We start from the raw sequence: 55,991 nt of genomic DNA, 5'->3' as shown, positions 1-55,991 counted from the left end.
ATGCTGGGCCTGAAACTCGACGGCGGTGGCGGCCATGCCGGCACCAGCATCCTGCCCGAACACATCAAGGACGACGGCGAACTGGGCGCTGCCCCGCATTCGTTCTCCACTGCCGGTGCTGCGGTCAAGCTGAAAGCCTTCGACACCGAACTGAAAGCCGGTGACCTGTTCCTCACCAACCCGGTGATCGCCGGCGGTGAAACGCGCATGCTGCCGCAAACTTTCCGCGGTGTAAGCCTGACCAACACCAGCATTGAGGGCCTGTTGCTCGAAGGCGGCCAGGTCAGCTTCACCCACCCGTACAACCAGAGCGGCCACCGCCGCATCGACACCTACTACGGGTCACTGGACGAGCACGACAAGAGCAAGCACCTGAACTGGGCCGGCGCGTCGTGGAGCGGTACCGAGCACATCACCGCCAACCTGTACGCCGCCGAGCTGAAGGACATCTGGAACCAGTATTACGCGGACTTCGACTACACCTATGTGGTCAATGACCTGGTCAGCCTGAACCCGGGCGTGCACTTCTATCACACCCAGGACACCGGCCAGGCCCTGCTAGGCAAGATCGACAACAACACCTACAGCGTGCACTTCACCGTCAATGCAGGCTTCCACAGCGTCACCGCCGCCTACCAGCGAGTGAACGGCAACACGCCGTTCGACTACATCAACCTGGGCGACAGCGTGTACCTGGACAACTCGCGCATGTACTCGGACTTCAACGCGCCGAACGAGCGTTCGTGGAAACTGCAGTACGGCTATGACTTCGCCGGTGTCGGCGTGCCTGGTTTGACCACCTCGCTGTCGTACTCGCGCGGCGAGGCTGACCTGACCAAGGCCACTCAGGACACCACTCACTACGACTACTACCGTGAAGATGGCAAGAACGCCATGCACTGGGAGCGCGACCTGGACGTGAAATACGTGTTCCAGGAAGGTGACCTCAAGGACTTGTCGGTGCTGGTACGCTATGCCACCCACCGCGGCAGCCAGGGTTATGCGTCGATCGACAGCAACAGCGACAACGATGAACTGCGGGTAATCGTCGATTACCCACTGAACGTGTTCTGATCTTGCGCTGCAAGCATCGCAAATAACCCTGTGGGAGCGGGTTCAACCGCGAAGAAGGCACCGCGGTGTTGGGCACCGGCTGCGCCGATGTTCGCGGGTAAACCCGCTCCTACAACGGCCGTGTCCAATCCCCGGTGTGTGTCCACCGCAGATCAGTGTGTAGGAGCGGGTTTACCCGCGAATACCGTGGTGGCGGCAACGGTGAACGCCTGCTGGAGATTGGCCAGCAGGCCCGGCCCATTCGCGGGTAAACCCGCTCCTACAGGCGACGGCAAATCGAAAAGTACGGTACACCGTGCTTCCGTCGGACAAATCTTGTCCGACAATGCCCGCTTCCCTAGAATATCGCCGCCGCGAATGGCCCTGCCCACGCAGTAGCGAGCATGCCCACCCAATCCCCGCGTTTCGCAGTCTACAGGTCGCACCCCGAGCTGATCCTCAACCTGGGCAGTTGCCTTGCCGTGCTCGCCATCGTGGCCATCGTCAGCTACCTGCTTGCCCGCGAGCGCGAAAGTGTCGAGCAGTCGGCGGTGCGCTCGTCGAACAACATTGTGCAGCTGATCGAAAGCGACATTCTGCGCAACGTCGAACTCTACGACCAATCCCTGCAAGGCTTGATCTGGGCCGTCGGCCGCAAGGAACTGCCGGAAGTCCCCGGCCCGATACGCCAGCGCCTGCTGTTCAATGAAGCCTTCGTCGACCGCAAGCGCGGGGACGTGCTGTGGCTGGACAAGCAAGGCAATATCGTTGGCGACTCCACCAGCAGCGTGCCGCGCAAGGCCAACTTCGGCGACACCGGGGTGTTCAAGGCCCACCAGCACAATGCCAACCTCGGCTTGCTGGTGGGCCCCCCTTTCAAGGCCAAGCTTGGCGACCTGGACTGGTGTATCAGTTTCAGCCGGCGTATCTCCGGCCCCAATGGCGAGTTCGCCGGGTTGGCAGCGGGTGCGCTGCGCCTGTCGTACTTCAATGAGTTGTTCCAGCGCCTGGACATTGGCCACGACAGCAGCATCAACCTGTTCAATACCGATGGGCAGTTGCTCGTCCGCCAGCCCTACCGCGGGCAGGACCCGCTGATTGGCACCTACTACACCGAACGGCCCAATTTCAAACGCATCCTCAGTGAACAGAGCGGTAGCTTCACCGCCCGCTCCCACAGCAGCGGCAAGCTGCGCATGTTCACCTTCGCCCGGGTCGCGCAGTTGCCACTGATCGTGCTGGTGGCGCACTCGGCCGACGAGGTGTTCGAGTCCTGGCGCCGCACCGCCATTCTGGTCAGCGTCGCCACCGGCGGTCTGTGCGTGGGCATTCTCTGGCTGACTTTGCTGCTGGGCCGCGAACTGCGCCGCCGCCACGACGCCGAAGAAAACCTGGCCATGCTCGCTTCCACCGATAGCCTGACTGGCCTGGCTAACCGCCGCAGGCTGGACCATGTGCTGCGCCAGGAATGGGCCCGCGCCCAACGTAGCCGTAAGCCGCTGGCGATACTGATGGTGGACGTGGACCACTTCAAGGCATTCAACCAGCGCCATGGCCATGCCGGTGGCGACCATGCCTTGCGCGAGGTGGCCAAGGCCATCGAGGCATGCATTCGTCGCCCTGCGGACCTGGCTGCGCGCTATGGTGGGGAGGAGTTTCAGGTAGTGTTGCCGGAAACCGATCTGGCTGGGGCCCAGCTACTGGCTGAACGCATCCGCGCCAGCGTCGAGGCGCTGGCGCCGTTTGCGGATGATGCCCACGCCGTGACCGTGAGCATCGGTATAGGTCTGTCCGGCACCCAGCAGGACCTTGGCAGGCTGCTGGGTGCTGCGGACGAAGCGCTCTACCGCGCCAAGGCCAATGGCCGCAATCGGGTAGAGGGCCCGCTCGATTAGGAGCGGGCGCGAGCGGCGTTGCGCAGGGCCTTGACCTGGTCATGGTTGCGCTGCACGCCTTGCAGCTGCTTTTCCACCAGGCTGTAGGTCATGTCGCTGGCAGTGCGGCCCAGTTTCACCAGCTTCTCGCGGGCTTCCTTGTAGGCCTTGAGGGCGTGGTCCTCGCCACGCTCCACCTCATTCAGCACAGCTTCTTCGTCCTTGCCGGTGACCAACGACTTGAGGTTGACCCAGCCGCGGTGCAGGTCGCCACTGATGCTGGTAGAAGTTTCCGGATCGCCGCCCAGGCGGCGCACTTCGCTCTGCAGCTCACTGGCAGCGTTGGCGCACTCGCCCGCACGCTGGACGAAGAACGCTTTCAGTTCAGGGTTCTTCACATCATCGGCCGAGGCCTTGAAACCTTTCTCGCCATCCTTGCTGTACTCGATCAGGTCGTTGAGTACATCGATCACGTCTTTGTTGGGGTTGCTCATGGTCGAACTCCTTGGCAGGTGATAGTCCACTAGGGAATTGCAGTGTTCGTGCCACGCTTTCAAAAAATATAAATTCCTTAATATTCAATAAGTTACAAAAATGATGGCATCGGCTGTCAACGGCGTTCTGCATGATTGCCGCTTGGGGCTTCGTGCAGATTGCAGTATGGTCGGCACCTTTCCACAGCCAGGTGCGCGAAGATGAAGCCGGAAACCCTCGAACTACTGGTGACCCGCAGCATGCCGTTCGGCAAGTACCAGGGAAGGATCATTGCCGACCTGCCCGGTGACTACCTGGCGTGGTTTGCGCGCAAGGGCTTCCCGGCAGGGGAACTGGGCGGGTTGCTGGCGTTGATGCATGAGATCGATCACAACGGGCTGGGTGATCTACTGGTGCCGTTGCGGCAGAAGCATCGCCGTTGAAAGGCCAACGTGGGCTCTGTAGGGGGCCTTGTGTCGCGAAAGGGCTGCGGAGCAGCCCCAGATTTCCAGCTTCGCAACTTAGATTGCCGGGGCCGCTTTGCGGCCCTTTCGCGACACAAGGCCGCACACACAGAACGAGGTCTGCTCATACACTTTTAGCAGGCGCCACGGCCAACTCCACACGCTCGCTCTTCTTGATAACCGCATACACCACCGCTGTCACCAGGCTACCCGCCACAATCGCCAGCAGATAAAGCAACGCATGGTTGATCGCGTTGGGGATCAACAACACGAACAAGCCGCCATGCGGCGCCATCAGCTTGCAGCCAAAATACATCGACAATGCCCCGGTCAACGCACCACCGGCGATACTGGCCGGGATCACCCGTAACGGGTCCTTGGCGGCAAACGGAATCGCCCCCTCGGAGATGAAGCACAGCCCCAGCGCCAGCGCCGCCTTGCCCGCCTCGCGCTCGCTCTGGGCGAACTTGCGCCGGGCCAGGAAAGTGGCAATACCCAAACCAATCGGCGGCACCATGCCGGCGGCCATGGTCGCCGCCATTGGCGCGTAGCTCGACGAGGCCAGCAGCCCCACCGAGAACGCATAGGCGGCCTTGTTGATCGGCCCGCCAAGGTCGACGCACATCATGCCGCCCAGCAACAGCCCCAGCAGGATGGCATTGGTGGTGCCCATGCTGTCGAGGAAGTGCGTCAGGCCTTCGAGCATCGCCGCTACCGGCTGGCCAACCACGTAGATCATCACCAGCCCGGTGAACAGACTGGCCAGCAATGGAATGATAAGGATCGGCTTGAGCGCCTCCAGGCTGCTGGGCAAGCGCGCCCATCGGGCAATGGCCTTGGCGCTGTAACCGGCGAGGAAACCGGCGACGATGCCACCGATGAAGCCGGCCCCCAAGGTGCTGGCCAACAGGCCGCCGATCATGCCCGGGGCCAGCCCGGGGCGGTCGGCGATGGACCAGGCGATATAGCCTGCCAGTAGCGGAACCATCAGCTTGAAGGCAGCCTCACCGCCAATCTGCATCAACGCCGCCGGCAAGGTGCCCGCCTCTTTGTAGGCCTCGATACCGAACACGAACGACAACGCAATCAGCAAGCCGCCGGCCACCACCATCGGCAGCATGAACGACACGCCGGTCAGCAAGTGCTTGTACACACCGGTTTTCTCGCCCTTGGTCGGCGTGGTCGCCGCTGGGGCGTCGGCAGCGTTTTCCACCGTGGCTTGCGCCAGGGCTTTGTCCAGGGTAGCGCTGGCCTGCTTGAGGGCAATGCCGGTACCACAACGGTAAATACGTTTGCCGGCGAAACGTGCAGTGGGTACTTCAATGTCGGCGGCCAGCAGCACCACGTCCGCCGCAGCGATGGCCTCAGCGGACAAGGGATTGCGCGCACCGACCGAGCCCTGGGTCTCGACGGTCAACTGGTAGCCCAGTTGCTGTGCGGCTTGCTGCAAGGCTTCTGCGGCCATGAAGGTATGGGCTACGCCGGTCGGACAAGCAGTCACGGCAACGATGCGGGTACCAGCACTGCCAGCGGCGGCCGGGCCATCTGTCACTGCGGTCAGCAGCTCGGCGTTGGCCGCCGCTTCGTCGAGAAAGCCTTCGCGATCAACCAGCGCCTGGGACGGCGTGCTTTGGTACAGGCGCTTGCCGACGAAGCGGGCCAGGTCCACCGGCCCGGTGCTGACCACAAGCACCCAGTCAGCCTCGGCGATCTGTGCGGCGCTCAGTTGCCGCTCGGGGTGTTCAGTATTCTGCACTTCGACGCTGGTGCTCCAGCCGCGACGCTGGGCGGCGGCGGACAGCAAGCGTGCACTCAGTACACTCGATACCTGGCCATTGGGGCAGGCGGTGACTATGGCAATGTTCATCGGCAACCCTCTTGTTGTTCTGTCAGTTGCACGGCCGCTTCCAACTGCGCAAGGTGCTCGCGGTCATGGATGCCGAAGCCAACCTGGGTAACGGCCTGGGCGGCGATGGCAGTGGCCCGGGTCAACGTCTGCGCAGGCGCCTCGGCCAGCAGCAGGCCGTGGACCATGCCGGCCACCAGCGAATCCCCCGCCCCCACCGTGCTGGCAACCCGCACCTTGGGTGGGCGGGCCTGCAGGGCCAGATCGCGGCTGAACCAACTGACGCCCTGCTCGCCCGCAGACACCACCACGTGTTCAACGCCACTGTCCAGCAGGCGCTTGGCGGCGGCGCGCTGTTGCGTCAGGTTATCCACAGCCAGGCCCAGCACTTCGCCCAGTTCTTCGGTATTGGGCTTGACCAACCAGGGCGCGCTTTGCAAGCCAACACGCAGGGCTTCACCACTGCTGTCCAGGACTACCTTGAGGCCTTGGGCCTTCAACCGTTCGAGCAACTGGCGGAACCAGTCGGCACTGATTCCGCGCGGCAGGCTACCGGCCACCACCACGGCATCGTGACCGGGGGCAATCTGTTCCAGCCTGTGCAGCAAGGCACTGCGTGCCGCCTCGTCGACCTCCGGGCCCTGCCCGTTGATGTCGGTCACGCGGCCATCGGCCTCGACCAGCTTGATATTGCTGCGGGTTTCGCCCGGCACACGGACAAAGCAGTCGATAAAACCGCGGCCGTCGATCAGCGCCTCGAAGGGCTGCAGATTGTCGCCCCCCAGGAAACCGCCCACGGTTACGCTGTGCCCCAGGTCGGCCAGTACCTGGGCAACGTTCAGCCCCTTGCCTGCGGCGTGACTGTGCTGCGCCTGGCTACGGTTGACCTGCCCTGGGCGCAGAGTGTCCAGGCCGATGGTGATATCCAGCGCAGGGTTGAGGGTAAGAGTGAGGATCTTGGCCATTCAGTAACGCTCCACCAGCGCGCGAACTGCTGCGGCGCTGTCCTGTTGCAGGGCCTCGCGCGCCAGGGCGCGGGCTGTCTGATGATCGGCCTGGCGAACCAGTGCCTTGACTTCGGCGATGCTGCGCGCGGAGACGCTGAGTTCGTCCACGTCCAGCCCCAGCAGCACGGCCACCGCCTGCGGGTCGGCTGCCAGCTCGCCACACACGCCCACCCACTTGCCGTGGGCATGGGCGGCGCGCACGGTCATGTCGATCAGGCTCAATACCGCCGGGTGCAGGCCGTCGGCCTGTGCCGAGAGGCTGGGGTGGCCACGGTCAATGGCCAAGGTGTATTGAGTCAGGTCGTTGGTGCCGATGCTGAAGAAGTCCACTTCGCGCGCCAATTGCGCTGCCAGCAGGGCCGCTGAAGGCACCTCGACCATAATGCCCAATTGCAGGTCGGCTACCGGGATTTCTGCACGCAGGCGCTCCACCATGGCCCGAGCCTCACGCCATTCGTGCACCTGACCAACCATGGGGAACATGATACGCAACGGGCGCTGGTCGGCGGCCCGCAGCAACGCGCGCAACTGGTCTTCCATCACTTGCGGGCGCTGCAGGGTCAAACGCACGCCGCGCACGCCGAGGAAGGGATTTTCCTCGGCAGCGATCGGCCAGTAAGGCAACGGTTTGTCGCCGCCAACATCCAGGGTACGCACCACCAGCGGGCGCCCATCGAGGCCATCGAGCACGCGGCGGTACTCGGCTTCCTGGGTAGCCACATCCGGCGCTTGAGGGTGGGCCATGAAAATCAGTTCGGTACGCAGCAGGCCGACACCTTCGGCGCCCTGCTCCACCACCTTGGCGATGCCGTTGCTATCGCCGATGTTGGCAAACACCTCGACGGCATGCCCATCACGGGTGATGGCCGGCTCGAAGCGGTTGGCCCAGGCGGCCTGCAGGCGTTGCTCGCGCAGGTCACGCTCGGCCAGCGCCCGCTGCAGCTCATCCGCTGGCGGTGCGACGCTGACCACACCACGCTGGCCATCGAGCAGCAGCGGCGTACCACTCTCCAACAGCAGTATCGATGCACCCGCGCCGACCACTGCTGGTATGCCCAACGCCCGGGCGACGATGGCACTGTGGGCCGTGGCGCCGCCCTGGGCGGTGACAATGCCGGCAACCCGGTTGGGGTCCAGGCGGGCGACATCGGATGGACCGACTTCGGTCATCACCAGCACATAGGGTTGCTCGGGTTCAACCTGCGCCTGCACACCACACAACTGCGCCAGCACGCGGCGGCCAATATCGCGCAGGTCGGCGGCGCGCTCGGCGAGCAGCGCATCGTGCAACGCCTCTTGCTGACGGGCCGCAGCTTCGATCACGGCCATCCAGGCGGCCGCAGCGCTTTCGCCCTGGGCCAGGCGCTGTTCGGCATCGTCGGTCAGGGCCGGGTCGGCAAGCATTTCCTGGTGGGTGACGAAAATTTCGCCAATGGCCTTGTCGCTGCGCAGGACCAAAGCCTGCAGTTCGCCATTGACGGTAGCCAAGGCTTCGCGCAGTTTCTGCCGCTCCAGGGCGCAAGATTCACCCCGCAAGGGATAGTCGAACTCACGCTCGACACAGACATGCGCCGGGCCGCTGGCGATGCCGGGGGCGGCGCCCACACCCTGGATACGGCTGCCGGCCGCTGGCGCTTGCAGTACTTCGGGGACGTCATCGGCAATGGGCGCGACGCTCTGCGGTAGCGGTTCCACCTCTTCACCCAAGCCTTGTTCGATAGCAGCCAGCAGCACCGGCAAGGCATCGGCAGCGATGCTCGGTTCGGCGACCAGTTCCAGTGCCTGACCACGGCGGGCGCCGAGGCTGAGCAGCTTGCTCAGGCTCTTCACCGATACGGCTGGCTGCGCGCTATCGACCAGGCGCACACGGATTTCCCCTTCAAAGCCCTTGGCCAGTTGTGCAAGCACCTTGGCCGGTCGCGCATGCAAGCCATGTGGATTGGCCAGCACGATACGTGCGCTAGGCCAGTCCGCCGGCACTTCGCCGCCCAGCACTTCCAGCACCGCACGGCTGCTGGTGGCTTGGTAGAGCATCTGCCCACGGCCTTCGATCAGCACTTCGCACAGCCGCTCGAGCAGGGCCTCGTGAGCGGCGCCAAGGCTGGCCAGGCAGAACAGACCGTTGAGCGGCTGGTCGCGGTAACGCAGCGGCTGCTGCGGGGTGATGAAGGCGAGGCCTGGCTGACGAACCTGGCGCTCGCTGTGCAGCCACCACAGGCCCTCACCCAGCGGCAGCGGCTCGGCCTGCTGCAGCACGGCGGCAAAGCCACTGTCGACACAGTCGGCACGTTGCAGCAGGCGGGCACCGCGCCAGGCCAGTTCGTCGAAGTCTTCTGCCGGCACGTTCAGGCCGACCAGCTGCGCATCCAGCGCCAGCGCTTGGGGCGCGCCCTGCAGCAGCTTGAGCAGCGCTTCGGCAGAGCTGGCACGGCGCAAGGCTTCGGCCAGGTCGGTCTCGCCCAGCGCCCGGGTCAACAGCTGCAGCAGGCGCAGGTGTTCGTCGGAGCGGGCGGCAATACCAATGGCCAGGTAGACCATTTGCCCGTCACCCCAGTCTACCCCCTCGGGGAACTGCAGCAGGCGTACGCCGGTGGCATACACCAGGTCACGTGTTTGCGGCGTACCATGGGGAATGGCGATGCCCTGGCCAAGGAACGTGGAGCCTTGTGCCTCCCGGGCCTGCAGCCCTTGCAGGTAACCCTCGGCGACCAGACCGTCCGCAACCAGCCGATCGGCCAGAAGGCGCAACGCCTCGTCCTTGTCGGCGGCCTTCTGGCCCATGGCTATCTGCTCATTGGCGAGCTCGAGCATGACCTTCTCCTTTTGCAGTTCCCGTGCGGGTACTGGAGTATTGTTGTGAAATTCACATAAAGGGCCAGTTCAGCAGCCTTGCGCGGGTGGCAGCCGAGGCAGAAAATTCGGCAGCTGAAACGTTTAATCTGACCAGACGGCCACGTTACTCGATAATCTGCCCAGTAAAAAGCCCCATCCTGTCGGACAATTGCGACAATGGTCGTCTGCGCGTGATGCCTGTACCGGGTCAAACTACCCGGTCTGGCCTTACAGGCAGCCCCGGAAATAACAAGGAAAATTCGGTGAAACTCAGCGATATCGCCCGTCTGGCCGGTGTGTCCGTGACCACTGCCAGCTACGTCATCAATGGCAAGGCTGAACAGCAGCGCATCAGTAACAGTACTGTCGAGCGGGTACGCGCGGTGGTCGAAGCCCACGGCTTCACCCCCAACCCGCAGGCTGCTGGGCTGCGCAGCCGGCATACCCGCACCCTGGGCTTCATTCTCCCGGATCTGGAGAACCCCAGCTACGCCCGCATTGCCAAGCAACTGGAGCAAGGCGCACGCGCCCGCGGCTACCAGCTGCTGATTGCCAGCAGCGATGACCAGCCAGACAGCGAGCGCCAACTGCAGCAACTGTTCCGTGCGCGCCGATGCGACGCGCTGTTCGTTGCCAGCTGCCTGCCGCCAGAAGATGACAGCTACCGCGAGCTGCAGGACAAAGGCCTGCCGGTGATTGCCATCGACCGCCGCCTGGACCCCGCACACTTCTGCTCGGTGATCAGCGACGACCGCGATGCCAGCCGCCAGCTGGCCGCCAGCCTGCTCAGCTCGGCCCCACGCAGTATCGCCCTGATAGGCGCACGCCCCGAGCTGTCGGTTAGCCAGGCGCGTGCCGGCGGATTCGACGAAGCCCTGCAAGGCTACACCGGCGAAGTGCGCCGCTATCAGGGCGAAGCCTTCAGCCGTGAGTGCGGCCAACGCCTGATGCAGCAACTGATCGACGACCTGGGTGGCCTGCCGGATGCTCTGGTGACCACTTCGTACGTGCTGTTGCAGGGCGTGTTCGACACCCTCCAGGCGCGCCCGGTCGACTCGCGCCAACTGCAGCTGGGTACCTTTGGCGACAACCAGTTGCTCGACTTCCTGCCGCTGCCGGTCAATGCCATGGCCCAGCAGCATGGCCAGATTGCCGCCACCGCGCTTGAACTGGCACTGGCCGCCATCGAGGAAAAACGCTATGAACCCGGCGTGCACGCCGTTGGCCGCACCTTCAAGCAACGCATCTCAGCGGCCTGAACATGCGCCTGATCGACACCCACACCCACCTGGACTTCCCCGACTTCGACGCCGACCGCCCGCGCCTGCTGGCCAACGCGGCGGCGCGTGGGCTGGAGCGAATGGTGGTGCTGGGGGTGTACCAGGCGAATTTCCAGCGGGTGTGGGAACTGGCCTGCGCCGAGCCGCGCCTGTTCGCCGCGCTTGGCCTGCACCCGGTCTACCTCGACCAGCATCGCCCTGAGCACCTGGTGCAACTGCGCGAGTGGCTGGAGCGCCTGCGCGACAACCCGCGGCTATGTGCCGTAGGTGAGTTCGGCCTGGACTATTACCTCGCAGACCTTGACAGGACCCGCCAGCAGGCGCTGTTCGAAGCGCAACTGCAGATGGCTTGCGACTTCGAACTACCAGCCCTGCTGCACGTGCGCCGCAGCCATGCCCAGGTGATTGCCACACTCAAGCGCTACAAGCCAGCGCGGGCGGGGGTGATTCATGCGTTTGCCGGCAGCTACGAAGAGGCCCGCGAGTACATCAAGCTGGGCTTCCTGCTGGGGTTGGGCGGTGCGGGTACCTGGCCGCAGGCGCTGCGGCTGCGCAAGACCTTGGCGCGGCTGCCACTGGACAGTGTGGTGCTGGAGACTGACTCACCGGACATGGCACCGGCGATGTACCCAGGGGTACGCAACAGCCCGGAGCACCTGCCGGAAATTGCAGCGGCGCTGGCGCACGTAATGGGGCTGGATGTCGAGGTGCTGGCACAGGCCAGCACCCGCAATGCTTGCACGTTGTTTGGCTGGTGAAACTCGGGTGAACGGGATTACCGCGGGATGCGAGTGGCGCGGAATCAGACCAGCACGGTCCACAGCGCAAACCCGGCATACCACAGCACTGCACAGCGCAACAGCAATTCCCACAGGCTGTCCAGCCGCCCCAACCCACGCTGGCTGTCCTCTTCCTCGGGAATGTCATCGGCAATCCGCCCCACCCGAGCCACCAGGTGCCCGGCGCTGATGTGCCAGTTGAGCACCTCGTGCAGCATCACCCGTGTCACCGCGAGGAAGTTGCCCACCAGGGCAAAGCTCAACGCCAGCGCCCGCACCGGCAACCAGTCCATGATGTGCCGCAACTGCTCGGCACGCGCCTTCAAAGCCGGCTGCTTGCTGTGCTCACTACACAGCGCCAACAATCGATAAGCCAGCGCAGCGCCAGGGCCCAGTACGAAATACCAGAAGATCACCGCAAAAAAGCCCTGGTACACCTGCCACAGCAAGTTACCCTGCACCCGCACCAGCAAGCTGTGCGGTTCATCGGCCACCAGGCCCAGGTCGCGCTCGGCCGCGTGCAGCGCCGCCTGATCGTCCCCCCGCCGCCAGGCATCACGAAACGCCCCAAGCGATGCCTTGGCATCGCCGCGGCCCAGGCTGTAGATCAGCACCAGCAGGTGCACCGGCAACGCCAGCAGACCATAGGCCACCGGCTCCAGCACATGCAGCAGCAACACCAGCAGCGCTACCGGCGCCAACACCAGGATGGCCAACGTCCACCATGGGTGCACCTTGCCGTTGCGTTCCAGACGCACCAGTTCGCCAATAAAGAACCCGTCACGCTGCACCTGATGGCGCAGGGCCGAAAACTTCTCGACCCACAGCGCCAGCAACAACACCAGAAAACTCATGCCTTGTCCTCGTTGTGCTGCAGCGCCTGGCGGTAGCGCGACCAGTCGAAGGCCGGGCCAGGGTCGGTCTTGCGCTGCGGGGCAATGTCGCTGTGGCCCTGAATGCGGTTCAGGTCGATGGCTGGCCAGGCACTGCGGATGTGCCGGGTGAGTTGTTCCAGCACCGCATACTGGGCATCGGTATAGGGCAGGTCGTCGGTGCCTTCCAGTTCTATGCCGATGGAAAAGTCGTTACAGCCTTCGCGCCCGTCAAAGCTCGACACACCCGCATGCCAGGCACGGTCATGCAACGACACGAACTGAGTCACCGCGCCGTCACGCTCGACGAACAGGTGCGCCGACACGGTCAGGTGGGTGATGCTGGCAAAATACGGGTGTTCATCAGGGGCCAGGCGGTTCTGGAAGAATTGCTGCACCTTGCCCGTGCCGAAACAGGCCGGGGGCAGGCTGATGTTGTGGATCACCAGCAGGGAAATCGATTCGCCTTCGGGGCGCGCATTGAAGTTCGGCGAGGGGCAGTGGGTGATTCCGATTCCGTGGAACCAGCCAGTGGCATAGTCCAATTGCATGGGCAGATCCTGAAAAACGCCGTGAACATGCCCACAGTATGCCCTGCGGCCAACGCCGTGTGCATGTGAATGATTGTAATGCGTCGGCCTATTGCGCCTGCCCTTGCCGCAAGCTTTCAAGTACCGCCTCCAGCGCCCGTTCGAACAACAGGCGATCATCCAGCACGCGCACTTCGTGCCGTTGCAGTGCCTGGGCCAGGCTGGCACTGCTCCACTCGCGCACTTTCATGCCGGTGCGGTTGGCGAACACCAGCCTGTCACTGCTGTCGATGCGAGCGACCAGCTTGCAGCGCAGTGGTTCATCCTCGTCGAGAACCTCGACCCAGGTGCCGATGCGCAGGCGTTGCGCCTGGCGCAGCGCTGCAGCCTGCCCCTCGGCAGCGTGCAGGGGCACGCAGGCGGGTTCTTCGGCAATCGTCAGCACAATCTCTTGGGCCACCCGCACATCGCCCAAGGATTGGCCCTCCCCGCTCGGCAGCGCCTCTTTACCTGCGCAGGCGCGCAGGTGCAACTGTTCCAGTTGCAGGAAGAACTCGCGGGTCGCCACCGCGTCCAGGGCTACGCTGGCCAGGCCATCGCGCAGCGCCTTGAGCAGGCCTGGCACCTGCTGCAGCAAGGCTTGCGGCTCATGTGGCGGCGTGATGCTGGCCAGCAGCATGTCCATCGTCTGCACTGCGTCGCGCCAGGCCTGTGAGGCCTCGCCCTGTTTCAGCCAAGCCAACAGCAGTACCTGGCTCCAGGCCTGCACCAGCATTTGCACCACCACCTGCGGCAATACCCGGCCGCGCAGGCGCTGGTTGAGCACGTGCTGCACCTGCTGCCTGGCCTGCATTGCCCGGGCACGGCCTTCTTCGGCGTCGCGAGTGCGTTGCTCCAGCAACTCGTTACGTCGCCGTTCGTCCTGATTGAATGCCAGGAAGTCGTCGAGCAGCTCGGCGAACAGGCTGGCATCGTCGGCAAAATCATTGAGCAAGCGCTGGACGATACGCTCTACCCGCATGTGCAAGCTGTCACGCTGGCACTCGCTGCCGCACTCCCAGCCAATCGCGGCGCCGGCGATTTCGTTGAGCAAACGGCGCGCCGGGTGGCTACTCCGGCTGAACAGCCCCTTGTCCAGTAATGCCACCTTGAGCAGGGGAATATGAAGGCGCGCAATCAGCGCCCGCAGGCTGGTCGGCAGGTTGTCATCGTTGTGGATGAACGCGAACAGCAGGCCAACCAGGTTGATCATGTCTTCGTCAGCCACGTGAAGGCGCCGACGCGTACCGCTGCGCACGCTGACCCGCAACAGCAGTTGCTCAAGCTGCTGGCCAAGCTCGAAGTCATCGGCCTCGTACGTGGCGGGCACATAGCGCTGCAAATGCGACAGTAGCCGGAGCAGGTCGGCGGTACTGATCGGCTGGGCGGCAGCCACCGCTTGCAAGCGCGGAGCGAACTGCCCGCGCACCGGCGCCAGCAGTGCCTGCAACGAGGCAAACAACGCCTGCCCTGCGGCGTCCGCCCCCTCCTCCTGGCCAAGGTTCGCCGGCCTGGGCTGCGCACGCATGCGCCGGTCTTCGGCACGCCGGCGCGGCGCCGGTTGCAGCTCGGGCAGTACGCCGGCAGCGGCCAGCAACTGGTTGGTTTCGCCATAGATCACATCGACATCGCGCAGTACATAACGCTCGAACAGCTTCAGCAGCACCAGCTTGACCCGCAGGCCAACGCCCAGATTACGCCCGGCGTCGAGGAAGTAACGACACAGCGCGGCTGGCCCCAATGGGTTGTGCTGCTCGTACAGGGGGCGGTCGAGCAATGCCTGCAGGCGCAGACCCAGTTGCTGCAGGGCAACGCCATCGCGTGACAGCACCCGCGCCACCATGCCCTCGATGGCGGCGGCCCGTTCCATTTGAGCCTTGCTGCGCGGCTTGCCCGGCTGGGCCAGGTTTGCCAGCAAGTCGACTTGGCCGGCTCGGAGGAAAGCATCATGGAACGTATCCAAAAAACCACGCTCGATGCTCTTGCGCTTCAGGCGCAGGTCACGCATGGCTTCGAAGTACAGGTTCTGGTCACCGCGGTCGAAGGCCTTGTCGGCCATTTCGAAGAGCGTGTCATCGGCATTGTCGAACAAGTCCTGCAGGCCCTGACGCAACTGCAACGCGGCCTTGTCGCGCACCTGCAGCAACAAGACCGGAAGGCAAGGATGAGGCGTACGCCCCCCTCGGTCGATGGTTGCCGCCAAGGGCACCACCTTGCCTTCTTTTTGCATCCTGGACTCCTTGCAGGGTGTCTTGCCCGAAAGGGCTGAAAAATCGTCAAAGCTATGACGCCAAATACTAGTCGCCATTATCGGTAAAAAATCGCATAGCTACCAGCGCCGTTTCGCTGGCTGGCTAATGACCCTGATCTGCTCCGATTACTCACGACGCCCGACCAAAGGTCAGCGCCAAGGCTGCTGTACACATCGGCCCCCTGCCCTATAATCGCGGGCACCTAGCTTGTGGAGCCGACCATGCCGAACCTACGCCTTGCCGACCTGACCGCTGAAATTGAAGCCAACGTGCGCCGCGCGCTGTTGGAGGACATCGGCAGTGGCGATATCACCGCGCAACTGATCCCGGCCGAGCGCCTGGCCAAGGCGACCATCATCACCCGTGAAAACTGCGTGGTCGCCGGTACCGCCTGGGTCGATGCCGTATTCCGCCAGCTCGACCCGCGCGTTGCAGTGCACTGGCAGGTGGCCGACGGTGAGCAGGCCACTGCCAATCAGCCGTTGTTCCACCTGGAAGGCCCGGCCCGTTCGCTGCTCAGTGGTGAGCGCAGCGCACTGAACTTCCTGCAGCTGCTGTCAGGGGTCGCCACCCGTGCGCGCTTTCTCGCCGACCTGGTAGCCGGCACCCAGGTGCGCCTGCTGGACACCCGCAAAACCCTGCCGGGCCTGCGCCTGGCGCAAAAATACGCAGTGACCTGCGGTGGGTGCGACAACCACCGCATAGGCCTGTACGACGCCTTCCTGATCAAGGAAAACCACATCGCCGCCAGCGGCGGCGTAGCCGAGGCTGTGGCCGCAGCGCACCGCATTGCGCCGGGCAAGCCGGTGGAAATCGAGGTCGAAAGCCTGGACGAACTGCGCCAGGCGCTGGCCGCTGGCGCGGACATCATCATGCTCGACGAGCTGAACCTGGACGAAATGCGCGAAGCCGTGCGCATTACCGCGGGCAAAGCCAAACTTGAAGCCAGCGGCGGGGTCAACGAAACGACCCTGCGGGTGATCGCCGAAACAGGGGTGGACTACATCTCGATTGGTGCCATGACCAAGGATGTGAAAGCGGTGGACCTGTCGATGCGACTGAGCCTGTGAGCTGATTGCAGGCAATAAAAAACCGGCGCTTGGCCGGTTTTTTATTGGGGTCGCTTTGCACCCCTTTTTCTCAGATCAGAACGAGGCGTTGGCCAAACCGTCCAGGTAGCGCTCGACATCCAGCGCTGCCATGCAACCCGCACCGGCCGAAGTGATGGCCTGGCGGTAAACGTGGTCAGCCACGTCGCCAGCGGCAAACACACCCTCGACGTTGGTAGCGGTGGCGTTGCCTTCGCGGCCGCCATTGACTACCAGGTAGCCGTCTTTCAGGGTCAGCTGACCTTCGAACAGCGAAGTGTTCGGGGTGTGGCCAATGGCGATGAACACACCGTCGACCTTGATTTCGTCGCTGCTGCCGTCGTTGTTCTTCAGGCGCGCACCGGTTACGCCCATGTTGTCACCCAGCACTTCGTCCAGGGTGGCGTTGAGCTTGAGCTCGATCTTGCCTTCGGCCACACGGGCGTTCAGCTTGTCGACCAGGATCTTCTCGGCGCGGAAGGTTTCACGACGGTGTACCAGGGTCACTTTGCTGGCGATGTTGGCCAGGTACAGTGCCTCTTCCACGGCAGTGTTACCACCACCGACCACGGCGACCGGCTTGTTGCGGTAGAAGAAACCGTCACAGGTGGCACAGGCCGAAACACCCTTGCCCATGAAGGTTTCTTCCGACGGCAGGCCCAGGTAGCGAGCGCTGGCGCCAGTGGCAATGATCAGCGCATCACAGGTGTACTTGCCGCTGTCACCCTGCAGGGTGAACGGCTTGTTGGCCAGGTCGACAGCGTTGATGTGGTCGAAGACGATTTCGGTTTCAAAACGCTCGGCGTGCTCTTGCATACGCTGCATCAGAGCCGGGCCGGTCAGGCCGTGGGGGTCGCCCGGCCAGTTGTCGACTTCGGTGGTGGTGGTCAGCTGGCCACCCGCCTGCATACCGGTGATCAGCAGCGGCTTGAGGTTGGCACGGGCGGCATACACCGCAGCGCTGTAACCGGCTGGGCCGGAACCGAGAATGATGACGCGCGAATGACGTACTTCAGACATGTCGAACTCCTGTCGAGCGGGCCGCAGGGCCGGCATCGGTGTACCGGCTGCGCCAGCCAAGAAATTAAAAAGGACCCACGCAGCACTTGGGGAAGGCTAAAACGCGCAGGCCCGCAAAGCGAAAAGTTGAGCGCACTGTAGCGAGGTCGCAAAGATTAAGGAAATATCCTTAGACAATCCACCTCATAGGCATCGCCTATGCTGCGATTTCATCGATAAACACGCGCTGCGCGCTTTTGTTACATCCCGTTTCCCGCCCACTGCGTGCCTTTCGTCGGCGCGGCAAACTCGGTAAGGTCAGCGCGTTTTCCTTCTCTGCGGAGTATCTAGATGCAAGCCCCTGTCCTCTCTGGCCCCCAATACTTGCGCGAAGGCCTGAAACTGGTGCTGAGCCCCAACCTGCGGTTGTTCGTGCTGCTGCCACTGGCGGTCAACCTGTTGCTGTTCGGTGGCCTGATCTACTTCGCCGGCCACCAGTTCGGCCTGTGGCTCGATGCCCTGATGCCCACGCTGCCTGACTGGCTGAGCTTCCTCAGCTACATCCTCTGGCCGCTGTTCGTTGCCTTGCTGGTGCTGATGGTGTTCTTCACGTTCACCTTGGTGGCCAATATCATTGCCGCGCCGTTCAACGGCTTTCTGGCGGAAAAGGTCGAGGTGGTAGTGCGTGGCGAAGACACCTTCCCAGCCTTCAGCTGGGGCGAGCTGGCAGCCATGGTACCGCGCACCTTCAGCCGCGAAATGCGCAAGCTGGGCTACTTCCTGCCACGCGCCATCGGCCTGTTCGTCCTGTCGCTGATCCCGGTGGTCAACGTGGTGGCTGCGCCGCTGTGGCTGATCTTCGGCGTGTGGATGATGGCCATCCAGTACATCGACTACCCGGCGGACAACAACAAGATGAGCTGGCAGGACATGCTCGCCTGGCTGCGGCAGAAGCGCTGGCAGAGCCTGGGCTTTGGCGGCATCACCTACCTGGCACTGATGATTCCAGGGGTGAACGTGCTGATGATGCCGGCGGCGGTGGCCGGGGCTACGCTGTTCTGGGTGCGGGAGCGGAGCTGAGTCCTGGACCGCGTGCGATTGACATGAATTGCGCGGCCCCCTGTGGGAGCGGCCTGGTGTCGCGATAGGGCCGCAAAGCGGCCCCAGCAATCTGTGCATTGCCGCTGAAATCTGGAGCCGCTCTGCGGCCCTATCGCGACACAAGGCCGCTCCCCCAAAAAAAGCAGAGCGTGCCTGGCCTGGGTTTCACTGCCCCAACCGGCTGGAAAACTGCCCCACCACATCCACCACCCGCTTCGCCCCGTCCTGGATCTCGACAATTACGGTGCCCGTCTCATCCGCCAGCGCCAGCCCCTGTTCGGCCTGGCGCTTGCTGGTGTCGATGATCGCCACCGCCGCCTGCGCCAGTTGTTCGTTCTGCTGTACCACCCGGGCGATTTCTTCGGTGGCGGTGCTGGTGCGGGAGGCCAGTTGGCGCACTTCGTCGGCAACGACGGCAAAGCCCCGCCCTTGCTCGCCCGCGCGGGCAGCTTCGATGGCCGCGTTAAGGGCCAGCAGGTTGGTCTGCCCGGCAATGTCGCTGATGGTCTTGATGATCGAACCGATCACCCGCGACTGGGTATCCAGCGCCTGGATGCCGTCGGCGGCCTCTTGCATCGAAGCCTCCAGTCCACGCATCACGGTGACAGTCTGGGTGACCACTTCGGTGGCCTTGCGAGCACTGACATCGGTACCCAGCGAGGTGTTGTAGGCGACATCTGCCGCCTCGGCCACTGCCAGCTCCTGGTTGACCTGGTCGGTGATCACGGTGGCGAACTTGACCACCTTGTACAGCACATCGTGGGCATCGAAGATCGGGTTGTACGAGGCCTCCAGCCAGATCACCCGGCCATGGGCATCGATGCGCTTGAAGCGCTCGGCAACATATTCGCCACGGCGCAGCCTTTCCCAGAACGCTTGGTAGCCAGCCGAGTTGACCTCCTGCGGTTCGCAGAACATGCGGTGGTGCTTACCGCGAATCTGCTCCAGGCGATAGCCGACGGTGGCCAGGAAACGATCGTTGGCAGTGAGAATGATGCCGTCGAGGTCGAACTCGATCACCGCAGTCGAGCGCATCAGGGCCTTGATCAGGCTTTCGTGCTCGCGTGAGGTCTCGATGGTTCGCGTGAGGTCGCTGGAATGCAGGGTGAAGTACTTGATGCGCCCCTCGCTGTTCTTCACCGGCTGCAGGATCGAGCGCAGCCAGGCTTCCTGACCATTGCCCCGCAGAAGACGGAACGCACCGTTCAGGTGTTCACCACGGCTGATCGCGCTTTTCATGCGCTGGTAGAAGTCCAGCGACTTTACGTGGGCGGGGACGATGTCCTCGATATTGCGTCCAAGCAATTGTTCGGCACGGTAGAGCATCTCGCTCTCGAAATTGCCGTTGACCATCTCGATCCGTCCCTGAGGGTCGAGCTGCAGCACCAACATCTCGCTGTCGAGACTACTCTTGACCTGTTCGATGGACATCAGGTCTTCGCGCAGTTGCCGGATTTCTTGCTTGAGCTTGTTGTTGAACATCACCGCTCTCCTGGAGCGCATCACGTAGTCGAATGCATCTTCATCGGCTGCCGGCGACACCTTCTTGAGTGCTGTGCGAGGAAATATTCATGAAGGCAAAAGTGCCGGCAGTCAGGCGTCATCTTTACGTCACAAGGCGGTCACATTAGCGCAACCCGGCAGGCGGAAACTTTTTGTCATGAATACACCCGCCCTACGCATTACCCTGGTCAGCGAAACCTTCCCACCCGAGATCAATGGCGTGGCCAACACCCTTGGCCGCCTCAGTGATGGGTTGCGCCAACGCGGCCATGAGGTCGAGGTGGTGCGCCCGCGCCAGGCCGGCGAAGGGCACGCGCACAACGACCCGCACCTGATGCTGTGCCGCGGCTGGGCGCTGCCTGGCTACCCGGGTTTGCAGTGGGGCGAGGTGTCGATGCACAAGCTGTTGCGCCACTGGCGCCGGCAGCGCCCGGATGTACTGTACATCGCCACCGAGGGGCCGCTGGGGCTCAGCGCACTACGCGCCGCCCGACGCCTGGGGGTGGCGGTGGTCAGTGGCTTCCACACCAACTTCCCGCAGTATTCCGGCCAGTACGGCCTTGGCCTGCTGGCGCGCCTGCTCACCCACTACTTGCGCTGGTTCCATCGGCGCACGGCAATCACCTTGGTGCCGAGTGCCAGCCAGCGCCTGGAGCTGGAGCGTCGTGGTTTCGAACGCCTGGAGTTGCTGGCCCGAGGGGTCGATGCCTGCCTGTTCAATCCGGCCCGGCGCAGCCGGGCCCTGCGCGAAAGCTGGGGGCTAGGCCCGGAGGACATCGCCGTACTGCATGTCGGGCGGCTGGCGGCGGAAAAGAACCTTGGCTTGCTACGGCCTTGCTTCGAGGCATTACGCAAGACGTATCCACAAAAGCGCCTGCGCCTGATCATGGTCGGCGACGGGCCTCAGCGCGCCAGGCTTGAACAAGAGATACCGGACGCCGTGTTTTGCGGCGCCCAGCGCGGTGAACGACTGGCCGAGCACTATGCCAGCGGCGACCTGTTCCTGTTCCCGAGCCTGACCGAGACCTTCGGCAATGTGGTGCTCGAAGCCATGGCCTCAGGGTTGGCGGTAGTTGCTTATGACGAGGCGGCCGCAGCGCAGCATATTCGCCATGGCCACAGCGGCGCGCTGGCGATGCCGGGGGACCAGGCAGCGTTTGTCGATGCAGCGTGCTGGTTGCTGGAAGAAGTGGAGACCTTGCGCAGGGTGCGCCTGAATGCGCGACAGCATGCCAGCCGCCAGGGCTGGCCGGCGATTGTCGAACAGTTCGAGGGGTATCTGAACAGCGCATGCCGGCAACCTGGTGCTACGGCTGGGCGTTCTGCGCAATGTTTGCAGCGCCTGTGAGATCCAGCGCCGCCCGCGCGGCACTCGATCTCACAGGTGCCAAAACATCACGTCAGGCACTCTTCAGGCCAGGGCTTTCTCGATGGCCTGCACCACCGCCGGGTCATCCGGTGCCGTGCGCGGCGAGAAACGCGCCAGCACCCGGCCATCCTTGCCCACCAGAAACTTCTCGAAATTCCAGGTAATGTCACCGGGGAACTCGGCCCCCTCCCCTGCCAGCAGGCGGTACAACGAATGGCGCTGCGGCCCGTTGACCTCCAGCTTGCCCCCCAGCGGGAAGCTGACCCCGTAGTTGAGGCTGCAGAAGTCCTGGATTTCCTTTTCGCTACCCGGTTCCTGCCCGGCAAACTGGTTGCACGGCAGGCCAAGCACATTGAAGCCCTTGTCCTTGTAGATCTGGTAGAGGTTTTCCAGGGCCTTGTATTGCGGCGTCAGGCCACATTTGGAGGCAACGTTGACCACCAGCACCACTTGGCCCTTGAAGGGGGCGAGGGGCAGCTCTCCGCCGTTCAGCGCTTCCAGTTTCAGGTCGTGAAATGCACTCATGATGAAATCCCCTCTCAGGTTCCCGGTTGCCGTGCAGGCGAATTCCGCCCACTAAAAAGGCGCTCGTCCAAACCGTTCACCTCCCGTAGGAAGGCAAATCGGCTTGCCCGAGCGCCTGGCGACTTTCTGAGCTTAGCGCAGAAAATCAGTGGTGATGGCCACCTTCACCGTGGATGTGACGGTGAGCGATTTCTTCGTCGCTGGCGTCACGCACGTTCACAACCTTGACCTGGAAGGTCAGGCGCTGACCGGCCAGTGGGTGGTTGCCATCAACGGTGACGTCGTCGCCGTCGATGTCGCGGATGGTGACGATCTGCATCTGGCCGTCCGGCGCCGAAGCGTGGAACTGCATGCCCACTTCCAGCTCGTCGACACCTTCGAACAGGCTACGGTTCAGGGTGCTGACCAGTTCGGCCAGGTACTCGCCGTAGGCCTCTTCAGGTTCAATGGAAACGTTCAGCTCGTCACCAGCCTGCTTGCCTTCCAGGGCTTTTTCCAGGCCCGGGATGATATTGCCGGCACCGTGCAGGTAAACCAGCGGCGCGCCACCGGCGGAGCTGTCGATGGTCTCCCCGGCGTCGTTGGTCAGGGTATAGTCGATGGAGACAGCCTTGTTGGCGGCGATCAGCATGGGGCAAGACCTTTTGCAAAAGAATGTAGAGCGGACAAGTGTAACCTTGCCATCGTCCGATTGCGAACGTGGTGCAGACGAGCAACGGCCCATCAGTCGGATCAACGGCTTTCATCAGGACGAAGAAGGCCACTGGGTGGCGGAACTTTCGTGCGGCCATACCCAGCACCTGCGCCACCAGCCGCCGTGGCAGGCACGCCCCTGGGTGCTCGACCCGGCACAACGTGCGCAACACATCGGCCAGCCTTTCGCTTGCGGCTGGTGCGCACAAGGGGCCGATAGCGCTACCCTTGACCGCTAATTTCTTGCACCGCTTATTTCGAGAAGCACGCATGCAGACATTTTTCATTGCGCCGACCGACTTTGGTGTCGGCCTGACTTCGATCAGCCTGGGCCTGGTGCGCACCTTGGAGCGTGCCGGCCTGAAGGTCGGCTTCTTCAAGCCTATCGCCCAGCCCCACCCGGGTGACACCGGCCCCGAGCGCTCCACCGAACTGGTCGCCCGCACTCACGGCATCAAGCCACCGGTCCCACTGAGCCTGGCCCACGTCGAGCGCATGCTCGGCGATGGCCAACTGGACGAGCTGCTTGAAGAAATCATCCGCCTCTACCAGCAAGCCTGCGTCGGCAATGACGTGGTTGTGGTCGAGGGAATGGTGCCTACGCGCCACGCCAGCTACGCAGCGCGGGTCAACCTGCACCTGGCCAAGAGCCTGGATGCCGAGGTAATCCTGGTATCGGCCCCGGAAAACGAAGTGCTCAGCGAGCTGTCTGGCCGGGTCGAACTGCAGGCCCAACTGTTTGGCGGCCCACGCGACCCGAAAGTACTGGGGGTGATCCTCAACAAGGTGCGTACCGACGAGAGCATGGCGGACTTCGCCACCCGCCTGCGCGAGCACTCGCCATTGCTGCGTGGCAATGACTTCCGCCTGCTTGGCTGCATCCCCTACCAGCCCGAGCTGAACGCGCCGCGGACACGCGATGTGGCCGAGCTGCTCGGCGCCCAGGTGCTCAATGCCGGCGATTACGAGCAGCGGCGCATGAGCAAGATCATCATCTGTGCACGCACGGTGGCCAACACGGTCCCGCTACTGACCTCGGGCACCCTGGTGGTAACCCCGGGCGACCGCGACGACATCATCCTCGCTGTCAGCCTGGCAGCGATCAATGGCGTACCCCTGGCCGGCTTGCTGCTGACCAGCGACAGCAAGCCTGACGTGCGTATCCTCGGCCTGTGCCGCGGTGCCCTGCAGGCCGGCCTGCCGATCCTTTCGGTCAGCACCGGCTCGTACGACACCGCCAACCAGCTCAACTCGCTGAACCGCGAAATCCCGGTGGACGACCGCGAGCGTGCCGAGTTCATCACCGACTTCGTCGCCAGCCACCTCGACGCGGCCTGGCTGCACCAGCGCTGCGGCACGCCGCGCGAACTGCGCCTGTCGCCGGCAGTGTTCCGCTACCAGCTGATTCAGCGTGCGCAGCAGGCCAACAAGCGCATCGTCCTGCCAGAAGGCGCCGAGCCACTGCTGGTGCAGGCTGCAGCCATCTGCCAGGCCCGCGGCATCGCTCGCTGCGTGCTGCTGGCCAAACCCGAAGACGTCGACGCCGTGGCCCGCGCCCAGGGCATCACGTTGCCGCCGGGGCTGGAGATTCTCGACCCCGAACTGATTCGCGGACGCTACGTGGAACCCATGGTCGAGTTGCGCAAAAGCAAGAACCTCAACGCACCGATGGCCGAGCAACAACTGGAAGACCCCGTGGTGATCGGCACCATGATGCTGGCCCTGGACGAAGTGGACGGCCTGGTCTCGGGCCTGGTGCACTCCACGGCCAACACCATCCGCCCGGCCCTGCAGCTGATCAAGACCGCACCCGGCTCGAGCCTGGTCTCATCGGTGTTCTTCATGCTGTTCCCCGAGCAGGTGCTGGTGTACGGCGACTGCGTGATGAACCCGCACCCAAGCGCTGCCGAACTGGCGGAGATTGCCCAACAGAGTGCCGCCTCGGCGCAGGCCTTCGGCATCGCGCCACGGGTGGCGATGATCAGTTATTCAAGCGATTCGGCCAGCGATGAAGAAGTCGAGAAAGTGCGCGAAGCGACACGCCTGGCACAGGACGCGGCGCAGGAGCTACTGATCGACGGGCCGTTGCAGTATGACGCAGCGGCCAACCCGGCCATCGCCCGAGAGCTGGCGCCGGCTAGCCCGGTGGCCGGGCGCGCCACGGTGTTCGTGTTCCCCGACCTGAATACCGGCAATACCACGCACAAGGCGGTACAGCGCAGTGCCGACGGGGTCAGCCTGGGGCCGATGCTGCAGGGTTTGCGCAAGCCGGTGAATGACTTGCCGCGAGGGGCGCAGGTTGACGATATCGTGCATACCATTGCCCTGACGGCGATTCAGGCCAGCGTGGCGCGCTAAAAGCAGAGGCTTCTTTGCAAGCCTTGTGGGAGCGGGTCTGCCCGCCCCCACAGAGCCGCAAAGCGGCCCGGAAGGTCAATCAGGGATACTGCTGAACCTGACCTTGCTGCTCATACTGCTGACCCGGAATCGGCTTCAGGTTCACTTCCACACGGCGGTTCTGCGCACGACCATTGGCGTCAGCGTTGCTGGCGATCGGCTGGTCCGGGCCCATGCCACGTACAGAGATACGCGAGGCATCCACACCCTGCGAAGTCAGGTAGGTGCTGACCGCCTGCGCACGGCGCTGGGACAGGTCCATGTTGTGCTGGCGGCTGCCCGTGCTGTCGGTGAAGCCGACCACTTCGATGGTGTTCTGGTTGAACTGCTTGAACGAGCCAGCCAGGTTGTTCAGTGGCGAGTAGAAGCTTGGGGCGATGTTGGCCGAGTCGGTGGCGAAGGTGATGTTGCCCGGCATGATCAGCTTGATCTGGTCACCCTGACGCTGCACTTCCACACCCGTGTTGGCCATCTGTGCGCGCAGCTCGGCTTCCTGCTTGTCGGCGTAATAGCCGTAACCTGCAGCGGCAGCACCCACTGCTGCGGCACCGATCAGGGCCCCCTTGCCACGGTTGTTGTGGTCGATGGCGGCACCCGCGATGGCACCGGCCAGCGCGCCCAAACCGCCGTACTTGGCGGTCTTGCTCATCCCTGTGGAGCCCTGCGCCTGACCCTGGTTGTCGTAAGGGTTCTGACCGGCGCAGCCGGTCATCAGTGCAGCGGCGGTTGCGACGATAATCAGACGACGCATGGTGAACATGGACAAGCTCCTACTGAAATTCATAAATGCGGCAGATCCCAAGGGGTTCTATGCCAGCCTTGGAACGCATCGGCAACGAAAAATTCCATGAAAGTGCCTTCATGTGCCATCAGGCCCGCACGAATGGGTTTTCACGCATCTCGTCGCCCAAACGGGTGTCGGGCCCGTGGCCGGTCACCACGACGGCCTCTTCGTCCAGCCGGTACAGCCGCTCCTTGATGGAACGCACGATTGCCCGCTGGTCGCCACCCCATAAATCGGTGCGGCCAATACCCCGGCGGAACAGGGTGTCACCGGCAATCAACAACTTGGCGTCGGCGAACCAGAAGCTCATCGAGCCCGGGGTATGGCCTGGCGTATGCAACGCCACACCGCAGCCGCAGGCCAGTTCTTCGTCATCGCCCAGCCAGCGGTCCGGTGCCGGTACCGGCGTGTAGGGTACGCCGAACATCTGGCACTGCATCTCAAGGTTGTCCCACAGCACCTGGTCGTCCTTGTGCAGGTGCAGCGTGGCACCCGTCAGCTCCTTGAGCTTGCCTGAGGCGAGGAAGTGGTCGAAGTGCGCATGGGTGTGGATGATGCTCACCAGCGTCAGGCCGTGGACCTGCAGGCGGGCAAGAATCTTGTCCACATCACCACCCGGGTCCACGACAATGGCTTTCTTGGTCAGGGGGTCGCCGATCAGCGTGCAGTTGCACTGCAAGGGGCCGACAGGGAAGGTTTCGCGGATGAGAGCAGGCGGGGCTTGGGTCATGGTGTTCTCGCAGGTGAAGCTGGGTTCTGCTGGGAGCCTGACAGGAAAATGGGGTGGGTGCACGAGGTTCATGTCTTGAGCGAAGTGGCGCCTGTGAGATCGAGCGCCGCGCGGGCGGCGCTCGATCGCCCAGGCACCCAATACCTCAAGGCAAAAACAACCTGAACAACCCACCCCCAAGCGCCCCGCCGTTGGAGATCTCGATCCGCCCGCGCACCCCGCCGCTTTCATGCAACGCGGCGATCCGCGCCGCAAAATACAGCCCAAGGCCGGTACTGCCGCTGGTCGAGTCGATGCCCTGGATGTACTCCTCCTGGCGCTCAAGCATGTGCTTTGGATAACCCGGGCCGTCATCATTGACGCAAATGGCCAACTGGTTATCGGCCTCTTCGATGGTGATCAGCAAGGCGTGCCCGGCAAAGCGGGTGGCGTTGGTGATGACGTTGGAGATCACCGAGGCCACCAGTTCGCGGTCGAAGAAACCCAGCGGGTTGTCGGTGTCGATACGCCAGGTGGCGAGAATGTCGTTGTGCTTGAGTACTTCCTCGTGCGCCGCCAGCTGGGCTTCGATGAAATCATCCAGCTCATGGTAATCCGGGCATACCGGCAACTGGTTCACACCCAGTTTGTACAAGCCCAGCAACTGCACCAGCATGCCGTTGAGGTGACGAAATTCATGCTCCATGATCCCCTGTTCAGCACCGCCGCGCAGTTCCTCGGGCAAGCGTTCCACCCACTGGCTGTGGGACTGGATCAGCGCCGACAACGAACTTTTGAGGTCGTGCACGGTGGAGGCGATCACCGTGGAAAAATCCAGCCCCTGATTGTCTTGATTCATGCGCCGAACACTCGGATGTGCAGTTTGCGGTAACGGTCATAGCGATTGTCGCTGGCAGGGATCCCGGCCACGCTGGTCAAGGCGTCGCGGCACTCCTGCATGATCGCAGGCTGAGGGTTGTCACCGCCGATGCGCAGCAGCGCCTGGGCGGTGTTGAGGGCGATGCTGATGTTCTTCGGCTGTAAACCCAATGCCTTTCGGAACAGTTGCAACGCCTCGCCAAGCTGCCCTCCCTGGTAACTGCGCACACCCTGCCGGTTGAGGGTGACCGCTTCGGTAATGGCGTTGAGCACGCTGGGGTCATCCGTCAGCTTGCCCACTTTCTCCATGACCTTGGGGTCATCGCCATAACTTTCCACACAGTTCTTCAGCACGCCGATGGCGGCGGCTTCCTGCCCCATCGCCTGCAATTGCGCAGCGACAGTCAGGGCCGAATCGACCGAGAAGAACTGGTTCATCTTGTCCAGGCGCTGAATCGCCTGTTCTGTCAACTTGCCGGCCGTTTCCGGGTCGCCGGCCTGCTGCAGGCTGGCAGCCTTCATCATCCGCGCACGCACCTGCAAGCCTTGGTCCTCGGGGTTTTCCTTGGCCACTTCGCTGAGCGTGGTGTTGATCTCGACCCGGGTACGGGCGTCCAGGCCGAAGCCTGCATTCTTGCTCATCAACGCCTGCACCAGGCCAAGGTTGTTTTCGGCATCCTTGTAGCGCGAACTCTGCCCCTGGTTCACCGCATGACGGAACGCCTTCGATGCGCTCTCGAAGTCTTCGTTCTCCAGCGCCAGCTTGCCCAGCGTCGACTGCCGACGCACCGACAAAGGCGACAGGCGCACGGCTTCTTCAAGCAAGTTCTGCGCGCGCCGGGTATCCCCCTGAGCCACCAGCACCTCGACCATGCCATCGTAAAGGCCTGGCATGATCGGGAACGCCTTGAGCGCCTGCTCGTATACACCCTGGGCCTGAGCATTCTGACCACGCTTGTGCATCAGTGCGCCCAATGCAGCATATACCCACGGCTGCGGACGGCTGGCCAGGATGGCCTTGAGGAATTTTTCCAGTTCCTCGAAACGGTTGAGGTTGCGCAGGGCATCGGCCCGGTAGCGCAAGCACAAGGGTGCCAGGCGCGGATCCTTCTTGCACAGCTCGGCGCAGGCCGCCAGTACTTCGGCCGGACGGTTGCGGTCCAGCGCCTGCAGGATCGGCTTCAGCAACGTCTTGCGCTGGAACAGTTTCTCGACGCGCTGGGCCAGGCCAACCCGGTTGAACGGTTTGGTCAGGTAGGCATCGGGCTCGTGCTCGATGGCGCTGAGAACAATCGCCTGACTGCTCTCGGCAGTGACCATGATGAACACGCACTCATGGCTGATGTGCTTGTCGATGATCAGGTCTTCAAGCACCTGCTGCCCGTTCTTCTTGCCATCACCCAGATGGAAGTCCTGCAGGATGAAGTCATAGCGCTTCTGCGCGCACATGCGCAGCGCCTGCTCGCCGCTGTCAGCGGTGTCCACGTCGCGCACGCCCAACTCGCGCAACATGGAACGGGTCGACGTACGAAAGTCGGTAAAGTCGTCGACGATCAGAAAGCTCTTTTGCCCGTACTGCAGCATCAACACGACCTGCCTTGGAATGATTGAAAAATCGCGCGAGGCGATGCCACCGATAGCTGTATCGGCAGCTGGTCGGGAAAGATGAGGGTAGAGCATTGTCGGCCAGAAAATATGGCGTCAGGCCATCACTTTAACGAGCAATGACCTACAGGGCCAGTATCACGCCAGCAACCCCAGGGATTTGGCCTTGGCCACCGCCTGGGTGCGCCGCTCCACGCCCAACTTGCTGTTGATGTGGCTGGCGTGGGTCTTCACCGTGTGCAGGGAAATGAACAGCCGTTCGCTGATCTGCTGATTGGAGCAACCTTGGGCAATCAGTTCGAGCACGGCCATTTCGCGGCCACTCAGCGCTTCGCCGTTGCCCGTACTGGCGATTGACACTGGCGGCAGGTGCTTGAGCAGTTCCGCCTGAACCGGGCAAGCGGCACCTGCCTGCAGTTGTTCATGAAGCCATTGCGGGTGTTTTTCCAGCAGTGGCTGCATCGGCTGCATCACACCGCCATGCGCCGCTTCCAGCAAGCTTGGCAGCAACTGCGCGGCCTGCCCTTCCTTGCCTTCGTCCAACAGCAGGGAAAGCCATTGGCTCAGGGCGCTGACGGCGAGCATCATGCCGCCACTGTCCTGGCCGCGCTTTACCAGGCATGCCAGGCGTTGCACGGCATCGTCGCTACGCAACTGGATGCGATCGAGCGCTGCCTGCTGCAACGCAATGTGCAACGGCAGCAGCGGATGGAACTCCGGTGCCGCCGCCGGCTGCTCGCCGCCATAGGTCTGGCCCAGGCGCTGCAGCCAGGACTCCGCCAGATCGGTACGCCCCTGGGCCAGCCACAGTTCGCATTTGACCAGGGTAATCATGGCCAGGTAGTAGACCGGGGGCACATCCCAGATGTGCATCAAGCGCTCTGCCTCGGCCAGTTCGGCAAAGGCCTCGGCAAAGTGACCTTCCCGGCCATCGAGCGTGGCAATCACGCAATGACCGATGAGCACACTGATGTCCCGGCACGCTCGCGCCTCGCCCAGCCCCGCGCGCAAACGCGCGCGGCCCTGCGCCGGCTGCAGACGCGAGACCAGCAGGTAACCTTCGTAAAGCGTCAGCCGCGCACGCACGGCATACAGCCGCTGCGCCGAAAGCCCTTGCAGACGTTGCAGCCCTTGGCGCACTTCGTCCAGCGCACGTAGCACCTCGCCACGGGCATGCAGCACCCGCGCCCGATCGTAATGCGCCAGCGCCTCGAACAAGGGGTTGCCGACCCGCTGGGCCAGCTCCAGGGCCTCGCGGTTCCAGCCTCGGGCCCGCCAGAAGTCACCATCGGCAATGGCCAGGTTGGACAGCGTCGACAAACACACCAGCCGCTGGCCATAGCGCTTGCTCGGCAGGCTCTGCAGCGCTTCGCCGCAATAGGCCAGGGTGCGCTCGCGGTCGCCACGGCCACGGGCAATGACCCCACTGAGTGCCAGCCATTGGGCCAGCATCGACTTTTGTGCGGTCGCCGAAGGCGCGGGCAGAAAGCGACTGAGGTAGCCAGCCAGTTCCTCGGCAGCATCCAGCTGGCAAGCCAGCCCCAACGCCCAGCTGTACAGCACGATCAGCCGCGGCGTGCTGATCAACAGACTGTCGGGCAGGTCCATCTTCCAGCGCAGCAACATGCCGACATTCTGCTCGGCCAGCAGTTGCTCCTCGGACAGACTTTGCACCAGGTCGGCGGCAACATCGAGGTGGCCGGCACGCAAAGCCTGCTCCACCGCCTCGTCCAGCAGGTCTTGAGCTTCAAACCAGCGGCAGGCCCGCAAATGCAGAGCGACCTGCGATTCGCTCGCCTGGCGGCTGCGCAGCAGGTCGGAGAACAAATGGTGATAGCGGAACCAGTGGCCATGCTCGTCCAGCGGCACAAGGAACACCTGATGCGCCTGCAGGAAGCTCAGGACGGCGGCGCTGTCGTGGCGGCCACGCATCGCATCGCAAAGCGGAGCGCAGAAACGCTCCTGGCAGGCGGTTTCGTCCAGGAAGGCCTGCACGTCCGCAGGTAGCCTGTCGATGACTTCTTCAAGCAGGTAGTCGCGGATCAGGCCCTCGCCACCATGCAGCGCCTGGGGCAAGGCTTGCTCGTCGGCGCTGTCGCTGGCCGCCAGTTGCCAGAAACGCAACCCGGCCACCCAGCCGTCGCTGCGCTGGATCAGGTTGTCCAGTGCCTGGCCGCGCAGGCCGGTAGGCTGGCGACCGATCACCGCCAGCGACTCATCCGCGGTGAGGCGCAGGTCCTGTTCGTTAAGCTCGACCAACTGCCGGGACAGGCGCAGGCGCGCCAGGTGCCAGTCTGGCCGCTGGCGGCTGGTCACCAGCAACACCAGCCCGGGGGGCAGGTGATTGAGGAAGAACTGCAGGCAACGGTCGAGCACCGGCCCCTGGGCCAGGTGATAGTCGTCCAGCACCAGCAGCAGCGGCGTATCAGCCTGCAGGTACAGCGCCAGCTCGTCGAGCAGGCCGTCAAGCCACTCTTCAAAGGCAAACGGCTGGTGGCGCTGGCGCATTTTCAGCAGGCCCATGGCCTGGCCGCCCAGTGCCGGGCAGTATTGCTGCAGGCCTTCAAGCAAGCGCTCAAGGAAGCGGCCAGGGTCAGCGTCCCGCTGGCTCAGGCCAAGCCACAGGCTGCGCCAGTGCTCGGGCAGTGTTTCGCAAAACTCGATGGCCAGGGAGCTTTTGCCGAAACCCGCCGGCGCATTGACCAGCAGCAGCCGCCCGCCCAAACCGGCTTCCAGCCGCTGGCACAAACGCAGGCGCGGCACATGGCCGTCCGGCAGCGGTGGCCGGAAGAAACGCCCGTCCCGCAGGCCAAGGGCCTGACTTGCGAATCCATGGGTACGGGACAGATCTGTCATGGCCGGCTCGTTCTGGTTGGAAGACAACGGCGGTATGGATGTTTGCGAGACTAGCCGTTAACGCTGCGCATTTGAAGATGATGGGCGCAATAGGCGCGGAAAAGACTGCGACAAAAAGCAACATGGCTGATGGACAGGGGGCTGGGGCAGGGGTTTGGAGAGGTATTCAGGAGGTTTATTGCCTTGCCCGGCCTCTTCGCGGGTGAACCCGCTCCTACCGCGGAACCTGTAGGAACGGGTTCACCCGCGAAGAGGCCGGTTCAGGAAATAGAAACGCCCCGGCGAGCCGGGGCGTTCTGGGGATCACACGGCGTTCAGTGATTTCAGCTTAGCGAATACCCGACTGACGCAGCGCTGCGGGCTGGAAATCGGCCTTGCTGGCACTGAAGCCGAAGTCGTAGGCACGTTTCTCTTCGTTCTTCATCCCAAGGGCCAGGTAACGACCGGACTGCAGGTCGTAGATGGCTTCCAGGGTGTACCAAGGCACTTCCACGTTGTAATAAGGCTGAGCATGGGCCTCGGACACGCGCCACAGTTGGCCACGGCCGTCGTACTGGTCGATCACCGCAGCCTGCCAGGTGTCCTCGTCGATGTAGAAATCACGCTTGGCGTAGATGTGCCGCTGGCCTGGCTTGAGGGTTGCAACTACGTGCCAGACGCGGCGCAGCTCGTAACGGGCCAGATCCTGGTTGATGTGCCCGGCCTTGATGATGTCGGCGTACTTCAGCTTGGGGTCATCCAGCTTGAAGGCGTTGGAGGCGATGTACAGTTCCTTCTTGCCTTCCAGCTTCCAGTCATAACGGTCCGGTGCACCGTTGAACATGTCCAGGTTGTCCGACGTACGCAGGCCGTCGGCGGCGGTACCTGGGCCGTCATACGACACTTGCGGTGCCTGGCGCACACGGCGTTGGCCGGCGTTGTAGATCCACGCCTTGCGCGGCTCCTTCACCTGGTCGAGGGTTTCGTGCACCAGCAGCACAGTCCCGGCCAGGCGCGCAGGCGCAGTAACTTCCTGCTTGAAGTAGAACAGGATGTTGCCTGGGTTGTTCGGGTCGTAGTCCTTCATCTTGTCGCGGAAGACGAACTGGTCGGAGAAGTATACGGGGTTGAACGAGCCATTCTGCTGCGGCGTGGCCTGGGTCACCAGGCGGCTGACACTGCCGCCGCGGTAGCGGGTGATGTGGTTCCAGATCACCTCAAGGCCGCTTTTCGGGATCGGGAACGGCACCGCCGTGCGGAAGTTGCTCAGGCCGTTGCCGCCTTCCACCAGGGTGGTTTTGGTGGCGTTTTCCTTGATGGCAGCGAACACATCGGCCGGGACGGTTGCGCCGCGATGGGTCTTGAACACCGGGATCTTGTAGGTGTTCGGGTAGCGTTTGAACATGGCCAACTGGCCGGGCGAGAGTTTGTCCTTGTACTGGTCGGCATTCTGCGCAGTGATGGTGAACAGCGGTTTTTCACTGCCGTACGGGTCGGACAGGAAGCCCTTGCCGTCGACGCTGCCTGCGGTCTTCGACAGCGGCTCCCACGGGCCGATGGAGCCGTCGGCGTTGCCGGCCTTCTCGGCACCCATCGGGGTCAGGGTGCTGCCCAGCTTGGCCGCCTCGTCGGCGGATACCGCAGCCATGACGCTGGTCGCCAGCAGGGACAGGCCCAGCACACCGGCTTGCAGCAGACTTCTGGTCTTGTTCATGTCGTGTCGTCCTGGATCTGTATGCTTAGAAGTTCACGCCGAAGCTGAGGGCGACGAAGTCGCGGTCATCCACGGTGCTGTACTTGCCGTCGAAGAAGTTGGTGTACGACAGGCTCGCCGTATAGGTGTTCTGGTACTCGGCGTCCAGGCCCAGGCTGACAGCCTTGCGGCCTTCCTCGAAGTTGGCGCCAGGGCCAGGCGAATAACCGGACACGTCATGCGACCAGGCCACGCTCGGCTTCAGGTTGATACCCGCGAATACGTCGTTGTAGTCCCAGATGACACGGCCGCGGTAACCCCAGGAAGTGCTGGTGGTGTAGCCGTCGTTCTCGCATTTGCGGTTCAGGTTGGCGGTGGACGCCCCCGCACCGGCGCCGGCGATGGTGCTGCCATTGAGCGCCTGGCAGGTATCGGCGCCACCGGTGGATGGCAACGGACCTGGGCCGAACACCGGGTCGCGACCGTAGCGGGTATCGTGGGCATTCTCCAGGCCGCCGACATGGGTAACACCCACTTCACCGACTACAGTCATCCGGCTGGCACCCATCACCTGGTCGAAGAAATGGGTCAGGGTGGTCTGGAACTGGGTGATCTCCTTACGGCGATACCCATGCAGGTCTTGCCCCGGCGTACCGGTCAGCAACGATGCGTTGCTCAACGCGCCGCCAATTGGACGGACACCGGCGAACAGGATATCCGTGGTATTGAGCTGCACTGGCGCATTGGGGCGGTAGCTGACTTCGCCGCTCCAGGCGGTGCCAGTGGGTAACGTGGTGGAGAAACTCAAGCCATAAAGGCGGATGTCCTCGGGGTATTCCACAAAGTACTCGGAATTACCCGCCACGATCAGAGGCGCCAATGCGCGCAGCTGCGCAGGCAGGGCGCTCAGCCCGGCGAACACGGACGGCGGGGCCCCTGTGGCACTGAAGATGGGTGCACGGCTATGGTAATTCATGAAGTAGGCGCCGAACTCCGTGTCCAACGGCTCGAACATATAGCGCATGGCCACACCGAACTGGCCACTGTCACGCGCATCGCGGTCGGCACCACGGCGCACCATCACACCCTCTTCGTTGATGTCCACGCCCCGCGTGGCGAGGAACTGCTGCGCAGCGCCCGGCACCGTGCGGCTGCTATTGAGCACGCGCAAGTTGTCGGTACAGCCGTCGGCGATGATGTCCGGCTGGGAGAAGAAGGTGCCGCAGTTGTCGACGACCGTCTGGTCCCATTCGAGCTGGTAGAAGGCCTCGGCCGACAGGTTGTCGGTCAGGCTCTGCGAGATGTAGAACATGTTGACCGGAATCAGGCCTTCCTTGATCTCGGCCCCGGGACGGCGGAACGCCGACACGTCGATGGGGTTGATCGAGTTGATGCCGCCGCCGATGAAGGTACTTTCGCCCCAGCTCACTACCTGCTTGCCAAAACGCACCGAGCCAGGCTGATCACCGATGGAGTAGTTGTGGTAGACAAAGGCGTCGAGCAGCTCGGCCCCGGACGACTTGGCGCCTTCCTTGCGGTTGGAGTCGCTGATGTCCTTGAACTCGCGGTTTTCGTCCTTCAGTTCGAAGTCGTACCAGTACTTGCCGCGCACGAACACACCGGTGTCGCCGTACTTGAGCTCCAGGTCATGAATGCCCTTGAAGATCTTGGAGAAAGTTTCGCCCTTCTTGAAGTTCAGGTGGCCATCGTCGGATGTCTGTGACAGGCCCTTGCCGCCGTTGTTCACCCCTATCAGGTTCTTGTTGGGGTTGGCCGTCGACCAGCTGGCGCCGATGGAGAGCGACGAGTCGAACTGGCCTTCGATTTCACCAATGTTGAAACTGACAGCGAAAGCAGGACTTGCGAGCGTGGAAGCAAGGCTGACGGCCAAGGGCAGCTTGGCCCGGCGCCAGAACAGGTTTGCAGATTTCATCGACGCTACTCCATGTACTTTTTTGTTATGGCAGTGAGTCCTTTCAAGAACGGCCCGAGCGACCGGATTGCAGGCTTGCACCTGCGGCGACACAGCTTGCGCATGTCGCCCTCCCCCATTCCTGAAAATCCCCTGGCCCCGACTATAGCCAGCAGGCACAGGCGCTTGATCCCTCTAAAGTGTGATTTGCGCTCCATGCCACCAACTCGCTGCAGTTTTGCTTCGGTTGCGGGCTGGTAGTGCTCAAGGATGGCGCATTTCTGTCGTTTGGCAAGGCGGCGGGCTCTCTAGCATGCGGGTCACGCTCTGACGTGCGCGACCCGCACAAGGGTTACAACGTGGAAAGGAACGCGCTGTTGCTGGCCTGCCACTGGACGATGTCCTGGCGAATGCGTTTCTTGTCGAGCTTGCCGACACTGGTCTTGGGAATTTCAGTAACAAGGGCGATCTGGCTTGGAATCGCCCACTTGTTGATATGACCTTGCTCGACGAATGGCTTGAGGTGTTCCTTCAGCGCCTTGGCGTCGATATCGTGGCCGTCACGTGCCACCAGCAGGGCAAACGGGCGCTCACCCCACTGCGGGTCGGCCACCCCCACCACCGCCACTTCGCGCACGGCCGGGTGGCGACTGATCAGGTCTTCCAGGTCGAGCGAGGAAACCCACTCGCCACCGGTCTTGATCACATCCTTGATGCGGTCGCGGATGTCGATGTAGCCCATGCCGTCGAGGGTGGCGACGTCACCGGTGTGCAGCCAGCCGCCCTGCCACAGCTCCTCGCTCTTCTCCGGTTCCTTGAAGTAGCCCATGGTCAGCCACGGCGCACGCAGTACCAGCTCGCCCTGGGTTTCACCATCGGCGGGCAGGAAGTTGCCTTCGCCGTCGACGATGGCCGCTTCGACCAACGGCACCGGCACACCGGCCTTGATACGGTAAGTGACGCGCTCATCCTCGCTGCCGGCCTGCAGTTCATCGTTCAGGTGTGCCGCGGAGATCAGCGGGCAGGTTTCCGACATGCCATACGCGGCGGTCAGCTGGATGCCGCGCGCCAGGGCGGCCTGGTACAGCGAACGGTTGAGCGAGCTGCCGCCGATGATGATCTTCCAGCCGCCGAAGTCCTGCCCCTGGGCGTTCGGGCAGTTGAGCAGCATCTGCAGGATGGTCGGTACGCAGTGGGAGAAGGTGACCTTCTCTTCACGCCAAAGCTTGACCAGCATGTCCGGCTCGTAGCGCCCTGGGTACACCTGCTTCATGCCGAGCATGGTGGCAGCGTAGGGGATGCCCCAGGCATGCACGTGGAACATCGGGGTGATGGGCATGTAAACGTCGTTGCTGCCCAGCAGGCGCACGCTGTCGATACTGCCGGTGACCGAGGCCTCGGCCAGGGTGTGCAGCACCAGCTGGCGGTGACTGAAATACACGCCCTTGGGGTTACCGGTGGTGCCAGTGGTGTAGAAGGTAGTGGCCACCGAGTTCTCGTCGAAATCCGGGAAGTCGTAGCGCGGGCTGGCAGCAGCCAGCAGCTGCTCATACTCGCCGACCAGACCGGGCAGTTCGGCAGTCTTGTACGGGCCATCGGTCAGCAGCAGGGTCTTGTCGACAGTGGTCAGCTGCCCGGCGATGGCCTGGTACAGGCCGACGAAGTCGCTGTTGACCAGCACCACGCGGTCTTCGGCATGGTTCATGGTGTAGAGGATCTGTTCGGGCGACAGGCGCACATTGATGGTGTGCACCACAGCGCCGATCATCGGGATGGCGAACATGCATTCCAGGTAGCGATGGCTGTCCCAGTCCATCACCGCCACGGTGTCACCGGCCTTGACCCCGGCCTCGGTCAGCACATTGGCCAGGCGGGCAATGCGCTCGTTGAGCTGTGGATACGTCAGCCGCATCTGGTCGCGGTAGACGATTTCGCGGGTCTTTTCATAGCGGCTGCCGGACATCAGCAGGCGCTTGATCAGCAATGGATAGGCATAGGCGCCCTCGGCGGGCTTGATGATGCGTGTCTGCAACATGGGGATCCCTTTTCTGAAAAGCGGGCCGGACAAGTCTGGGTTTACTGTAGTTCGCCAATGTGACGGCCAAATCAGCCGAAGGAATGATTTGCGCGGCAGAGGTATGAGTGGCGGGCGTTGACGGGCAGCAAGGTTGAGCTAGACACTGCGGCGGCGGCTTCAGGTTTGCGCCGAAGCCGAGGGCCTCTTCGCCGGCAAGCCCGCTCCTGCAAGGGTTGTGGTGACCTTGTGGGCGCGGGCATGCCCGCAAATGGCCACTATGCCCTTATCCCTCCCTGCCACCGGAGATCTTCATGCCCAGCCCGCGTCGCGCCGTGTTTCTCGATCACCAGTCCCTGGACCTTGGCGACCTCGACCTTTCGCCCCTGAAGCAGCAGTTCGACCAGTTCGAACTGTTCGCCGCCACCCGCCCGGAACAGGTCGCGGAACGCTTGCAGGGCGCCGTGGCAGTGGTCAGCAACAAGGTCATGCTCGACGCCGCAACCCTGGCCGCCAACCCGCAACTGAAGCTGATCCTGGTGGCCGCCACCGGCACCAACAATGTCGACCTGGCCGCCGCTCGCGCCCAGGGCATCACCGTGTGCAACTGCCAGGGCTACGGCACGCCGTCTGTCGCCCAGCATACCCTGGCCCTGCTGTTGGCCCTGGCCACTCGGCTGTGCGACTACAACCAGGCGGTGGCCGATGGCCAGTGGGCCAAGGCCAGCCAGTTCTGCCTGCTGGACTTTCCTATCGTCGAACTGGAGGGCAAAACCCTCGGCCTGCTCGGCCACGGCGAACTGGGCGGCGCAGTGGCGAGGCTGGCCGAAGCCTTCGGTATGCGTGTACTGAGCGGGCAGATCCCTGGCCGCCCGGAGCGCGCCGACCGGCTGCCGCTGGACGAGTTGCTGCCGCAAGTCGATGCCCTGACCCTGCACTGCCCACTGAACGAGCACACCCGGCATATGCTCGGTGCCCGCGAACTGGCCCTGCTCAAGCCCAACGCGCTGGTGGTCAACACCGCCCGTGGCGGCCTGATCGACGAACAGGCGTTGGCCGATGCCCTGCGCGGTGGTCACCTGGGCGGCGCGGCGACCGACGTGCTGAGCGTGGAGCCGCCGGTCAACGGCAACCCGCTGCTGGAGCCCGGCATCCCGCGCCTGATCATCACCCCGCACAGCGCCTGGGGTGCCGTGGAGTCGCGCCAGCGCATCGTCGGCCAGCTCAGCGAGAACGCCCAGGCCTTCTTCGCCGGGCAGCCACGCCGCGTGGTCAGCTGAGCCAGGCGCCCGCCTCTGCTACACTGCGCCACTTTTTTCCAGGAGACGTCGTCCATGGACCCGCGCAGTGAAGTGTTGCTCCGTCAGGCAGAGCTGTTTCAGGGGCCGCTGCTGATTGCCGGCGCCCCCGCCGACGACCTGCTCGGCCAGTTGCCTAAGGCCCAGGCCTGGACCTGGCATGCCGGCGATCAGGCCATGCTCGAAAGCCGCTTCGCAGGCCGCAGCCATTACGGCGTCGAGGCCCCTGAAGCAGCATTCGACAGCGCCGTGCTGTTTCTGCCCAAATCCCGCGAGCTGGCCGCCTATCTGCTCAACGCCCTGGCATCGCGCCTGGCTGGCCGCGAGCTGTACCTGGTCGGCGAGAAGCGCGGTGGCATCGAGGGCGCGGCCAAGCAGCTGCAGGCCTTTGGCAAGCCACGCAAACTCGACAGCGCCCGGCACTGCCAGCTGTGGCAAGTGACCATCGACCAGGCACCGCAGGCAAAATCGCTGGAAAGCCTGGCCGAGCGCTTCGAGCTGGCCCTCGAAGACGGCCCGTTGCAGGTGGTCAGCCTGCCTGGGGTATTCAGCCATGGCCGACTCGACCGAGGTACGGCCCTGCTCCTGAAGCATCTTGACGGACTGCCCGGTGGCCACATGCTGGACTTTGGCTGCGGTGCCGGGGTACTGGGTGCCACGCTCAAACGCCGTTACCCACAAAGCCGGGTGACCTTGCTGGACGTGGATGCCTTCGCCGTGGCCGCCAGCCGCCTGACACTGGCTGCGAACGGCCTGGAAGGCGAAGTGATCAGCGGCGATGGCATCGACGCCGCCCCTACCGAACTGAGCCTTATCCTGAGCAACCCGCCATTCCACACCGGCGTTCATACCAACTATCAGGCTTCGGAAAACTTGCTGAAAAAATCGGCCGTTCATCTGCGAAAAGGTGGCGAAATGCGCTTGGTCGCCAACAGTTTCCTGCGCTACCAGCCACTGATCGAAGGGGCATTGGGCAACTGCCAGGTACGTGACGAGGCCGACGGTTTCCGCATCTACCAGGCAACTCGCGGATAAAAAACAGCGCTTGCCGAAAGCGTTTTGCCTAGGCAGAATCCGCACCGTCCTAGGGGAGTAGTCTCCCGCGAGCACCCAGCTCGCCCGGTACGCGTCAACATACTTGGTCCACAGACCATGGCGCGTGCGACCCACCATGCACGCCTGCATGGCGAGATCCGCATAGACGGATCGAGGGTTTGACAAGACCTATGACACGCACACCTTACCCGGGGCGGGGAGGCTGTACGTGTCATAGCCGTGTCGACCCGCCCCCGTAGGAATCCTGATGCTGGAATCACTGTTGGTCCCCACCGCTATCGTTGCCTTGGCCGAGATCGGCGACAAGACGCAACTGCTCGCACTCATTCTCGCTGCCCGCTTCCGCAAACCCTGGCCGATCATCGCCGGCATCATCGCCGCCACCTTGGCCAACCATGCCGCAGCCGGTGCCGTGGGGGCGTGGGTCGGCAGCTTCTTCAGCGATTCGGCCCTGCACTGGATCCTGGCTGCGAGCTTTACGGCCACCGCACTGTGGACGCTGGTACCGGACAAGATGGATGACGACGAGAACCCGGCTCGCCGTTTCGGGCCATTCCTGACGACACTGATTGCGTTCTTCCTGGCCGAAATCGGTGACAAGACCCAGGTCGCTACCGTGATGCTGGCGGCGCAGTATCCGCACCTGATCATGGTCATTATCGGCACTACCCTGGGTATGCTGATTGCCAACGTGCCGGTGGTACTGGCGGGTAACTTCGCGGCTGACAAACTGCCGTTGACGCTGATTCGCCGCCTGGCGGCAACGGCGTTCTTCGTACTGGCGATCGTGGCCGTCTATTCGGCAATGAAGGCCAGTGGCTGGATTGGGTAAAGGGCACATCAGGGGCTGCCATGCAGCCCCTGGATTCAGGCATTTACGGCTTGGCTGCAGCCTGATACAGCGGCATCACCTTCGGAATCGCCGCCTGCAGCGAAGCAATGCGGCTCGCGGACGCCGGGTGAGTACTCATGAACTCAGGCGGTGCACCTTCGGAAGCCTTGCTCATCTTGTTCCACAGGGTGATCGCGGCATTCGGGTCGTAGCCGGCACGGGCCGACAGCTCCAGGCCAATCAGGTCGGCTTCGTTTTCGTTGGCCCGGCTGTTGGGCAAGGTCATGGCGTAGTTCACCACCGTGTCGGCCATGGCCATGCTGCTCTGGCCGAGGCCAAAGATGGCACCGGCGCCCTGGCGAGCCATTTCCACACCGTATGCCTTGGACATGGCCTCGCGGCTATGCTCGCGCAAGGCGTGGGCAATCTCGTGCCCCACCACTGCGGCAATTTCCGCATCGGTGAGTTTGAGCTGATCGATCAGCCCGGTGTAGACGATGATCTTGCCGCCCGGGCCGCAGTTGGCGTTCAGTTCGTCACTCTTGATCACGTTGACTTCCCAGTCCCACTGCGCGGCATCCGGGCGGAATTTGGGCGCCTGGGCGATCAGGCGGCTGGCAATTGCCTGCACACGCTTGGCATCGGCGCTGGACTTGTCGAGCACACCCTTGCTCGATGCTTCACCCAGGGTCTGCTGATACGACTGCGCGTACATCTGGTTGACCTCATCGGTCGAGAGCATGCTGAACATGTACTGCTGGCGCTCGACGCCAACAGCACCGCCGCTGGTGGTATTCACAGCCTGGCAGCCGGCCAACAGAATGCCAGCGCTCAGCAGGCTGACGACAAAAGACTTACGCATGAAAACACTCCCTATCCACATGCGCCGTATCCTAGGCCGAGTCGCCAGTGGCTGCCATAGCCGCAGGGAAGATTTTCGTCGCCTGATCCGGCCTCTTCGCGGGCAAGCCCGCTCCTACAGGGGTAACACGACCGTGGGTATGAGCAGGCTTGCCCGCTCCTATAGCAGGGGTAACACGATCATTGTAGGAGCGGGCTTGCCCGCGAAAGGGCCGACACAGCCCCCCATCAAGCAGGGGTAAGACACTCCGGCGCATCCAGCTTCGGGTCATTGACGAAATTGGCCAAGGCCCGCTCACGCAGCGTCGCCGGTGGGCTGGCCAGCAGCTCGTGCAAGCGGGTAATCGGCGTGTCCGGGTCAAGCCAGGCCGCCTGCCCCGCTTCGTCGAGGATGAGCGGCCGACGCTGATTCATGGCCGCCTGGGTCACCACCGCGCAACTCAGCCATACCTGGTCCTGCACCGGATAGGCCTCCCATACCGCCGCAAAGTACAGCGACGCGCCCTCCCCCGGGGTCAACCAGTACGGGCGTTTGCGCACGCTGCCACGCCATTCGTAAAAGCCGTTGGCCGGCATCAGGCAGCGACGCTGACGAAATGCATCGCGAAACATCGGTTGTTCGGCCAGCGTTTCGGCGCGGGCATGGGCAGGGGTGCGGGACAGGTCGGTGAGCCAGGCCGGGGTCAACCCCCAGCGCGCCTTGGCCAGTTGCTGCTGGCCGTCAAGCTGACGCTGGATCAGCACCGACGCCCCAGGCGATATATTCCATTGGGCCGGCTGGCCGACGGGAAAGCCCGGCAGACTGGCAAGGGCCTGGGGCCAGCGAAACAGGGCATAACGTCCACACATGGGCGAATTCAGAACCTAGCAGATCAAGGTACCGGGGACATTCTCCGGTTCGTCGCCAACCAGTGGCTGGGCATCATTGTACGCATCGATCAGCTGCCGTGCGCATTCGGCCTGCTCATCAGCCACGACGAGCCCCAGCAGGCCCTGCAAGGGCAGCTCGCCAGCGGCACCGACCAGGTCACGGCCGACCACGTGTACATCGATCCCCTCGCTGGCAAGCATGCCTGCCAGCATTTGCGCCTCGAGCAGGCTTTCCGGTTCGTAGATACGCTGCATCAGGTGTCGTCCTCGCGGCGGACTTCAAGCATCCATTCGTCACCATGCACCTGCAGAATGCACACCACAGGCTGGCAGCACACCTGGCAATCCTCGGTATAAACCTGGTCGCCCGCAGACAGATCGACGGTAGTTTCCACACGTTCGCCACAATAAGGGCAATCATAGAAGTCGGTTTCCAGCATCGCGGCCTCCGCAGTGACTTATGCGTATAATTGCCGGTCTGTTTACAGGGTCTGTGTGCGTCCGAGCCGTTTTTCGGAGCCCGTCCCTACCTTATTACCCTAGCCGTTTCCAACAAGAGAGCATGATGGGCGAATTCGATGCCATCCGACCGTACGACGACGCTGAGGTCCCTGCCGTTCTGGCACGCCTGCTCAGCGACCCGGCATTCCTCGATATCCTCACCCACTTCCGCTTTCCACGGGCGGCCGGCGCTCTCGGCTGGTTGCTCAAGCCCTTGATCGCACGCCGCCTGCGCAAGGAATTCGCCGGTGTTACCTGTGTCTCGACCTTGCAGGACAAAGTCGAGTACTACGTCGACCAGACCATCGATCGCGCCACCGACGGCGTCACCTACTCGGGAGTGGAACAGCTCAAGGCCGGCACCGCCTACCTGTTCCTGGCCAACCACCGTGACATCGTCATGGACCCGGCCTTCGTCAACTATGCGGTGTACCACGCCGGCCTGCCCACGCCGCGCATCGCCATTGGCGACAATTTGCTGCAAAAGCCCTTTGTCAGCGACATGATGCGCCTGAACAAGAGCTTCATCGTGCACCGTTCGATCAGCGGGCGGCGCGAAAAACTGGCTGCTTACCAACTGCTGTCGGCTTACATCAACCACTCGATCCGCAACGATGCCACCTCGATCTGGATCGCCCAGGCCGAAGGCCGGGCCAAGGACGGTGACGACCGTACCGACTCGGCGATCCTCAAGATGTTCCACATGAGCCGCAAGGACGAACCGTTCGGTGCAGTGATCCAGAGCCTGAACCTGACCCCGGTGTCGATCAGCTACGAATACGACCCGTGCGACCAAGCCAAGGCCCGCGAGCTGTACATCCGCGCCACTACCGGCACCTACAAGAAGGCGCCGGGCGAAGATGACAACAGCATTGCCAAAGGCATTACCGGCTACAAGGGCCGAGTCCACATCAACTTCGCGCCGCCGGTAACCGAGTACCACGAAGACACAAAACAGCTGGCGGCAGAGATTGACCGGCAGATTCTGGGGGGCTACCGACTGTTCCCGGTGCATTACCTGGCGTATGCGATGTGGGAAGGCAAGGACGAAGCCCTGCAAGTGCCAAGCGCCGAGAAGGTGTTCCCGGCGGATGAGCTGGCCAAGGCCAAGGAAGAATGGCAACGGCGCCTGGATGCCTGCCCGCAAGAGCAGCGGCCGTACCTGGTGTTGCAGTATGCGACGCCGGTGCGCAACCAGTATCAGGTCAGGCAGCAGGCACCTGTAGCCTGATCAGGTTTGGGGCTGCGTTGCAGCCCCGATGGTGCTCAGATCCAGGTGCTGAACCAGGACAGCAGCAGCGCCATCGCCAGGCACGAAAAGCCCAGAATGTAGAAGTATTTCGGCACCCGAAGGTCGAAAGCGTCCACTACCCCGTCGTCTACTGCCATGTACTCGCGGGTTTCGGCCTCGCGCCGCCGCGCACTGTGCAGCAGCAAACCGCCCGGGCAGGTCAGCAGCAACGCCAGCAGGTTGATCAGCTTGGTGGGATGGGCGGCCAGGAACCCCCAGAGCACTTGCAAGGACATCACGCAACCTCGGTGTGAGCAGTGGCAAAGGCCAGCATTCTACCCAAGTCGCACCGTGGCGCCCGGCCTTGGCGACAAACTGTCGTTAAATTTCATCTGTCATCCGCTCGTCATCCATTCAGGCGACCCTGTCGACCTTTTGATGACCCGGAGCTTTTTCATGTTGCACGCCGAAAACCAGGACCGCCTCTACCTCGTTGCCCAGAGCGATGAACAACAGGCGCTGATCGATGGTTTTGCCATCAATGTGCAGGACCGCCAGTGGCTGGTCTACTGTGCGCTTGGTGGACATGTGCATGAGGACTTGCCCGAAGTGGATGCCGGCACTGGGTTCAGCTTGCTGGATTTCCACATAGAAGCGGCGTAGATCTGTACCGGCCAGACAACAAAAAACCCGCTGCCTGTCCCTCAGGCAGCGGGTTTTCTTGCACCACCTGAAGCTTACTGACCCAGCACCTGCCCGATGCTCGGGTCCTTGAACAGGCGGGTCAGGGCATCGCTCAGCACATCACCCACCAGCTGGGTGTTGGTGTCCTGGTTCGGCGCCATGCCGAAACGCTGGTCCAGCGAAGCGCCATAACGGCCGCTGTAACGGCGGCCGCCATTGGTCACATCAGCGCGGAAGGTGGCGCCGATGGTGGCCTCGGTCACGTAAAGGTTGTCTTTCGGCGACTGATACTTCAGCTCGGCCAGGGTCACGGTCAGCTGCGGTGCATTGCCGGCGTTCGGGGTCGGGGTGAAGCCGAGCAGGCGCACAGCCGCTTCAGCCTGAGCCTGCAGCTTGGGCACCACGTCATTACCGCTGACGCTGATGGTGCTGGTCTCGGGGTACATGCCACCGCGGGTACCCAGGGACTGCGAAGGCCGGCCATCAACTACCCGGACCACCACCGGCTGGCCATGACCGACCGGGGCCAGCTGGGCCTTGAGCGTGGGTTGCGGGTTGAGTTGTTGCGGGCTGTGGGCACAACCGACCAGGCTAAGGCTGGCCACGGCGATCAAACCGAACAACAGACGTTGCAACATGCGCGTTTCTCCAGAAAATGCGGCAAAGGCCCACAGTATACCTAGCCAGGTACAGACCAGTCATCGGCCCGGCCCGCTTGTCACAATCGTTTCATCGCCACACCCTTATCCTTGCGCCAAGCCCTAACGCAAAGGACTCGCCGCCATGACCTCGCTCTGGACTCAGCTCTTCCAACGGCCGCGCTACAACGCTTATGCCCGCCTTGACGCTGATGGCAAATGCCTGGCGTTCAAGCAATGCAGCCAGGCACCAAGCGGCATCGACTGGGTGCAGATCAGCGAAATTCAGCTGGCCTGGCTGGGCCGCGAGCTGCCCATCGAAGCCCGGGTTTGCGCCCGCGCAAACCGCCGTTGGCACCAGCGCCTCCTCGCTGCCTGACAAACGCTGCAATAAAAACCACGAATGGCGACATTTCTGCCCGCGACATCGCTATAATCTCCCCCCGATTATAAGGACGTCTCCTGATCGGGCCCCGCACTCGCCGATTGACCCCGGCAACTTCACCGCTTCGCCCACAGAGAGCCTTCCACTCAGGTCTTGCATCGGCTGTCGTGCCTGCTTTTTCCGGCCCTTCACACTGCATGAACCTGCGGGTTGCCATCGCGCAGTCCCCTTTTGAGGTTCACGTCTCCAAAAGAGCGTGAAAAAACGGTTTTCACAACTTCACAAGAGTGTGGCGAGCAAATGAACAGTCTGGCATGTGCAAAAGCGGCAGATGTGTCCCGAACAGCCCTGAACAGGCGGCAGATGCGCTCATCCCGTATGAGTGTCTGAACCGTTCCATAACGCACGCACGACACCTTGACCATAAGTCGAATTGCCGCACCTGTGGCAAACGGCGTTCAATACACGAACCCGAAGACTGATCGGCGGTGTCCGCGGAAGTTGCAAGAACTGCGAAAAGTCGGACATGGCGACCCTGGCAAACCCAGGTCCTATGCTGTCAATTAGGTAGCTGTAGATTGTGGAGACGCGTTAAATGGCGCAGAACGAATCGGTTGATGTGGTACTGGTAGGCGCGGGCATCATGAGTGCCACCCTGGCCGTACTGCTCAAGGAGCTTGACCCGACCCTGAAGCTTGAGGTCGTCGAGGCGATGGACTCCGGGGCCGCGGAAAGCTCCAACCCCTGGAACAACGCAGGCACCGGCCACGCCGGCCTGTGCGAGCTGAACTACACGCCGCAGGCCGCCGATGGCAGCATCGACATCAAGAAGGCCGTGCACATCAACACCCAGTTCGAGGTTTCGCGCCAGTTCTGGGCCTACCTGACCAAGAAGGGCAACTTCGGCTCGGCGCGTGCCTTCATCAACCCTGTCCCGCACCTGAGTTACGTCGAGGGTGACAAGGGTGTTTCCTTCCTCAAGAAGCGCTTCGAGCTGCTCAAGCAGCACCACGCCTTCGCCGAGATGGAATACACCGAAGACAAGGCCGTGATGAACGACTGGATGCCGCTGATGATGCCTGGCCGCCCGGCCGACCAGCACATCGCCGCTACCCGTGTGGCCAAAGGCACCGACGTCAACTTCGGCGCACTGACCAACAAGCTGCTCAAGCTGCTGGGCGACTCGCCGGACGCGCAGGTCAAGTACAGCAAGAAGGTTGTCGGCCTGCGCCGTAACGGCAGCGGCTGGACCGTGAGCATCAAGGACGTCAACAGCGGCGGCAGCCGTGAAGTCGACGCCCGCTTCGTCTTCCTCGGCGCCGGCGGCGCGGCCCTGCCGCTGCTGCAGTTGTCCGGCATCCCGGAAAGCAAAGGTTTCGGCGGCTTCCCTGTGAGCGGCCAGTGGCTGCGTTGCGACAACCCGGAAATCGTCAAGCAGCACCAGGCCAAGGTCTACAGCCAGGCCGCTGTCGGCGCCCCGCCGATGTCGGTGCCGCACCTGGACACACGCGTCGTGGACGGCAAGACTTCGCTGCTGTTCGGCCCGTATGCCGGTTTCACTACCAAGTTCCTCAAGCACGGCTCGCTGATGGACCTGCCGCTGTCGGTGCGCATGGGCAACATCGGCCCGATGCTGGCCGTGGCCCGCGACAACATGGACCTGACCAAGTACCTGGTCAGCGAGGTGATGCAGTCGATGGAGCAGCGTCTGGAAGCCCTGCGTCGTTTCTATCCGCAGGCCAAGGCCGAGGACTGGCGCCTGGAAGTGGCGGGTCAGCGCGTGCAGATCATCAAGAAAGACCCGAAAAAAGGCGGCGTGCTGCAGTTCGGTACCGAGCTGGTCTCGGCCCAGGACGGCAGCCTGGCAGCACTGCTCGGCGCATCGCCAGGTGCCTCGGTAACCGTATCGATCATGCTGGAACTGATCGAGCGCTGCTTCCCCGAGCAGGCCAAGGGCGCCTGGGCTGCCAAGCTCAAGGAAATCTTCCCGGCTCGCGAGAAGACCCTGGCAACCGATGCTGCGCTGTACCACAAGATCAGTGCCGATAACGACGCGGCGCTGGATCTGGCAGAGAGCAGCCCGGCGGCCAAGCATTACGCTTAAGCCGGTCTGAAACGCAAAAACGCCCCTCGGGGCGTTTTTTGTGCCTGGCGCTTGATCAGCCTGTACCGGCCTCTTCGCGGGCATGCCCGCTCCCACAGGTTCGGTAATGCCCGCAGGTGCGACGCGACTCCTGTGGGAGCGGGCGCGCCCGCGAAGAGGCCGGCACTGGCTACAGATCAGCCGCGGGCTTTATCGATGATCTCGATGTACTCAGGGGCATTGCGCTGGTCGGCAATCTGCTCGACGAAGGTCTTGCCGTGCTCGTCCTTGCCGTCCAGGTCCAGGCCAGCTTCGACGAAGAAGCCTACAAAGCGCTCGAAGTCGTCCACGCGCAGGCCACGGTAGGCCTTGACCAGCTTGTGCAGCGACGGCGAAGTCACACCATCGGCCGGCTCGAACTGAAGGAACGACTTGATGTAGTCGTCGCTGATTTCGTCACCGATTACCTGTTTCTTGTCTTTACGCATTGCCGACTCCAACTGGACCATCACGGAATTTCGAAGGCCGGCAGTTTACCCCCCGCAGGCTTCGCGCCTCAACGCGTACGTACCGTCCCGGTGTGCAAGTCGGCCCAGATGTGGCCGTTGCCATAAGTCAGAAACTGCACGTACAGGGTTTCGTTACGCAGCAGGTCCATGACCACCCGGTAGTTGCTGACCGGGTAATTCAGGCTCAAGGTGCGGGTTTTAGCGTCATACACAGGCTTTTTCAGGCTTTTGGCCGCTTCACCATCGAACGTCAGCAGCACCTGGGCAATGGTCGCACCCTTGCTCAGCGGCTTGCCCTTCAGGCGCACCTGCAACGACGATGTGATCGGGATCGGCTGCTGATCGGACTGGCGCTGGGCCCCTACAACCACCGAATAGTCAGTCACTTGCAGCAATTGCTGGCTGGTCGGTGCTTCCTGGCGCAGGGACTGGTCATCAGGAGGCAGGAACTGACTGTGCAGCGGTGCGGCAGCGAGCGGCAGGCTGACCGCCAGCAGGAGGGGAAGAATCGCACGCATGTGAGGCTCCTTGTATGAAGGAGCACTCTAGCATGCCGGGTGCAGCCGATATCAATCGAACTGCGCGCGCATCCAGGCCTGGTAATCGGCCACGCCGGCCTCACCCTCGCGCGGTGCCCAGTGTGCGTGCTCGCCCTCGCCCACTGGTCGGTATGGCCCAGCCTTGCACTCGAACAGGATGCTGTCAGGCTCCAGCACGACCAAGCCATGGTAGGTACCAGGTGCCAGATCCACACCCAGACAGTCGCCACCGGCCTGCAGCACCCGCTTGTCAGTCACCGCGCCTTGTTCATCGAAGATCAACAGGCCAAAACGCCCCTTGAGCGCTATCAAGGTTTCAGCCTTGTCGGCGCTCAAATGGCGATGCGGCGGAATGTAGGTGCTCGGTTGCAGCCCGACGGCCATGCGGTGGCAGGGCTCTTCCATAGCGTGAAAGTTATGGTGCTGCCGCCCGCGCGGGTTGGCAGCGGCCTTTTCGGCCAGCCCGGCGAACAGCGATTGGTCGATGAACGCAGGCTGGCGCACGGTTACAGCCCCTTTACGGCGAAGATGCCGTTAGCGTTGCGCCAGTAACCTTTGTAGTCCATGCCGTAACCGAAGATATAGCGATCGACACAAGGCAGGCCCACATAGTTGGCCTTGAGGTCAGGGCTTGCCTTGCGGTCGTGGTCCTTGTCGATCAGCACAGCGGTGTACACCGAGCGGGCGCCGGCATGCTTGCAAAACTCGATGATGGCGCTGAGGGTGTGGCCTTCGTCGAGGATATCGTCAACGATCAACACGTCACGGTCGATGAACGACACTTCCGGCTTGGCCTTCCAGAAAAGCTCGCCGCCGCTGGTCTGGTTGCGGTAGCGGGTAGCGTGCAGGTACGAGGCTTCCAGCGGGAACTGCAGGTGGGTCAGCAGTTTGCCGGAAAAGATCAGGCCACCGTTCATCACGCAGAACACAACCGGGTTCTTGTCGTGCAGGTCCTTGCAGATCTGCTCGCCGACTTTGGCGATGGCCGCTTCGACTTCGGCTTCGGTGTACAGGCAGTCAGCTTCATGCATGACTTGACGGATATGCTCGAGATCGGCGGACATGGCGCGCTCCGGGGGGCATTTTGGAAAAGCGGGCAAAGGTACGCATCCGCTCGTCACAGATCAAGCATTTATGGACTAACGTCCAGAATGACCAGACGACAGCACAGGCTGAATAGATTAATCTAGCGCGGTTTTTTTGCCCGCCTTTCGGAGCCCTCCCCTATGCCCACTCGTGAGATCCGCCATCCGCTGATCCGCCACAAGCTTGGCCTGATGCGCCGTGCCGATATCAGCACCAAGAATTTTCGCGAACTCGCCCAGGAAGTCGGCGCGCTCCTGACGTATGAAGCCACCCAGGACCTGCCCCTCGAAACCTACGAGATCGACGGCTGGTGTGGCAAGGTCTCGGTTGAAAAAATCGCCGGCAAGAAGATCACCGTAGTACCGATCCTGCGCGCCGGCATCGGCATGCTCGACGGCGTGCTCAGCCTGATCCCGGGTGCCAAGGTCAGCGCCGTCGGCGTTGCCCGAAACGAAGAAACCCTCGAAGCCCACACCTATCTGGAAAAGCTCGCGCCGGACATCAACCAGCGCCTGGCCCTGATCATCGACCCGATGCTGGCCACCGGCGGCTCGATGGTTGCCACCATCGACCTGCTGAAAAAGGCCGGCTGCAAAGAGATTCGCGCCATGGTGCTGGTCGCCGCGCCAGAAGGCATCGAGGTGGTGGAAAAAGCCCACCCGGACGTGAAGATCTACACCGCCTCGATCGACCAGCGCCTGAACGAGCACGGCTACATCGTGCCAGGCCTGGGTGATGCCGGTGACAAGATCTTCGGCACCAAGCAAAAGGACGCCTGACCATGCAGGACGGCTTCAACGACCCGCTCTGGCGCCAGGTCGTTTCGGGCGCGCAGATGCTCTTCGTGGCATTCGGCGCGCTGGTGCTGATGCCCCTGATCACCGGCCTCGACCCGAACGTCGCGCTGTTCACCGCCGGCATCGGCACCCTGCTATTCCAGCTGGTCACCGGACGTCAGGTACCGGTGTTCCTGGCCTCGAGCTTTGCCTTCATCACGCCGATCATCCTCGCCAAAGGCCAGTTCGGCCTTGCCGAGACCATGGGTGGCGTAATGGCTGCCGGCTTCGTGTACACCTTCATGGGGCTGATGGTAAAAATCAAAGGCACCGGTTTCATCGACCGCATGCTACCGCCGGTGGTGATCGGCCCGGTGATCATCTCCATCGGCCTGGCCATGGCACCGATCGCCGCCAACATGGCGATGGGCAAAGGTGGGGACGGTACGGCACTGATGCCGTACAAGACGGCCATGCTGATCTCGATGCCAGCGCTGCTGACAACCTTGATCGTTGCCGTATTCGGCAAGGGCATTTTCCGCCTGGTACCCATCATCTCCGGCGTGCTGGTGGGCTTTGCCCTGTCGTTCGCCTTTGGCGTGGTCGACACCGCCAGGATCGCTGCCGCACCGTGGCTGGAAATTCCCAATTTCACCGCCCCTGCGTTCAACTGGCAGGCCATTCTGTTCATCGTCCCGGTTGCGCTGGCGCCGGCGATCGAGCATATCGGCGGGGTGATCGCAGTGGGCAGCGTGACCGGCCGTGACTACCTGAAAAAGCCTGGCCTGCACCGGACGTTGCTGGGCGACGGCCTGGCGACTACTGCAGCCGGCCTGTTCGGCGGCCCGCCCAACACCACCTACGCCGAAGTGACCGGCGCGGTGATGCTGACCAAGAACTACAACCCGAAGATCATGACCTGGGCGGCGGTCTTCGCCATTACCCTGGCATTCATCGGCAAGTTCGGCGCGCTGCTGCAGAGCATCCCGGTGCCGGTGATGGGCGGCATCTTGTGCCTGCTGTTCGGCTCGATCGCAGCGGTGGGCATGAACACCATGATCCGCCACAAGATTGACCTGGGCGAGGCACGCAACCTGGTGATCGTCTCGGTGACACTGGTGTTCGGTATCGGCGGCGTGCTGATCGGCAGCGGTGACGGCCCGGATGACTGGGGCCTGAAGGGCATTGCCCTGTGCGCCATTGTGGCTATCGCCCTGAACCTGATTCTGCCGGGTAATGACAGCTGGAAGCACAAGAAGCTGGATGTATGACCGGTCGGAAGGGGCCGCAAGGCGGCCCCTTCGATTCAGGCCTTTTCACACATATCAGCCAACACCCTCACCCACTCCGGGTGATCATTCAGGCACGGCACCAGCACCAGCTCCTGGCCGCCCGCCTCGACAAACTGCTCGCTGCCACGCATGCCTATCTCTTCCAGGGTCTCGATGCAATCCGCCACAAACGCCGGGCACATCACCAGCAGCTTCTTCACACCGGCCTTGGCCAGCTCATCCAGCCGCGTCTCGGTGTAGGGTTCGATCCACTTGTCCCGGCCCAGCCGCGACTGGAACGACACCGACCATTTGCCATCCGGTATGCCCATGCTCTGCGCAAAGGCTTTGGCCGTAGCCAGGCATTGCCCGCGATAGCAAACCGAACGTACTTCGGCGGTTGCACCGTGGCAGCAATGGGCAGCGCGCAGGTCGTGCTTGACCCCCTTCGGAAACAGTTTCTTCAGGTGCCGTTCCGGCAACCCATGGAAGCTCAGCAGCAGGTGGTCGTAACCCTGCTCCAGGTACGGCCGAGCGCTGGCTGCCAGCGCCTCGATGTACGCCGGGTGCTCGTAGAACGGCTGCAGCACGCGCATCTGCAACGGTAACTGGCGCTCACTGACCGTCTGTTTTGCCTGCTCGATCACAGTGGTCACCGTGCTGTCGGCGAACTGTGGATAAAGCGGTGCCAAAGTCACCTTGCGCACACCTTGGGCGGCCAGCCGCGCCAACACATCAGGCAAGGCCGGCTGGCCGTAGCGCATGGCGATTTCCACCGGGCCATGGGGCCAGTGCTCGGCCATCGCGGCCTGCAGGCGACGGGTCAGCACAACCAGAGGCGAGCCCTCCTCCCACCAGATCGAAGCGTAGGCATGTGCCGACTGCTCCGGGCGCTTGATCAGGACCAGCGACACCAGCAAGCGCCGCACCGGCCACGGCAGGTCGATCACGTACGGGTCCATGAGGAACTGGTTGAGGTAGCGGCGCACATCGGCCACCGAGGTGGAGGCCGGGGAACCCAGGTTGACCAGCAGCAGGGCGTGATCGGTCATGCAGCGTCCTATGTCAGAGGCGACTGGACAGGTTGTCCAGCGCCGATTGCAGATCGTTGAAGCGGAAGGTGAAGCCGGCTTCCAGCAAGCGTACCGGGCGCGCCCGCTGGCCTCCCAGCAGCAAGGTGGACATCTCGCCAAGCCCGGCCTTGAGCAGCAATGCCGGCACTGGCAACAGCGCCGGCCGATGCAGGGCGCGGCCCAGTCGCCTGGCAAACTCACGGTTGCGCACAGGCTCCGGCGCGCAGGCATTATAAGGACCGCTGGCATCCTTGTGCTGCAAGAGAAAATCAATCAGGGCGACCTGGTCATCTATATGAACCCAGGGCATCCACTGCCGCCCATTGCCCAAAGGCCCGCCCAGCCCCAGTTTGAAGGGCATGCGCAGGCGCGACAAAAAGCCGCCATCGCTGGCCAGCACCAGGCCGGTACGGACCAGTACCACGCGTATTCCCTGCGCTTGCGAACGCTGGGCGGTCTCTTCCCAGGCAATACACAACTGGCTGGCGAAATCTTCACGCACCGGGGGTGAAGCCTCGGTCAGTTCGCGTTCGCCACCGTCTCCGTACCAACCTACCGCAGAGCCGGAGATCAACACCTCCGGGCGCTGCTCACGTGTGCCCAACCAAGCCAGCAATTGCTCGGTAAGGGTGACACGGCTGGCCCACAGCACGTTGCGCCGGGCGGCCGTCCAGGGCCTGTCGGCAATCGGCGCACCGGCAAGGTTGACCACCGCATCAAGATGATCGTCGGCCTCCAGCTGCTCCAGGCGCGCGATACCACGCACCCCGCTACCACAGATTTTCGCCACCTGTTCAGGACGCCTGCTCCAAACCGTAAGCCGATGCCCTTGGCCCAGCCAGTACTGGCACAGATGCTTGCCAATCAAACCGGTGCCACCTGTCAGCAATATATGCATGGCTGTGTCCTCGCAGAATGCGTCGGTGGTCTATTTTTAACAGCAAGGCACTTTTTTGACCCGACGCTCTCGGATAAACATAGGCCAACCTGCCGCCAACACGGAATAACCTTATACATAATTTTGGCATTGTACAGGTTTGCCTGACAGCGTAGTCTGCTCACAGCAAGGTTTGAAGAGGCCATCATGACAGTACCTATCGCCATCATCGGGGCCGGCATCGCCGGTTTGTCAGCCGCCCAGGCCTTGCAGAAGGCCGGGCAATTCGTGCACTTGTTCGACAAAGGCCACGGCAGTGGCGGGCGCATGGCCAGCAAGCGCAGCGAAGCCGGCGCGCTCGACCTGGGCGCACAGTACTTCACTGCCCGTGACCGACGCTTCGTCGATCAGGTGCAGCAGTGGGTAGCCGCCGGCTGGGCCGAGCAGTGGAAGCCTCAACTGTACAACTACCGTGATGGCGAACTTACCCCCTCCCCCGACGAGCAGACGCGCTGGGTGGGCGTGCCACGCATGAGCGCCATTACCCGCGGCTTGCTCAAGGACGTCACCGTCAATTTCGGCTGCCGCATAGCGGAAGTGTTTCGCGGCAAGCAGTACTGGCACCTGCAAGATACCGAAGGTTGCAGCCACGGCCCCTACAGCCGTGTGGTCATTGCCGTCCCGGCACCGCAGGCCACGCCACTTCTGGCCGCCACACCGAAGCTGGCAGCCGTGGCCGCTGGCGTGCAAATGGAACCTACCTGGGCCGTCGCCCTTGCCTTCGAGACACCGCTGGATACACCAATGCAAGGCTGCTTCGTGCAGGACAACCCGCTGGACTGGCTGGCCCGCAATCGCAGCAAGCCTGGCCGCGACGAGCACCTGGACACCTGGGTACTGCACGCAACGTCAGACTGGAGCCGGCAACACATCGACCTGCCAAAGGATGAAGTGATCGAGCAGCTGTGGGGCGAATTCGCCGAGCTGGTCGGCTGCGTGGTCCCCCCGCCCACCTTCGCCCTGGCCCACCGCTGGCTCTATGCCCGCCCCAGTAGCAACCATGAGTGGGGCGCACTGGCCGATGCTGACCAGGGCTTGTACGCCTGTGGGGACTGGTGCCTGTCCGGCCGCGTCGAGGGCGCATGGCTCAGTGGCCAGGAAGCAGCGCGGCGCTTGCTCGAACACCTTGAGTGATGCCGAACTATACAAAAATACTAGTTTGCATAACTTCAGCGCTGTGCTGAAATAAACCTGTACAAGTTTCGAGTCACGTACAGGTTTATTTTCGGAGGCAGCCATGCACGACCCTTCCGCCCACAGCAAGCCGCGTATCGCCATCAGCGCCTGCCTGACCGGGCACAGCGTGCGCTACAACGGCGGCCACAAGGCCTCCGACCTGTGCCGTAAACAGCTGGAACAGCACTTCGACTGGCTACCCGTGTGTCCGGAAGTGGCAATCGGCCTGGGTGTCCCGCGCGACCCGATTCGCCTGGTCGGCAACCCCGAGCAACCCGAAGTGGTCGGCACCCGCGACCCCGGCAAGGACCTTACCGACCCGCTGCGCACCTATGGTGAGCAGATGGCCAACGAGCTTGACGACATCTGCGGCTACATCTTCATGCAGAAGTCACCTTCATGCGGCCTGGAACGGGTAAAGGTTTATCAGGACAACGGCCACCCGGCCGTGCATGGTGGCCGTGGCGTCTATGCCCAGGCTTTCTGCGCATTGCGCCCGGACCTGCCAGTAGAAGAAGAAGGCCGCCTGCATGACCCTGTGCTGCGCGAGAACTTCATAAGCCGCGTTTACGCCTACGCCGACTGGCAGCGCCTGCTGGCCGAGGGCCTGAACCGTGGCGCGCTGGTGCGCTTTCATTCGCGCTACAAGTATTTGCTGATGGCCAACAATCCCCAGGCCTATCGCACCCTCGGCCGCCTGCTTGGCAGCATGAGCAAGGCTGATGAACCACAGAGCATCGGCCCGCGCTATTTCAGCCAGCTGATGCAGGCCCTGCG

General features: G+C 62.9%; 51 protein-coding genes, 2 pseudogenes and 1 riboswitch (2 of these 54 only partly in view). Of the genes and pseudogenes, 21 read left to right on the top strand and 32 right to left on the bottom strand.

The genetic code is table 11. The annotated features are described in order from the left end of the window. Positions 1–1,074, top strand: partial view of an OprD family porin gene (locus tag V7787_RS05820; RefSeq protein ID WP_336086412.1) — the 3' portion only. 261 nt of this gene lie to the left of the window's left edge; 1,074 of the gene's 1,335 nt are visible here — the last part of the coding sequence; the start codon falls outside the window, past its left edge; the stop codon is at positions 1,072–1,074. Between the two features lie 383 nt (positions 1,075–1,457). Continuing rightward, positions 1,458–2,948 (top strand): sensor domain-containing diguanylate cyclase, encoded by a 1,491-nt coding sequence (locus V7787_RS05815; RefSeq protein WP_064492569.1) that lies wholly within the window; start codon positions 1,458–1,460, stop codon positions 2,946–2,948. On the opposite strand, the gene V7787_RS05810 is transcribed toward V7787_RS05815, so the two are convergent. Then, a complete protein-coding gene (locus V7787_RS05810; protein ID WP_020193732.1) occupies positions 2,945–3,421 on the bottom strand; it encodes a ferritin-like domain-containing protein in 477 nt (158 codons plus the stop codon). The genes V7787_RS05815 and V7787_RS05810 overlap by 4 nt on opposite strands. Positions 3,422–3,622: 201 nt before the next feature. On the opposite strand from V7787_RS05810, the gene V7787_RS05805 reads away from it, so the two are divergent. Beyond that, on the top strand, positions 3,623–3,844 hold the full coding sequence (locus V7787_RS05805) for a DUF3820 family protein (protein WP_003247308.1): 222 nt from the start codon (positions 3,623–3,625) through the stop codon (positions 3,842–3,844). A gap of 145 nt (positions 3,845–3,989) precedes the next feature. Here V7787_RS05805 and V7787_RS05800 read toward each other — a convergent pair whose 3' ends face one another. Genes V7787_RS05800 through ptsP form a run of 3 tightly spaced genes read right to left on the bottom strand, consistent with a single transcriptional unit; the run spans position 3,990 to position 9,529 of the window. Continuing rightward, entirely contained in the window at positions 3,990–5,732 is a 1,743-nt protein-coding gene (locus V7787_RS05800; RefSeq protein ID WP_336086407.1) for a PTS fructose-like transporter subunit IIB, read from the bottom strand. Then, complete coding sequence (pfkB, locus tag V7787_RS05795; protein WP_198748003.1) at positions 5,729–6,676, bottom strand: 1-phosphofructokinase; 948 nt, start codon at positions 6,674–6,676, stop codon at positions 5,729–5,731. The genes V7787_RS05800 and pfkB overlap by 4 nt, the downstream gene beginning before the upstream one ends. Further along, positions 6,677–9,529: a phosphoenolpyruvate--protein phosphotransferase gene (gene ptsP, locus V7787_RS05790; RefSeq protein ID WP_064492566.1), complete on the bottom strand. Its 2,853-nt coding sequence runs from the start codon at positions 9,527–9,529 to the stop codon at positions 6,677–6,679. Between the two features lie 284 nt (positions 9,530–9,813). On the opposite strand from ptsP, the gene cra reads away from it, so the two are divergent. Further along, a complete protein-coding gene (gene cra, locus V7787_RS05785) occupies positions 9,814–10,809 on the top strand; it encodes a catabolite repressor/activator (RefSeq protein ID WP_003247312.1) in 996 nt (331 codons plus the stop codon). A 2-nt stretch (positions 10,810–10,811) separates the two neighbouring features. After that, the gene (locus V7787_RS05780) at positions 10,812–11,588 is read left to right on the top strand and encodes a TatD family hydrolase (RefSeq protein ID WP_198748002.1); all 777 of its coding nucleotides are present in this window, start codon (positions 10,812–10,814) and stop codon (positions 11,586–11,588) included. Positions 11,589–11,632: 44 nt separating this feature from the next. Here V7787_RS05780 and ampE read toward each other — a convergent pair whose 3' ends face one another. The 3 genes from ampE to V7787_RS05765 form a co-directional block, all read right to left on the bottom strand. Continuing rightward, the gene (gene ampE / locus V7787_RS05775) at positions 11,633–12,463 is read right to left on the bottom strand and encodes a regulatory signaling modulator protein AmpE (RefSeq protein WP_010952026.1); all 831 of its coding nucleotides are present in this window, start codon (positions 12,461–12,463) and stop codon (positions 11,633–11,635) included. After that, complete coding sequence (ampD, locus tag V7787_RS05770) at positions 12,460–13,032, bottom strand: 1,6-anhydro-N-acetylmuramyl-L-alanine amidase AmpD (RefSeq protein WP_198748001.1); 573 nt, start codon at positions 13,030–13,032, stop codon at positions 12,460–12,462. Before ampD ends, ampE begins: the two co-directional genes overlap by 4 nt. A gap of 88 nt (positions 13,033–13,120) precedes the next feature. Continuing rightward, a complete protein-coding gene (locus V7787_RS05765) occupies positions 13,121–15,280 on the bottom strand; it encodes a DUF1631 family protein (RefSeq protein ID WP_198748000.1) in 2,160 nt (719 codons plus the stop codon). 243 nt (positions 15,281–15,523) lie between these two features. Between V7787_RS05765 and nadC the strand changes: the two genes are divergently transcribed. Next, positions 15,524–16,372 carry a carboxylating nicotinate-nucleotide diphosphorylase gene (gene nadC / locus V7787_RS05760; RefSeq protein WP_064492563.1) on the top strand — a complete coding sequence of 283 codons (849 nt, stop codon included), beginning with the start codon at positions 15,524–15,526 and terminating at the stop codon, positions 16,370–16,372. Positions 16,373–16,447: 75 nt separating this feature from the next. On the opposite strand, the gene trxB is transcribed toward nadC, so the two are convergent. Further along, positions 16,448–17,410, bottom strand: coding sequence for a thioredoxin-disulfide reductase (gene trxB / locus V7787_RS05755; RefSeq protein WP_003247318.1), 963 nt, complete (start codon positions 17,408–17,410; stop codon positions 16,448–16,450). Between the two features lie 330 nt (positions 17,411–17,740). On the opposite strand from trxB, the gene cysZ reads away from it, so the two are divergent. After that, on the top strand, positions 17,741–18,469 hold the full coding sequence (cysZ, locus tag V7787_RS05750; RefSeq protein WP_010952022.1) for a sulfate transporter CysZ: 729 nt from the start codon (positions 17,741–17,743) through the stop codon (positions 18,467–18,469). A 186-nt stretch (positions 18,470–18,655) separates the two neighbouring features. Here cysZ and V7787_RS53045 read toward each other — a convergent pair. Together V7787_RS53045 and V7787_RS53040 are read right to left on the bottom strand one after the other, a co-directional pair. Further along, positions 18,656–19,069 (bottom strand): annotated as a pseudogene (locus V7787_RS53045) (methyl-accepting chemotaxis protein); the annotation flags it as partial. A 180-nt stretch (positions 19,070–19,249) separates the two neighbouring features. Next, positions 19,250–19,843 (bottom strand): annotated as a pseudogene (locus V7787_RS53040) (PAS domain-containing protein); the annotation flags it as partial. Between the two features lie 307 nt (positions 19,844–20,150). Between V7787_RS53040 and V7787_RS05740 the strand changes: the two are divergent. After that, positions 20,151–21,341, top strand: a complete 1,191-nt coding sequence (locus V7787_RS05740; protein WP_064492553.1) for a glycosyltransferase family 4 protein — start codon at positions 20,151–20,153, stop codon at positions 21,339–21,341. Positions 21,342–21,404: 63 nt separating this feature from the next. Here V7787_RS05740 and V7787_RS05735 read toward each other — a convergent pair whose 3' ends face one another. Continuing rightward, positions 21,405–21,887 carry a glutathione peroxidase gene (locus V7787_RS05735; protein ID WP_014589696.1) on the bottom strand — a complete coding sequence of 161 codons (483 nt, stop codon included), beginning with the start codon at positions 21,885–21,887 and terminating at the stop codon, positions 21,405–21,407. 145 nt (positions 21,888–22,032) lie between these two features. Then, positions 22,033–22,518: an FKBP-type peptidyl-prolyl cis-trans isomerase gene (locus tag V7787_RS05730; RefSeq protein WP_003247325.1), complete on the bottom strand. Its 486-nt coding sequence runs from the start codon at positions 22,516–22,518 to the stop codon at positions 22,033–22,035. Between V7787_RS05730 and V7787_RS05725 the strand changes: the two genes are divergently transcribed. After that, the gene (locus V7787_RS05725; protein ID WP_010952015.1) at positions 22,517–22,819 is read left to right on the top strand and encodes a DUF3565 domain-containing protein; all 303 of its coding nucleotides are present in this window, start codon (positions 22,517–22,519) and stop codon (positions 22,817–22,819) included. The genes V7787_RS05730 and V7787_RS05725 overlap by 2 nt on opposite strands. A gap of 31 nt (positions 22,820–22,850) precedes the next feature. Further along, on the top strand, positions 22,851–24,938 hold the full coding sequence (pta, locus tag V7787_RS05720; RefSeq protein WP_010952014.1) for a phosphate acetyltransferase: 2,088 nt from the start codon (positions 22,851–22,853) through the stop codon (positions 24,936–24,938). A gap of 79 nt (positions 24,939–25,017) precedes the next feature. Here pta and V7787_RS05715 read toward each other — a convergent pair whose 3' ends face one another. From V7787_RS05715 to V7787_RS05680, 8 genes are all read right to left on the bottom strand, one after another. Beyond that, entirely contained in the window at positions 25,018–25,737 is a 720-nt protein-coding gene (locus V7787_RS05715; protein ID WP_003247328.1) for an OmpA family protein, read from the bottom strand. A gap of 109 nt (positions 25,738–25,846) precedes the next feature. After that, positions 25,847–26,491, bottom strand: a complete 645-nt coding sequence (locus V7787_RS05710; protein ID WP_198747998.1) for an MBL fold metallo-hydrolase — start codon at positions 26,489–26,491, stop codon at positions 25,847–25,849. Positions 26,492–26,636: 145 nt separating this feature from the next. Beyond that, positions 26,637–27,329, bottom strand: coding sequence for a sensor histidine kinase (locus V7787_RS05705; RefSeq protein ID WP_003247329.1), 693 nt, complete (start codon positions 27,327–27,329; stop codon positions 26,637–26,639). Further along, positions 27,326–28,933 carry a response regulator gene (locus V7787_RS05700; protein WP_336086383.1) on the bottom strand — a complete coding sequence of 536 codons (1,608 nt, stop codon included), beginning with the start codon at positions 28,931–28,933 and terminating at the stop codon, positions 27,326–27,328. Before V7787_RS05700 ends, V7787_RS05705 begins: the two co-directional genes overlap by 4 nt. Positions 28,934–29,092: 159 nt before the next feature. After that, positions 29,093–31,810, bottom strand: coding sequence for a LuxR C-terminal-related transcriptional regulator (locus V7787_RS05695; protein WP_064490771.1), 2,718 nt, complete (start codon positions 31,808–31,810; stop codon positions 29,093–29,095). A gap of 328 nt (positions 31,811–32,138) precedes the next feature. Further along, on the bottom strand, positions 32,139–33,503 hold the full coding sequence (locus V7787_RS05690; protein ID WP_010952007.1) for a DUF1329 domain-containing protein: 1,365 nt from the start codon (positions 33,501–33,503) through the stop codon (positions 32,139–32,141). Between the two features lie 25 nt (positions 33,504–33,528). Then, complete coding sequence (locus V7787_RS05685; protein ID WP_064490772.1) at positions 33,529–35,415, bottom strand: DUF1302 domain-containing protein; 1,887 nt, start codon at positions 35,413–35,415, stop codon at positions 33,529–33,531. Between the two features lie 331 nt (positions 35,416–35,746). After that, positions 35,747–37,429 carry a fatty acid--CoA ligase gene (locus V7787_RS05680; RefSeq protein WP_336086380.1) on the bottom strand — a complete coding sequence of 561 codons (1,683 nt, stop codon included), beginning with the start codon at positions 37,427–37,429 and terminating at the stop codon, positions 35,747–35,749. Between the two features lie 293 nt (positions 37,430–37,722). Between V7787_RS05680 and V7787_RS05675 the strand changes: the two genes are divergently transcribed. The 3 genes from V7787_RS05675 (at position 37,723) to V7787_RS05665 (ending at position 40,594) form a co-directional block, all read left to right on the top strand. Then, positions 37,723–38,688 (top strand): 2-hydroxyacid dehydrogenase, encoded by a 966-nt coding sequence (locus V7787_RS05675; RefSeq protein WP_010952003.1) that lies wholly within the window; start codon positions 37,723–37,725, stop codon positions 38,686–38,688. A gap of 54 nt (positions 38,689–38,742) precedes the next feature. Then, entirely contained in the window at positions 38,743–39,741 is a 999-nt protein-coding gene (locus V7787_RS05670) for a class I SAM-dependent methyltransferase (RefSeq protein WP_198747997.1), read from the top strand. A 40-nt stretch (positions 39,742–39,781) separates the two neighbouring features. Then, positions 39,782–39,922: riboswitch (yybP-ykoY riboswitch) on the top strand. A gap of 87 nt (positions 39,923–40,009) precedes the next feature. Beyond that, positions 40,010–40,594, top strand: a complete 585-nt coding sequence (locus V7787_RS05665; RefSeq protein WP_003247342.1) for a TMEM165/GDT1 family protein — start codon at positions 40,010–40,012, stop codon at positions 40,592–40,594. A gap of 43 nt (positions 40,595–40,637) precedes the next feature. On the opposite strand, the gene V7787_RS05660 is transcribed toward V7787_RS05665, so the two are convergent. From V7787_RS05660 to V7787_RS05645, 4 genes are all read right to left on the bottom strand, one after another. Next, positions 40,638–41,456: a M48 family metallopeptidase gene (locus tag V7787_RS05660; RefSeq protein ID WP_020192885.1), complete on the bottom strand. Its 819-nt coding sequence runs from the start codon at positions 41,454–41,456 to the stop codon at positions 40,638–40,640. A gap of 227 nt (positions 41,457–41,683) precedes the next feature. Then, a complete protein-coding gene (locus V7787_RS05655; RefSeq protein WP_064490774.1) occupies positions 41,684–42,304 on the bottom strand; it encodes an SOS response-associated peptidase in 621 nt (206 codons plus the stop codon). Positions 42,305–42,319: 15 nt separating this feature from the next. Next, the gene (locus V7787_RS05650) at positions 42,320–42,580 is read right to left on the bottom strand and encodes a putative signal transducing protein (protein WP_020192887.1); all 261 of its coding nucleotides are present in this window, start codon (positions 42,578–42,580) and stop codon (positions 42,320–42,322) included. Next, a complete protein-coding gene (locus V7787_RS05645) occupies positions 42,580–42,765 on the bottom strand; it encodes a CPXCG motif-containing cysteine-rich protein (RefSeq protein ID WP_010951999.1) in 186 nt (61 codons plus the stop codon). The genes V7787_RS05650 and V7787_RS05645 overlap by 1 nt, the downstream gene beginning before the upstream one ends. Positions 42,766–42,887: 122 nt before the next feature. Between V7787_RS05645 and V7787_RS05640 the strand changes: the two genes are divergently transcribed. Next, entirely contained in the window at positions 42,888–44,057 is a 1,170-nt protein-coding gene (locus V7787_RS05640; RefSeq protein WP_014589682.1) for a 1-acyl-sn-glycerol-3-phosphate acyltransferase, read from the top strand. 35 nt (positions 44,058–44,092) lie between these two features. On the opposite strand, the gene V7787_RS05635 is transcribed toward V7787_RS05640, so the two are convergent. Beyond that, positions 44,093–44,353, bottom strand: coding sequence for a hypothetical protein (locus tag V7787_RS05635; RefSeq protein ID WP_020192888.1), 261 nt, complete (start codon positions 44,351–44,353; stop codon positions 44,093–44,095). Positions 44,354–44,513: 160 nt separating this feature from the next. Here V7787_RS05635 and V7787_RS05630 point away from each other — a divergent pair, with 160 nt between their 5' ends. Then, positions 44,514–44,720: a hypothetical protein gene (locus tag V7787_RS05630; protein ID WP_003247353.1), complete on the top strand. Its 207-nt coding sequence runs from the start codon at positions 44,514–44,516 to the stop codon at positions 44,718–44,720. A gap of 74 nt (positions 44,721–44,794) precedes the next feature. Here V7787_RS05630 and V7787_RS05625 read toward each other — a convergent pair whose 3' ends face one another. Further along, a complete protein-coding gene (locus V7787_RS05625; RefSeq protein ID WP_010951995.1) occupies positions 44,795–45,379 on the bottom strand; it encodes a YajG family lipoprotein in 585 nt (194 codons plus the stop codon). Positions 45,380–45,524: 145 nt separating this feature from the next. Between V7787_RS05625 and V7787_RS05620 the strand changes: the two genes are divergently transcribed. Then, positions 45,525–45,758: a hypothetical protein gene (locus V7787_RS05620; protein WP_014589680.1), complete on the top strand. Its 234-nt coding sequence runs from the start codon at positions 45,525–45,527 to the stop codon at positions 45,756–45,758. A gap of 601 nt (positions 45,759–46,359) precedes the next feature. Then, positions 46,360–47,868, top strand: coding sequence for a malate dehydrogenase (quinone) (gene mqo, locus V7787_RS05615; RefSeq protein WP_010951993.1), 1,509 nt, complete (start codon positions 46,360–46,362; stop codon positions 47,866–47,868). 176 nt (positions 47,869–48,044) lie between these two features. Here the strand turns inward: mqo and V7787_RS05610 are convergent, their stop codons facing one another. From V7787_RS05610 to V7787_RS05595, 4 genes are all read right to left on the bottom strand, one after another. Beyond that, the gene (locus V7787_RS05610) at positions 48,045–48,335 is read right to left on the bottom strand and encodes a PA4642 family protein (RefSeq protein WP_003247360.1); all 291 of its coding nucleotides are present in this window, start codon (positions 48,333–48,335) and stop codon (positions 48,045–48,047) included. A 68-nt stretch (positions 48,336–48,403) separates the two neighbouring features. Then, a complete protein-coding gene (locus tag V7787_RS05605; protein ID WP_003247361.1) occupies positions 48,404–48,874 on the bottom strand; it encodes a hypothetical protein in 471 nt (156 codons plus the stop codon). A gap of 51 nt (positions 48,875–48,925) precedes the next feature. Next, positions 48,926–49,399: a WbuC family cupin fold metalloprotein gene (locus tag V7787_RS05600; RefSeq protein WP_010951991.1), complete on the bottom strand. Its 474-nt coding sequence runs from the start codon at positions 49,397–49,399 to the stop codon at positions 48,926–48,928. A 2-nt stretch (positions 49,400–49,401) separates the two neighbouring features. Beyond that, complete coding sequence (locus tag V7787_RS05595) at positions 49,402–49,959, bottom strand: hypoxanthine-guanine phosphoribosyltransferase (RefSeq protein WP_010951990.1); 558 nt, start codon at positions 49,957–49,959, stop codon at positions 49,402–49,404. Positions 49,960–50,121: 162 nt separating this feature from the next. Between V7787_RS05595 and upp the strand changes: the two genes are divergently transcribed. Both upp and V7787_RS05585 read left to right on the top strand, forming a co-directional pair. Then, positions 50,122–50,760 carry a uracil phosphoribosyltransferase gene (gene upp, locus V7787_RS05590; RefSeq protein ID WP_003247366.1) on the top strand — a complete coding sequence of 213 codons (639 nt, stop codon included), beginning with the start codon at positions 50,122–50,124 and terminating at the stop codon, positions 50,758–50,760. A gap of 2 nt (positions 50,761–50,762) precedes the next feature. Then, the gene (locus V7787_RS05585) at positions 50,763–52,028 is read left to right on the top strand and encodes a uracil-xanthine permease family protein (protein WP_003247369.1); all 1,266 of its coding nucleotides are present in this window, start codon (positions 50,763–50,765) and stop codon (positions 52,026–52,028) included. Between the two features lie 35 nt (positions 52,029–52,063). Here the strand turns inward: V7787_RS05585 and hemH are convergent, their stop codons facing one another. Together hemH and V7787_RS05575 are read right to left on the bottom strand one after the other, a co-directional pair. After that, positions 52,064–53,080 (bottom strand): ferrochelatase, encoded by a 1,017-nt coding sequence (gene hemH / locus V7787_RS05580; protein WP_336086350.1) that lies wholly within the window; start codon positions 53,078–53,080, stop codon positions 52,064–52,066. 13 nt (positions 53,081–53,093) lie between these two features. Beyond that, on the bottom strand, positions 53,094–53,999 hold the full coding sequence (locus tag V7787_RS05575) for a TIGR01777 family oxidoreductase (RefSeq protein ID WP_010951988.1): 906 nt from the start codon (positions 53,997–53,999) through the stop codon (positions 53,094–53,096). 186 nt (positions 54,000–54,185) lie between these two features. On the opposite strand from V7787_RS05575, the gene V7787_RS05570 reads away from it, so the two are divergent. Both V7787_RS05570 and V7787_RS05565 read left to right on the top strand, forming a co-directional pair. Beyond that, on the top strand, positions 54,186–55,172 hold the full coding sequence (locus V7787_RS05570) for an NAD(P)/FAD-dependent oxidoreductase (RefSeq protein WP_336086348.1): 987 nt from the start codon (positions 54,186–54,188) through the stop codon (positions 55,170–55,172). Between the two features lie 103 nt (positions 55,173–55,275). Next, on the top strand, positions 55,276–55,991 hold the 5' portion of the coding sequence (locus V7787_RS05565; RefSeq protein WP_010951986.1) for a YbgA family protein. It continues 253 nt past the right edge of the window; only the first 716 of its 969 coding nucleotides appear in the window; the start codon lies at positions 55,276–55,278; its stop codon lies beyond the right edge, outside the window.

The sequence above is a fragment of the Pseudomonas sp. CGJS7 genome, from assembly GCF_036961695.1.
The sequence above is the reverse complement of the archived record's forward strand: the minus strand, read 5'-3'. Positions and strand labels throughout refer to the sequence as shown.

Excerpts from the sequence above, each read along its gene's own strand:
- V7787_RS05815 (WP_064492569.1), top strand. The coding sequence starts at position 1,458 with ATGCCCACCCAATCCCCGCGTTTCGCAGTCTACAGGTCGCACCCCGAG.
- V7787_RS05810 (WP_020193732.1), bottom strand. The coding sequence starts at position 3,421 with ATGAGCAACCCCAACAAAGACGTGATCGATGTACTCAACGACCTGATC.
- V7787_RS05805 (WP_003247308.1), top strand. The coding sequence starts at position 3,623 with ATGAAGCCGGAAACCCTCGAACTACTGGTGACCCGCAGCATGCCGTTC.
- V7787_RS05800 (WP_336086407.1), bottom strand. The coding sequence starts at position 5,732 with ATGAACATTGCCATAGTCACCGCCTGCCCCAATGGCCAGGTATCGAGT.
- pfkB (WP_198748003.1), bottom strand. The coding sequence starts at position 6,676 with ATGGCCAAGATCCTCACTCTTACCCTCAACCCTGCGCTGGATATCACC.
- ptsP (WP_064492566.1), bottom strand. The coding sequence starts at position 9,529 with ATGCTCGAGCTCGCCAATGAGCAGATAGCCATGGGCCAGAAGGCCGCC.
- V7787_RS05780 (WP_198748002.1), top strand. The coding sequence starts at position 10,812 with ATGCGCCTGATCGACACCCACACCCACCTGGACTTCCCCGACTTCGAC.
- ampE (WP_010952026.1), bottom strand. The coding sequence starts at position 12,463 with ATGAGTTTTCTGGTGTTGTTGCTGGCGCTGTGGGTCGAGAAGTTTTCG.
- ampD (WP_198748001.1), bottom strand. The coding sequence starts at position 13,032 with ATGCAATTGGACTATGCCACTGGCTGGTTCCACGGAATCGGAATCACC.
- V7787_RS05765 (WP_198748000.1), bottom strand. The coding sequence starts at position 15,280 with ATGCAAAAAGAAGGCAAGGTGGTGCCCTTGGCGGCAACCATCGACCGA.
- nadC (WP_064492563.1), top strand. The coding sequence starts at position 15,524 with ATGCCGAACCTACGCCTTGCCGACCTGACCGCTGAAATTGAAGCCAAC.
- trxB (WP_003247318.1), bottom strand. The coding sequence starts at position 17,410 with ATGTCTGAAGTACGTCATTCGCGCGTCATCATTCTCGGTTCCGGCCCA.
- cysZ (WP_010952022.1), top strand. The coding sequence starts at position 17,741 with ATGCAAGCCCCTGTCCTCTCTGGCCCCCAATACTTGCGCGAAGGCCTG.
- V7787_RS05740 (WP_064492553.1), top strand. The coding sequence starts at position 20,151 with ATGAATACACCCGCCCTACGCATTACCCTGGTCAGCGAAACCTTCCCA.
- V7787_RS05735 (WP_014589696.1), bottom strand. The coding sequence starts at position 21,887 with ATGAGTGCATTTCACGACCTGAAACTGGAAGCGCTGAACGGCGGAGAG.
- V7787_RS05725 (WP_010952015.1), top strand. The coding sequence starts at position 22,517 with ATGGGGCAAGACCTTTTGCAAAAGAATGTAGAGCGGACAAGTGTAACC.
- V7787_RS05730 (WP_003247325.1), bottom strand. The coding sequence starts at position 22,518 with ATGCTGATCGCCGCCAACAAGGCTGTCTCCATCGACTATACCCTGACC.
- pta (WP_010952014.1), top strand. The coding sequence starts at position 22,851 with ATGCAGACATTTTTCATTGCGCCGACCGACTTTGGTGTCGGCCTGACT.
- V7787_RS05715 (WP_003247328.1), bottom strand. The coding sequence starts at position 25,737 with ATGTTCACCATGCGTCGTCTGATTATCGTCGCAACCGCCGCTGCACTG.
- V7787_RS05710 (WP_198747998.1), bottom strand. The coding sequence starts at position 26,491 with ATGACCCAAGCCCCGCCTGCTCTCATCCGCGAAACCTTCCCTGTCGGC.
- V7787_RS05705 (WP_003247329.1), bottom strand. The coding sequence starts at position 27,329 with ATGAATCAAGACAATCAGGGGCTGGATTTTTCCACGGTGATCGCCTCC.
- V7787_RS05700 (WP_336086383.1), bottom strand. The coding sequence starts at position 28,933 with ATGCTGCAGTACGGGCAAAAGAGCTTTCTGATCGTCGACGACTTTACC.
- V7787_RS05695 (WP_064490771.1), bottom strand. The coding sequence starts at position 31,810 with ATGACAGATCTGTCCCGTACCCATGGATTCGCAAGTCAGGCCCTTGGC.
- V7787_RS05690 (WP_010952007.1), bottom strand. The coding sequence starts at position 33,503 with ATGAACAAGACCAGAAGTCTGCTGCAAGCCGGTGTGCTGGGCCTGTCC.
- V7787_RS05685 (WP_064490772.1), bottom strand. The coding sequence starts at position 35,415 with ATGAAATCTGCAAACCTGTTCTGGCGCCGGGCCAAGCTGCCCTTGGCC.
- V7787_RS05680 (WP_336086380.1), bottom strand. The coding sequence starts at position 37,429 with ATGTTGCAGACACGCATCATCAAGCCCGCCGAGGGCGCCTATGCCTAT.
- V7787_RS05675 (WP_010952003.1), top strand. The coding sequence starts at position 37,723 with ATGCCCAGCCCGCGTCGCGCCGTGTTTCTCGATCACCAGTCCCTGGAC.
- V7787_RS05670 (WP_198747997.1), top strand. The coding sequence starts at position 38,743 with ATGGACCCGCGCAGTGAAGTGTTGCTCCGTCAGGCAGAGCTGTTTCAG.
- V7787_RS05665 (WP_003247342.1), top strand. The coding sequence starts at position 40,010 with ATGCTGGAATCACTGTTGGTCCCCACCGCTATCGTTGCCTTGGCCGAG.
- V7787_RS05660 (WP_020192885.1), bottom strand. The coding sequence starts at position 41,456 with ATGCGTAAGTCTTTTGTCGTCAGCCTGCTGAGCGCTGGCATTCTGTTG.
- V7787_RS05655 (WP_064490774.1), bottom strand. The coding sequence starts at position 42,304 with ATGTGTGGACGTTATGCCCTGTTTCGCTGGCCCCAGGCCCTTGCCAGT.
- V7787_RS05650 (WP_020192887.1), bottom strand. The coding sequence starts at position 42,580 with ATGCAGCGTATCTACGAACCGGAAAGCCTGCTCGAGGCGCAAATGCTG.
- V7787_RS05645 (WP_010951999.1), bottom strand. The coding sequence starts at position 42,765 with ATGCTGGAAACCGACTTCTATGATTGCCCTTATTGTGGCGAACGTGTG.
- V7787_RS05640 (WP_014589682.1), top strand. The coding sequence starts at position 42,888 with ATGATGGGCGAATTCGATGCCATCCGACCGTACGACGACGCTGAGGTC.
- V7787_RS05635 (WP_020192888.1), bottom strand. The coding sequence starts at position 44,353 with ATGTCCTTGCAAGTGCTCTGGGGGTTCCTGGCCGCCCATCCCACCAAG.
- V7787_RS05630 (WP_003247353.1), top strand. The coding sequence starts at position 44,514 with ATGTTGCACGCCGAAAACCAGGACCGCCTCTACCTCGTTGCCCAGAGC.
- V7787_RS05625 (WP_010951995.1), bottom strand. The coding sequence starts at position 45,379 with ATGTTGCAACGTCTGTTGTTCGGTTTGATCGCCGTGGCCAGCCTTAGC.
- V7787_RS05620 (WP_014589680.1), top strand. The coding sequence starts at position 45,525 with ATGACCTCGCTCTGGACTCAGCTCTTCCAACGGCCGCGCTACAACGCT.
- mqo (WP_010951993.1), top strand. The coding sequence starts at position 46,360 with ATGGCGCAGAACGAATCGGTTGATGTGGTACTGGTAGGCGCGGGCATC.
- V7787_RS05610 (WP_003247360.1), bottom strand. The coding sequence starts at position 48,335 with ATGCGTAAAGACAAGAAACAGGTAATCGGTGACGAAATCAGCGACGAC.
- V7787_RS05605 (WP_003247361.1), bottom strand. The coding sequence starts at position 48,874 with ATGCGTGCGATTCTTCCCCTCCTGCTGGCGGTCAGCCTGCCGCTCGCT.
- V7787_RS05595 (WP_010951990.1), bottom strand. The coding sequence starts at position 49,959 with ATGTCCGCCGATCTCGAGCATATCCGTCAAGTCATGCATGAAGCTGAC.
- upp (WP_003247366.1), top strand. The coding sequence starts at position 50,122 with ATGCCCACTCGTGAGATCCGCCATCCGCTGATCCGCCACAAGCTTGGC.
- V7787_RS05585 (WP_003247369.1), top strand. The coding sequence starts at position 50,763 with ATGCAGGACGGCTTCAACGACCCGCTCTGGCGCCAGGTCGTTTCGGGC.
- hemH (WP_336086350.1), bottom strand. The coding sequence starts at position 53,080 with ATGACCGATCACGCCCTGCTGCTGGTCAACCTGGGTTCCCCGGCCTCC.
- V7787_RS05575 (WP_010951988.1), bottom strand. The coding sequence starts at position 53,999 with ATGCATATATTGCTGACAGGTGGCACCGGTTTGATTGGCAAGCATCTG.
- V7787_RS05570 (WP_336086348.1), top strand. The coding sequence starts at position 54,186 with ATGACAGTACCTATCGCCATCATCGGGGCCGGCATCGCCGGTTTGTCA.